We start from the raw sequence: 57671 nt of genomic DNA on the forward strand, positions 1-57671 counted from the left end.
AAATCATTAACATCAGTAATCCCGCAGTGCCAACTCTCAATGACAGCCTTAACGGTGGTATTAGTACAGATACCCTCATTATCACTGGGGGAACAGCTACTAATAGCCTGACTATTAATGCTAATAGTACCACAAATCAAATTGCCAATATCACAGGTACAACGGTATTGGGGTTTGAATACTTTGATTTGAGTCAGTTTGCAGGTGCAGTCAACTTTACTGGTACTGCTGGTAATGATTTGATTAAAGGTGGTGCTGGTGCAGATACCCTCAAAGGTGGTTTAGGTAATGATTATTACTATGTCAATAGCACAGCAGATAGCATTACTGAAAACCTGAATGAAGGAACTGATCTTGTTTATAGTACGGTTACTTATACCTTAACTGCCAATGTGGAAAACCTGACTTTACAAGGTACAACAGCAATTAACGGCACTGGTAATGAACTGAATAATAGTATCATAGGTAATGCCGGAGTTAATACTCTTACAGGTGGTACTGGTGCTGATACTCTCACAGGTGGTTTAAGTAATGATAGCCTCTATGTTGGTGCTGATACTCTAGTTGATGTTGTTAACTATGTGTTGGGTGATGGTGTAGATACGGTTTATCAATTTGTGCGGGGTGCATCTGGTGATCAAATCAAATTTACGGGTATAACTAATATTGACGTTTTCACATCAGGAACAAGTACACAACTGCGCGTTGCTGATGATATTGCTGGTAATGCTGGTTTTGGTACTGGTCAGTTATTGGCTACTTTATCTGGTACAACAGGATTTATTGCTGCTGATGTGAATGTTAACCTGTTTGGTGCTAATTTCTTGTTTAGTTAATCAGCTTACGAACTTATAGAGATATAATTCAGCCCAAATGATTTATTTTCTCTGATAGCGCAGCGTGGCGCAAGCCATATCAGGATAACCAGGATTAAAGGATTTACAGGATGTGATTTTTAAATTTCTGGTTTTCCTTTGCGTCTACTCTGCGGGATCTCCTGACGGAGATTGCGTGCGATTTTCTCTTATCTTTAAATCCTGATAACAACAGAAAATTAAACAATAACAATCCTGTAAATCCTGAAATCCTGGACATCCTGATTCAGACAAAAAAATCCCCAACTAAAAAAAGTCAGGGACTCACAAATACTTGTTTTTAAAAACAAACCTACTTCTTCTTCGCTGCGGATTTTGCTGATTTTGCTGCTTTCTTCGCTGCTTTTTCCGCTTCTATTGCAGCTAACTTTGCTTGTTCCTTTTCTTCCTCAATCTTCCGCAAATAATAATGGTAATCTCCCAAATAAACCCGAAATTCTCCGTCCCGAATTTCCACAATTTTATTTGCAACTTGGGAGATAAAATAACGGTCGTGAGATACTACAATGGCAGTACCATCATAATTTTGTAATGCTTCCTCCAACATTTCCTTAGCGGGAATATCCAAATGGTTGGTAGGTTCATCTAAAATGATTAAATTAGCAGGTGTTAACAGCATTTTCGCTAATGCTAACCTAGCTTTTTCTCCTCCACTTAAAGCACCCACTTGTTTAAATACTGTATCACCAGCAAATAGAAATCTTCCTAACAAAGTGCGGACTTCTTCATTTTTCCAGTCGGGAACTTCATCATGTATGGTTTCCATGACAGTTTTATTTAAATCTAATGCTTCCGCTTGGTTTTGTTCAAAATAACCAGGGATAACATTATGATCTCCTAGTTTCACAGTTCCTTCTGTGTATGGTTCTACACCCATAATCATTTTCAAAAGTGTAGATTTTCCAGCACCATTGGGACCTAAAAAGGCGATTCTATCACCTCTTTCAATCAACAAATTAGCACCTAAAAACAAAATTTTATCACCATAAGTATGGGTTAAATCCTTAATTTCTACTACTTCTCTACCGCTACGAGGTGCGGGGGGAAAGCGAAAATGTAAGGTTCTAACTCCTGCGGTTGGTGCTTCAATTCTTTCAATTTTTTCTAGTTGCTTTTCTCGGCTTTTTGCTTGGGTACTACGAGTTGCACTAGCGCGGAATCTATCTACAAATGCTTGTTGTTTTTCTAATTCCTTTTGTTGGCGTTCAAAGGCGCTCAATTGTGCAGATTCATTTTCTGCTTTTTGTTGCAGATATGATGAATAATTACCCAGGTAAGTGCTAGAAACTCCTCTTTCAGTTTCGACAATTTGTGTACAAAGACGATCCAAAAATTCCCGATCATGGGAAACTATGACCATTGGAGTGAGTAACTTTTTCAGGTAATTTTCTAACCATTCAATAGTTTCTAAATCTAAATGGTTTGTCGGTTCGTCTAGTAGTAATAAATCTGGTTCTTGTAGGAGAATTTTACCCAAACTCATCCGCATTTGCCAACCACCAGAAAAAGCACTCACTAGGCGATCGCCATCTTCTACTTGAAAGCCCATTTCCGGTAAAATCTTACCAATGCGAGCATCTAAACCATAACCATCCAAGGCTTCAAACTGACGCTGTAATTTATCTAACTTATGAATCAGTTTATCTAATTCCTCTAGGGTGGCGGTTTCCATTTCCCGTTGTACTTCGTGCAAAGCTAACTGAACTGCGTTAGCTTCCTTGAAAACTGTCCAAAATTCTTCATTAACTGTCCGCGTCGGATCAACTTCAAATTCTTGGTTCAGGTATGCTATGTGTAAACTAGCAGGGCGGATAATTTCCCCCGCAGTGGGTTCTATTTCCCCAGAGATAATTTTCAGTTGGGTAGACTTTCCCGCACCGTTAACACCAACCAAACCAATGCGATCACCTGGTTTAACTTCCCAGTTGATATCCTTTAAAACTTCGCCTGTAGGGTAAATTTTACTAATGTGTTCCAGTCGCAACATGAAATATCTCTCAGATAGGGGATATAAGGGTAAAGCTAACGCCACACTCAATCTTAACAAAATTTAACGACATATTTACAAGAATTTAGGAGTCAGGAGTTCAGGAGTATGGCTTCGCCACGCTTCGCTATCAGGAGTCAGGAGTCAGGAGTCAGGAGAAAGAATTGATTTTTTGTCAGCATTTAGCCGTCGGTTTCCGTCGGTTTCCGTCGGTTTACGTCAGTACCTGAAATATTTAAATACAAAGAATGAAAAGAAACAGATGCAGATAAAATGCACGCAATTAAAACTTTAGGAAATTAAAACTTCACGAAATTAAAACTTTTCAATTCTTGCTATTAGCTGATTACTAATTATTAATTATTAATTATTAATTACTGATAGCTCATTACTGACTTCTGACTCCTTGTTCGCGAAGCGTGGCGAAGCCAATCTCCTGACTCCTGACAGCTTTTTGTTACTTAACAATAATTTACATCAAAATTAATAGAATACACCTGTATTGTGTCTAACAAGGTTGACATTTTGCCATCCTTTAAAGAATCATCTTAGGGAACCCGAAGAATCAAGAGGAAACTATGCACACAGTTATTCTCGTTCTGGTTGAGGTGTTAATTGTAATTGGAATGTCAAGGTTACTAGGATTGGCATTTAAATCAATTAAACAACCATTAGTCATCGGTGAAATTGTCGCTGGTATCATGTTGGGACCATCATTATTTGGTTTCATTGCTCCCCATGCAGCAGCTACACTGTTTCCTCCAGAAACCTTACCTTTCCTGAATGTTTTATCTCAGGTAGGACTAATATTTTTCATGTTTTTGATAGGTTTAGAGCTAAATCCTAAATATCTCAGCGGTAATTTAAAATCAGCGATTATTATTTCCAATATCAGCATAATTGTGCCGTTTTCCCTAGCTGCGGTTTTATCTTTGCTGTTGTATCCACTCATTTCTAATGCTAGTGTATCTTTTAACGCCTTCGCTTTATTTTTAGGTGCAGCAATGTCAATCACAGCTTTTCCTGTATTGGCCAGAATTATCACCGAAAATAATTTACAAGGGACAAAATTAGGAACATTAGCTTTAACTTGCGCCGCCGTTGATGATGTAACAGCGTGGTGTATTTTAGCAATAGCGATCGCAGTCGCTCGTAATGGTAGCATCAATCAAAACGCTATCCTCACCATTTTTGAAAGCCTCATCTACATTGGTTTTATGTTCACCATAGGGCGGTGGTTTCTCAAACATCTTCTTACCCATTATCGCCGCACAGGAAAGTTAAGCCAACTTCTTCTAGCGTTAATTTATATGGGAGTAGTTGCATCTGCTCTCATGACTGAATTTATTGGTATTCACCTGATTTTCGGCGCATTTTTATTAGGTGCAGTCATGCCCAAAAATGCCGAATTAGTCAGAGAATTAGCTGTAAAAACTGAAGATTTCGTCTTAATTTTTCTTCTCCCTGTGTTTTTTGCCTATAGTGGTTTAAGAACACAAATCGGTTTACTCAACAGTCCACAATTATGGTTACTATGTGCATTAGTTTTAGGAGTAGCCATAGCAGGAAAGTATTTTGGTACTTATTTTGCAGCCCGTCTCAGTGGCATTAATAACCGCGAAGCATCAGCCCTGGGTTGGTTAATGAATACTCGCGGTTTAACAGAATTAATTGTTTTAAATATTGGTTTGGAATTAGGAGTAATATCACCTTTGCTATTTACCATGTTGGTAGTGATGGCTTTGGTAACAACATTTATGACATCACCATTATTAGAATGGACTTATCCCAAACAGTTAATTAAATTAGATGTTGTTGAACCAGAACCAAAACAAGAGACAAATACAAACACAGAAATAATAGAAACAATAGAAACAATAGAATCTTTTGTTACTCCATATCGGATTTTAGTACCTGTAGCCAACCCCAGCACCCAGAAAGGTTTAGTGCAATTAGCAGTAGCGATCGCCCTCAACTATCGACAACCTGCTGTGATCAATCCTCTCAGTTTAATCGAATTAGAGGAAGACTACGGTTTTGAAAATACACCCACAGAAGCTAACCGCTTAATTACCGAGCGTCGTCACCAACTAGAAGAATTAATTGATACTCTAGAACCGTCAATCATTCGCTCTTATATCCATCCTATCGTTCGCATATCTAGCAATGTCGCTAGAGAAACAGCCCAAATAGCCCAAATAGAACAGCCTGACTTAATACTGGTAGGATGGCATCGTCCAGCCTTTAGTAATAATCGCTTAGGTGGTAGAGTTGGACAAATTCTCAGCACCGCACCAGTAGATGTAGCAGTATTCATAGATAGAGGCGGCGATCGCCTGGAAAATTTGCTAGTTCCCTACTCTGCAAATATCCATGATGACTTAGCCCTGATCCTTGCCCTGCGACTACTCATCAACCGTGATACCTGTATGTTGCAGATTTTACAAGTCTTAACAGCAAATCAAACCCAAGATGAATTAAGTTATGAATTAAACGGAATGATTTCCCAACTACCAGCCAATGTACGCGATCGCATAGAAATCAAAACCATCAGCGATCCAGAACCCATGTCAGCCGTACTTGCAGCCTCAGAAAATATTGACTTAACCATTGCTGGTACTAGTCGCGCTTGGGGTATTGAAAGACAAACTTTAGGAAGATACACAGATGAACTTGCTATTCAATGTCGTTCTTCCCTACTTATAACCCGTCGTTATAGTCAAGTTACCTCTCATCTGAGTTCCCTACTACTAGAAACTAGCTACCAAGAAACAATACATAATTCGTAATTCGTAATAGTGCCTCCGGCACGCTGCGCGAACGTAATTCGTAATCACCAATCATCAACAACATCTAAAATATGAAAAGTCTACTCAAAACCAGGCAAGTTTTACCATCCAATCTTTTGAAGATCAGCTTATTGTTATTATCTACAACAATAACCCTAAATACTTGCATTAATCTGGCAATTGCCAATTTACCAAAATCAAAAGTAACACTCAACAAATGGCAACTTAACCCCAAATCCCAACAGCTAGAAATTACCCTTTCCGCAAATACAAAACCAGAGTATTTCTACCTGGATCAACCCCCCCGTCTAGTTGTAGATTTGCCTAACACCCAATTAGGCAATGTCAACACCCAAAAAAGCTATTCTGGAACAATCCAGAAAATTCGCGTTTCCCAATTTAGCCCACACATCACCCGCCTAGTCATTGACTTAAAACCAGGAACTTTTGTCGATGTCAGCAAAGTAAAACTGCAACCCGCTTTCCCAAAAAACCCCACGCGCTGGGTATTACGACCTATATTCTCCCATCATAACACCACTAACAGCAATCAACCATCTCCATCATCTTTAATGACTCTCCCACCACCAACCACCAACTTACCCACCAACCAACAACCTTTAGTTACAGCACCACCCCTAAATTCTCAAAACCCCTCTCGATTATCCAACTTAACCATCATCCCCGCCAATTCTGCCAACTCTTCAGAAAACACCAATATGATTACAATTCCTAATTCTTCTGCAAATATTCCTAATTCACAGAATTATTCAAATCAAAATTTTAGCGTTCCTATTATCGAATTTGGCCAACCCATACCAACCACTAACTGGTGACTGGTGACTGGTGACTGGGGATACAATGAAAAGATTTTGGATTTTGGATTTTGGATTGTTTTTGTCAACTTCAATCTAAAATCTAAAATCTAAAATTATTCTGCCTCCTGACTCCTTGAACTCCTTCTCCTAAAATCTTTCTGTTTCCTGCGTTGGTGCAACAGCACCCGGTTGAGATAAGAAGAAATTCTGAGCAGATTCGTTTTGATATATACACCTAATATCTGGCTTCTCACTATCCAAGTCACCAGTAAAGCCAAAAGTATTCAGGCGATTTTTACACTCTCTCACCTGATCAGAAGTCACAAGTCTTTTATTTTCTAAAATAGCCCAGTTATTTTGACGGATTACACATCCAGGACGAATACTAGGCTGGGCAACATAGACATTAAAGGGGTTCAGAGTGACAAATAATCTCGCATCCATCACCATCGCACTAGCCCCATATTGCACACAAATTTCCGGGTTTGGTGCTTTAGTATCAATAAATTCACGGGAAGCCACATTGGATGGAGTTAAAGTAGTTGTAGAACTAAAAGCAATACCAATCCCAATACCTAAAATCAACACCCCTCCCAAAACGGCAATAGTGGTGAAATTAAAGATAGGAGATTGGAAAATAGAGGGTTTAGTAGTAGTAGCTGACCTAACAGTTGATTTACGTCTCATTTTTGCTTGATCACCTTCACGCCAATTTTGAGGAGGGAGTGGTTTCTTATCTCCGATACAAAAAGCTAACTAATGCTAACAAAAGTTGGCTTTTTCTTCCTGTTTCACCAGTTCGACTACGCTCACTGAACTCCTAGAAGTGTATTTAGAGTCAGCAGTCAGCCAAAAAACAACTGACCACTGACCATTAACTAACTAGCTAACAGAGTTTTTTCCAGTGAAGTCCAACGGAAATAGCGATCGCCACCCCGTTCAATTACCACTTTCACCCGTGGTTCTAATTTCGGCAAGTTCGCTAAATATTCCACTTCCTGATCAGAAAGAATATTGCCCTCAATAATCCACAGCAATAAACCCTTAGACTTAGGAGGTAGTTGTTCCAAATGAGAACCAATCAAAGGTGGTAGATAATACACATCACCCACTGCTGCACCGCTACCAGTGCTTTTTTTACCTAGATGGGGAGGTCTCACACCATGAACTCCCATCAAATAGGCCGCCACATCTCCCAAACCTCTAGCTGTAATATGGAGGTTAACATAGCCCGCAGCGCGTAAACGACGGCGATAGCGACCTTCGTGGCCTCCCTCCAACGGAACAAATACACCTAAAGAGCCAAATTTCTCCAAATCCCGGATGAAACCCCTGCCAGTGGTAATTAGTGCCATAGATTTTCGTCTTATTTCACTTAGATATTTCTATTATTTACCTTTGGATGGTAGATTAAGTTAAGTTAAGTTATAGAATTTTATCAACATCCAGCATCAACCCCTCTCAAAAAAAATCTTCCCCATAAACCACTGGACAAACACAACTTAATATATTATATTGTTAGATTGTGACCAAACTGTAAAATCAGGTAACTTTCTAAATTAGCAACCTCAAGCAAAAACAGCATCAGTGATTGATGACTGAAAAACAATCTTCCAGCAATATCTGGTAGAAAAGAGCAAGAGACTGGTAAACTAGAAAAGCATTTAGGTCAAAACAAGAAGCTAGAGGCTCATAACCCACAGCCAAAACCAAGCTTCAGTCCGAGTTCACTCCCGCAGCCCCTAAAACAAGGCAAATCCTCAAACAATAGTTTAAGGTATTAAAAGCAGTAGAGCCTGAACAGCAGTTTTCAGGAAATGGATACTGAATGGAAACATCCATTTAAGTCCTACTACCAACGGAGAGTGCCAGAGCAATGGCTTAGACGAAAGCATTGCTGCACAAAAACGCAAAGCAATAGCGTCTTGCATTGATACCAGAAATAATACCTTCCCATAAAAAAGGTAATTATCACTGTTCTGGTGGACAAGAAAGTGAAACAATAGACGGATTCACCTAACAGTAGACAAACAGTTTGTTGCGTCATCAAGAATTTGTACTGTCAAATGCCAGTCCAAATTTGCGGAGATAGAATCTTCACAATGACGTTAAGAAACTTGTCTCTTAGAAATCCGATTTCCAGGTCAGCAACTAGATAAGGAGAACCAGTTACTGTGTCTGTAGGTATTCTCGGCACCAAGCTGGGCATGACCCAAATCTTTGATGAAGCAGGAGTAGCCATTCCTGTCACCGTAATCAAAGCAGGTCCATGCACTGTCACACAAGTTAAAACACAACAGACCGACGGTTACTCCGCCATTCAAGTTGGCTATGGCGAAGTTAAACCCAAGGCATTGAATCAACCGAAACTAGGACACTTGGCAAAATCATCTGCCCCAGCATTGCGGCATTTGAACGAGTATCGTACTGATACAGCCAGTGAATATGCTTTAGGACAAGAAATTAAAGCAGATATTTTTAGTGAAGGTCAAATTGTAGACGTAATCGGTACAAGTATCGGTCGTGGTTTTGCCGGCAACCAGAAGCGTAACAACTTCGGACGCGGACCCATGTCACACGGTTCCAAAAACCATAGAGCGCCCGGTTCTATCGGTGCAGGTACAACCCCTGGTCGTGTTTATCCTGGAAAACGGATGGCAGGCAGACTAGGCGGAACTCGCGTTACAATTCGCAAACTGACCGTAGTCAAAGTAGATGCAGAACGCAACCTGATCCTGGTTAAAGGCGCGATTCCTGGCAAACCAGGCGGCTTAGTGAACGTAGTACCCACAAACAAAGTTGGTAATAAATAGTTTTAGTTGATTAGCTGTCAGCATTAACTGACAACTGACCACTAACAAAGGACACAAACATGGTTGAGAGTGTAGTTAAAAATTGGCAAGGCGAAGAAGTTGGTCAGACCAGCTTCGAGTTGCGAGTTGCCAAAGAAGAAACAGCGGCGCACATAGTACACCGCGCCCTCGTCAGACAAATGACTAATTCTCGCCAAGGTACAGTCAGCACCAAAACCCGTTCAGAAGTACGAGGTGGAGGACGCAAACCTTGGAGACAAAAAGGCACCGGTCGCGCCCGTGCAGGTTCTATTCGTTCACCATTATGGCGTGGTGGTGGTGTGATCTTTGGACCTAAACCCAGAGATTTCAACATCAAACTCAACCGTAAAGAAAGACGTTTAGCACTGAGGACAGCCTTTGTTAGTCGTGCAGAAGATTTAATAGTTGTAGAAGAATTTAGCAACGAACTACAACGCCCCAAAACCAAAGAATTGGTAGCAGCATTAGCCCGTTGGGGAGCAGTCCCAGAGCAAAAAACCTTGTTAATTTTGTCTGAGATCGCAGAAAACGTGAATTTATCAGCCCGCAATGTAGAAAATTTAAAAGTAATTGCAGCTGATCAGTTAAATGTATTTGATTTACTGCACGCCGACAAAATTGTAGTTACATCCTCAGCTTTAACAAAAATTCAGGAGGTCTACAGTGCCTAACTTTGACCCCCGCAACCTACCCGACTTGGTGCGTCGTCCTATTCTCACCGAGAAAGCGACCATCCTCATGGAGCAAAACAAATACACATTTGAAGTAACTCCTAAATCAACCAAGACACAGATTAAAGCGGCAATTGAAGACTTATTTGCAGTCAAAGTTGTTAAGGTTAACACCACCTTACCACCACGTAAAAAACGCCGTGTAGGTAAATTTATCGGCTTCAAGCCTCAGTACAAAAAAGCGATTGTTACCGTCGCCGCTGGGGACGAAGACAAAATCAGACAAGTTCTCTTCCCAGATGTTTAAAAATTGGCGAATGGCGGATCAGGAATTGAGAAAGGTATTGATTACCAATCACCAATCACCAATCACCAATCACCAATCACCAATTACCAATTAGCAAAGCAAATCGTTTATGGGTACTCGTTCTTATCGCCCTTATACCCCCAGTACTCGCCAAGTTACAATCTCCGACTTTGCGGAAATCACCAAAACTGAGCCAGAAAAATCACTAACTGAATCAGTACATCGTGCCAAAGGTCGGAATAATCAAGGGCGGATAACCAGCCGTCGTCGGGGAGGCGGACACAAGAAACTATACCGGATTATCGACTTTAAGAGAGATAAACGGAATATAGCAGCTACAGTTACAGCAATTGAATATGATCCTAACCGGAATGCGCGAATCGCCTTAGTTCAGTACGAAGATGGCGAAAAGCGATATATATTACATCCCAATGGCTTGAAAGTAGGCGCAAAAATTATTGCTGGACCTGAAGCACCTTTTGAAGATGGTAATGCCCTGCCTCTGTCTAACATTCCCTTGGGTACTAACGTTCACAACGTAGAACTGACAGCAGGTAAAGGCGGTCAAATTGTCCGTGCTGCTGGTGCAACAGCCCAAGTTGTGGCTAAAGAAGGTAACTATGTGACATTGAAATTACCTTCTGGTGAAGTTCGCATGATACGTAAAGAATGTTACGCCACCATCGGACAAGTAGGCAACACCGACGCGAGAAACCTGAGTGCTGGTAAAGCCGGACGGAATCGCTGGAAAGGTCGCCGTCCTAAGGTTAGAGGTAGCGTCATGAACCCAGTAGACCACCCACATGGTGGTGGTGAAGGTAGAGCGCCCATTGGTAGATCAGGTCCTGTGACACCTTGGGGTAAACCAGCTTTAGGTGCTAAGACCCGCAAGCGCAAAAAAGCCAGCACTAAATTAATTGTCCGTCGTCGCCGTAAGTCCTCTAAACGGGGTCGTGGCGGTCGTCAGTCTTAGAATTTTAGATTTTAAATTTTGGATTTTAGATTCAGTTAACTTATGGGCATCTGCAAAATTATGAAAATAACAGAAGTCTTGACAAGTAGCTTGAATCATCCAAAATCCGAAATTATCAATCCAAAATCTGTCTTGAAAAGTTCTGATCGGCGGAAACCGCCGCTCCGACTTTCCGCAAAATCAAAAATCCAAAATTGAACTATGGGTCGTTCTTTAAAAAAAGGTCCTTTCGTTGCTGATCACTTACTCAGCAAAATCGAAAAGCTGAACGAGAAAAACGAAAAGCAAGTCATCAAAACTTGGTCGAGAGCTTCAACAATCATACCCGTTATGGTGGGTCATACCATCGCTGTACACAATGGTAAACAGCACGTTCCCGTATTTGTGAACGAACAAATGGTAGGACATAAGTTGGGAGAATTTGCTCCAACCCGCACCTACAGAGGTCATGGTAAGAGTGATAAAAAATCGGGGAGATAGTCATTGGTAAAAGGTGACAGGTGACAGAAAAAATGCGGAAGTTAAAGAATAATTGATGCGTGGAATTCTGAACTCCTGATAGCGAAGCGTGGCGTAAGCCATACTCCTGAACTCCTATTCCCACTGACCAAAACAGAGAAAATTATGGCAACTGATACTACAGAAGTTAAAGCGATCGCTCGTTATATCCGCATTTCTCCCTACAAAGTGCGTCGTGTACTGGATCAAATCCGGGGGCGTTCATATCGGGAAGCACTAATCATCCTGGAATTTATGCCCTACCGCGCCTGTGAACCAGTATTAAAGGTGTTAAGAAGTGCGGCCGCTAATGCTGAACACAATGCAGGTTTAGATCGGGCAGAATTGGTAATTACTCAAGCTTATGCTGACCAAGGTCCAGTTTTAAAACGGTTCCAACCCAGAGCGCAAGGAAGAGCTTATCAAATCCGCAAACCGACCTGTCATATTACTGTTGCTGTCGGTGCAGGTGCTACTGCTGCTAAATAAGCAGCCAAATAAGCACTCATACAGCCACAACTAATTGCGTACAGTAAGAAATTTTAGAGGAAGCATTTGTGGGACAGAAAATTCATCCAGTCGGTTTTCGTCTGGGTATTACACAAGAACATCAATCCCGTTGGTTCGCAGTTCCTGACCGTTATCCAGCACTGCTGCAAGAAGACCACAAACTCCGTCAATACATAGAAAAAAAACTGGGAAGAACCGCTCAAAATAACGCTGGTATTTCCGAAATACGTATTGAGCGCAAAGCTGACCAAATCGACTTAGAGTTACGGACAGCTAGACCAGGTGTGGTAGTAGGTCGGGGTGGACAAGGTATAGAATCACTGCGTACCGGACTGCAAGACTTGTTAGGTGGTCAACGGCAAATTCGCATTAACGTTGTGGAAGTGCAAAAAGTTGATGCTGATGCTTATTTAATTGCCGAATACATCGCTCAACAATTAGAACGCCGTGTTTCCTTCCGTCGGGTAGTGCGCCAAGCGATTCAACGCGCCCAAAGAGCCGGAGTACAAGGAATTAAAGTTCAAGTGGGTGGTCGCCTCAATGGTGCGGAAATTGCCCGGACAGAGTGGACTCGTGAAGGTAGAGTACCTTTACATACACTGCGTGCTGACATTGATTATTCCTACTGCACAGCCCAAACAATTTACGGAATTTTGGGTATCAAGGTTTGGGTATTCAAGGGCGAGATTATCCCTGGACAAGAAGAAGCACCACAACCATCAGGAAGGGAGCGCGAACCCCGTCGTCGTGACCAAAAACGCCGTCGCCAACAATTTGAAGACCGTTCAAATGAAGCGTAATAGGTGACAGGTGAGAGGTGACAGGTGACAGTAAAAAGCCAATTACCGATTACCAATTACCGATTACCAATCACCGACTACCGATTACCAATTACCAATTAGCAAACCATGTTAAGTCCTAAAAGAACGAAATTCCGCAAACAACAACGCGGACGCATGGAGGGTCTAGCACACCGTGGCAGTACCCTGAACTTTGGGGATTTTGCTCTGCAAGCCCAAGAGCCATGTTGGATTACTTCCCGGCAAATCGAAGCTTCTCGTCGGGCAATGACTCGTTACATTCGCCGGGGTGGTAAAATCTGGATTCGCATTTTCCCAGATAAACCCGTTACCATGCGTCCTGCAGAAACCCGGATGGGTTCCGGTAAAGGTAATCCCGAATTTTGGGTAGCTGTAGTTAAACCAGGTCGGATTTTGTTTGAAATCGCTGGTGTATCCGAAGAAATAGCTCGTGAAGCTATGAGATTGGCGGCTTATAAGTTGCCCATCAAAACTAAGTTTATTGTGCGCTCTCAACCACAGGAGCAAGAATAGGTTATGGCTCTTCCCAAGATTTCAGAAGCTAGAGAATTAAGTGATGAAAAACTAGCTGAGGAAATAGTCGCTGTTAAGAAACAACTATTTCAATTACGCTTGCAAAAAGCCACCAGACAGCTAGAAAAACCTCACCAGTTTAGACACGCCCGCCATCGCCTAGCTCAACTGTTGACAGTAGAGGGAGAACGGAAACGGGCAGCAAGTCAATCGACTCAAGAAGCAAAGTAGGAGATTATGGCAGTCAAAGAACGAGTTGGCTTGGTAGTGAGCGATAAAATGCAAAAAACCGTGGTTGTCGCTGTAGAAAACCGAGCTCCTCACCCCAAGTACGGCAAAATCGTAGTTCAAACCCGGCGCTATAAGGCTCACGATGAAGATAATAACTGCAAAGTGGGCGATCGCGTGCGGATTCAGGAAACTCGACCCCTGAGCAAAACTAAGCGTTGGCAAGTTACAGAAATCCTTAACGCTAAAGCTACAACATAAATGGTTGTTATAAAATTAACAACTCTAACCGGGAGACTAAGTTGTGATTCAACCCCAAACTTATCTGAATGTCGCAGATAATAGCGGTGCCAAAAAACTCATGTGCATCCGCGTATTAGGCGCAGGTAATCGTCGCTATGGTGGCGTAGGCGATAAAATTATCGCTGTTGTGAAAGAGTCTAACCCCAACATGGCTGTTAAAAAGTCTGATGTTGTGGAAGCAGTAATTGTTCGCACCAAGAAAAGTATTAATCGTGACAGTGGTATGAGCATTCGTTTTGATGATAATGCCGCAGTCATCATCAACAAAGATGGCAATCCCAGAGGTACACGGGTGTTTGGACCAGTGGCACGGGAATTACGCGATAAAAACTTTACCAAAATAGTTTCTCTCGCGCCGGAGGTGCTGTAATGGCAAAGCCAAAACCTAAAGTGTTTCATAAAATGCACGTCAAAACCGGCGACACTGTACAAGTGATAGCCGGTAAAGATAAAGGCAAAGTGGGAGAAGTGATTAAAGCACTACCCCAAGACAGCAAAGTTATTGTTAAAGGTGTCAACATTAAGACCAAGCACGTTAAACCTCAGCAAGAAGGTGAGTCTGGTCAGATTGTTAACCAAGAGTATCCTGTTCATAGTTCCAATGTGATGCTCTACTCCACCAAGCAAAACGTCGCTAGTCGTGTCTGCTACACTTTCACCGCTGAAGGGAAGAAAGTGAGAATGTTGAAAAAAACAGGTGAGATTTTAGATAAATAAGCCTGTAACCAGGTTGAGATTTTAGATTTGAGTAGATTTAAAGATATTCAATCCAAAATCTAAAATCCAAAATCTAAAATTCCCTGACCAAGCCCAGGGATAATCAGGACAAATAACTATGGCGACAACTAGACTCAAAACTGTATATCAAGAGACAATTGTCCCCAAACTAACCCAACAGTTTCAGTACACTAACGTACATCAAGTACCTAAAGTGGTGAAAATCACTGTTAACCGGGGTTTGGGTGAAGCTGCTCAAAATGCTAAAGCATTAGAAGCATCTTTAAACGAAATTGCCCTGATTACTGGTCAAAAACCAGTAGTGACAAGAGCAAAAAAGGCGATTGCTGGCTTCAAAATTCGTCAAGGTATGCCTGTTGGCATCATGGTGACTCTCAGAGGCGAACGGATGTATGCCTTTCTCGACCGTCTGATCAGCCTCGCATTACCTAGAATCCGCGACTTTCGTGGTGTTAGCCCCAAAAGCTTTGATGGGCGAGGTAACTATACTCTAGGTGTACGAGAACAGCTAATTTTTCCAGAAGTCGAGTACGACAGCATCGATCAAATCCGTGGTTTAGATATCTCTATCATTACCACAGCGAAAAACGACGAAGAGGGTCGTGCCTTACTTAAAGAAATGGGAATGCCCTTTCGCGATCAATAAGTTCATCTAAAGAGGGAACGATGGCGGCTAACGACACAATTGCAGATATGCTGACGCGCATCCGCAATGCTAACCTGGCAAGGCATCAAACAACACAAGTGCCAGCGACAAAAATGACTCGTAGTATTGCCAAGGTACTACAACAAGAAGGCTTTATTTCTGAAGTTTCAGAAGCCGGAGAAGGGGTCAAGCGTAACTTAGTAATTTCCCTGAAATACAAAGGTAAAAATCGCCAACCCTTAATTACAGCACTGAAGCGTGTAAGTAAACCTGGTTTGCGGGTTTACTCTAACAGAAAAGAATTACCAAGAGTGCTAGGTGGCATCGGTATTGCCATTATTTCTACATCCAGTGGGATTATGACCGACCGTGAAGCGCGTCGTCAGAACTTGGGTGGTGAAGTGCTTTGCTACGTTTGGTAATCAAGAAGATCAGGAGTATGGCTAACGCCACGCTTCGCTATCAGGAGTTCAGGAGTTCAGAATTTTTTCAGGGTTATTAACCACGACTCATTCTCGTACTCACAACTCATAACTGACAAAGGACAAAATTAAGTCATGTCTCGTATTGGTAAACGTCCAATTACTGTTCCCGCCAAAGTACAAGTGGCGATAGATGGCACAAAGGTAGTGGTAAAAGGTCCAAAGGGAGAACTTTCCCGTGATCTACCCGCCAATGTCATAGTTTCTCAGGAAGGCGAAACTTTGTTGGTAACTCGTCGGGATGAAACCCGTACTTCCAGACAAATGCACGGTCTAAGCCGTACCCTGGTTGCCAACATGGTTGAAGGAGTATCCCAAGGTTTTCAACGGCGCTTGGAAATTCAAGGGGTTGGTTATCGCGCTCAAGTTCAAGGCCGTAACCTTGTATTGAATATCGGTTATAGCCATCAGGTACAAATTGAACCACCAGACGGAATTCAGTTTGCTGTAGAAAATAACACCAATGTCATCGTCAGTGGCTATGACAAAGAAGTGGTAGGTAACACAGCAGCTAAAATTCGTGCTGTCCGTCCACCTGAACCCTACAAAGGTAAAGGTATTCGCTACGCCGGTGAAGTGGTCAGACGCAAAGCTGGTAAGACTGGTGGTAAAGGTAAGAAGTAAATATGAAACTCACTCGCAGAGAATCAAAACAGCGTCGTCATCGGCGCGTGCGTGGTAAAGTTAGCGGTTCCCAAGAACGACCACGGTTAGCTGTATTCCGGTCTAATGAGCATATTTATGCTCAAGTCATTGATGATACACAACATCAAACCATTGTCGCAGCATCAACTGTAGAACCAGAGTTGAAATCTAACTTAGCTTCTGGTGCTAACTGTGATGCCTCAGCGCAAGTTGGTAAGTTGATAGCAGTGCGTTCCTTAGAAAAAGGTATTACCAAAGTCGTTTTTGATCGCGGTGGTAACCTCTATCATGGTCGCATCAAAGCACTAGCTGAAGCAGCACGCGAAGCAGGTTTAGATTTCTAAAGTCATCTGTCAGGGAACAGGGAACAGGTAACAGTAATAACTGAAAACTGAAAACTGGCAACTGGCAATTGACTAATGACCAATGACAGCTAACGTTGAGAGAGCATGAATTATGGCAACGGGTCGTCGTAAAGCAAGTAAAGCAAAAAAAGAAGAAACCAACTGGCAAGAACGGGTAATTCAAATCCGTCGTGTTAGTAAAGTGGTTAAAGGTGGTAAAAAACTTAGCTTCCGGGCAATTGTCATCGTTGGTAACGAACGCGGGCAAGTTGGTGTAGGAGTGGGTAAAGCTTCTGATGTGATCGGGGCAGTTAAAAAAGGTGTGGCAGATGGCAAAAAACATCTGATTGAAATTCCTATCACCAAATCTAACTCTATTCCTCATCCTATTGATGGTATCGGCGGTGGTGCTAAAGTTATCATGCGTCCAGCCGCACCCGGTACAGGTGTAATCGCCGGGGGTGCAGTACGGACTGTATTAGAGTTGGCAGGAGTACGTAATGTTCTCGCTAAACAATTAGGCTCTAGTAATCCTCTGAATAATGCTAGAGCCGCTGTTAATGCTCTATCTACACTGCGGACATTCGCGGAAGTCGCTGAAGATAGGGGTATTGCTGTAGAGAATCTCTATATTTAGTAACGCTTTGAGATTGGATTTTTCATATAAAATCCATAAGCACAACGAGATTATCAATCCCAAATCTAAAATCCCAAATCAAAATGAGACTCAACGATGTTAAGCCCCAAAAAGGCTCAAAAAAACGCCGTAAGCGTGTAGGTAGAGGTATTTCTGCCGGTCAAGGTGCTAGTGCAGGTCTAGGTATGCGGGGTCAAAAATCTCGCTCTGGTAGTAGCACTAGACCAGGTTTTGAAGGTGGTCAACAGCCGTTGTACCGTCGGATACCTAAACTCAAGGGGTTTCCCGTCGTTAATCGTAAAGTTTACACTACGATAAATGTAGAGAAGTTGGCCTCCCTACCTGCTAATTCAGAAGTAACTTTGGCTTCTTTGAAGGAAGCTGGGATTCTTACATCTGTTAAAGGACCCTTGAAAATCTTGGGTAATGGGGAATTGGGCATTCCGCTCAAGGTGCAAGCGGCAGCTTTCACAGGCCAAGCTCGTAGCAAAATTGAGGCAGCTGGCGGAAGTTGTGAAGTCTTAGACTGAGCCAGGAAACAGCACTCCCAGCTAGTCAACTCGCTTCCAGCGCCTGGTTAACTATAAAGGTAGCACTCTATGATCAGTCGAGACAAAGCCCCAACGGCTCAAGAAACTTTTATGCAGATGGCGCAAGCAGCTGGACTGAGAGGAAGGCTGCTGGTCACAGTCGGTATTTTAATTTTGGTTCGCCTGGGCATCTTTTTACCAGTTCCAGGAATTAATCGGGAGAGATTTGCAGAAGCTATATCCGGCAATAATTCCATTTTCGGTTTATTGGATATATTTTCGGGACGGGGACTCTCTACACTGGGGGTATTTGCTCTGGGGATTTTGCCCTTTATCAATGCGTCTATTATCATCCAATTGCTGACTGCCGCCATACCTTCTTTAGAAAACTTACAGAAAAATGAAGGGGAGGCAGGACGGCGGAAAATATCGCAAATTACCCGCTATGTGACTGTTGGTTGGGCAGTTGTTCAAAGTACGGCTTTTTCAGCATTGTTCTTACAACAATTTGCCGTTAATCCTGGACCAGTTTTTGTGGCAGAAACGGCGATCGCTCTCACTGCTGGTTCAATGTTTGTCATGTGGGCATCGGAACTGATCACAGAAAGAGGTATTGGCAATGGTGCATCTTTGTTGATTTTTGTCAACATTGTTGCTTCTTTACCTAAATCTTTAGGCGATACCATTGACTTGGTACAAGTTGGCGGCCGGGAAATAGTCGGTCGTGTGATTGTCCTCGTACTGGTTTTTATAGCTACCATTATCGGTATTGTGTTCGTGCAGGAAGGAATGCGGCGCATTCCCATTATTTCTGCACGTCGTCAGGTAGGTCGGCGAGTTTTGGCAGAACAGAGGAGTTTTCTACCTCTGCGCCTCAACCAAGGTGGTGTGATGCCAATTATTTTTGCCGCTGCTATTCTCAGTTTGCCACTGCTAATAGCCAATTTCACTAAAAATGCTGAATTGGCAAATATCGTTAATACTTATCTAAGTCCCAGTGGTTCTGGTTCTTGGGTTTACGCTTTGGTGTACATGGTTTCCATTATCTTCTTTAGCTACTTCTATTCTTCGTTGATTCTCAACCCTGTAGATGTGGCGCAAAACTTGAAGAAAATGGGTTCTAGTATTCCCGGTATTCGTCCCGGTAAGGCTACCAGTGAGTATATTGAGCGTGTCAGTAACAGATTGACTTTTTTAGGCGCACTCTTTTTGGGCTTAGTGGCTATTATTCCCACGGCTGTAGAAAGCACTTTAAACGTGCCAACTTTTAGAGGGTTGGGTGCTACCTCTTTATTAATTTTAGTGGGCGTGGCAATTGATACGGCAAGGCAAATTCAGACCTACGTTATCTCTCAACGCTATGAAGGAATGGTGAAACAATAGTGACGCGATTAATCTTCTTGGGACCACCGGGTGCGGGTAAAGGAACTCAGGCTAAAGCCTTGGCTGATTTTTTAAATATTCCTCATATTTCCACTGGGGACATTTTACGCCAAGCCATTACAGACCAAACAGATTTGGGGAAAAAAGCCCAAGAATACATGGATAAGGGTGATTTAGTTCCTGACAAACTTGTAGAAGATATGGTTGAGGAACGACTCCAAAAACCAGATGCAGAACATGGTTGGATTCTTGATGGCTTTCCTCGCACAGTTGCCCAAGCAATTTTCTTGGGAGAACTGTTGGCAAAAATGGAGAAGGACGAGGAAAAGGTGGTTAACCTGGATGCACCCGATGACATTGTTATAGATCGGTTGTTGGGACGAGGACGTAAAGATGATGCTGAAGATGTAATTCGTCATCGTCTGGATGTTTATCGCCGAGATACTGCACCACTCATTAAATATTATGGCGATCGCCATAAACTTTTAACTGTTAACGGTAATCAGTCCCAAGAAGAAGTTACCGCCGAATTAAAAAAGGTCATAGCTGTTTAGGGGATGAACAGGGGAAATAGAGGAGCAAATATCCCAATCCTCAATCCCCAGTCCCCAATTCCTTTTAGCTAAGATATATTAATAAACTGTTGATATATTTCGCAATTTGTGTATTCTTACCGATTGCATTTGTGGCAACGGAACAGAAAATTGTCGAGTTGAGGAAAAAATTTGTCTAAACAAGATTTGATTGAAATGGAAGGGACTGTCACCGAATCATTGCCCAATGCAATGTTTCGTGTGGACTTGGACAATGGTTTTAATGTTCTAGCACACATTTCCGGTAAAATTCGCCGTAATTACATCAAAATTTTACCTGGTGATCGGGTCAAGGTGGAGTTAACTCCCTACGACCTGACAAAAGGCCGAATCACCTATCGACTACGGAAGAAATAAAACTATGTAGAGAATCTTACCATAAATCAGCCAATTTGGGATTTACCCATTTGCTTAACTGAAATAATTTCCCTAGAAATGCTATAATTTACTATTTGGAGTCAATTAGAACAGGCATGAAAGTCAGAGCCTCAGTCAAAAAAATCTGTGAAAAATGCAACGTGATCAAGCGCCGTGGTCGCGTTATGGTGATTTGTGAAAACCCCAAACACAAGCAACGTCAAGGATAAAACTCTGATTACCAGAGCTTTGGTGCAGCAAAAAATCACCATCAAAAACCAAGAATGTGATTAATTATCACGATCTGCTAAATGCGAGCAAGAACAAAAGAGGGAGACATTCATTGTGGCAAGGATTTCGGGAGTAGACCTACCCCGCGATAAGCGCGTAGAGATTGGTCTAACTTACATTTATGGAATTGGGTTAACAAGGTCGCAAGAAATCCTAGCGGCTACTGGTGTGAACCCAGACACCCGCGTTAAAGACCTGAGTGATGCTGATGTAGCGGCTTTGAGAGCCGAAATAGAAAGTAATTATCAGGTAGAAGGTGACTTACGCCGTTTGGAGGCGATGAGCATCAAGCGTCTAGTGGATATTGGCTGTTATCGTGGCCGTCGTCATCGCATGGGCTTACCCGTCAGAGGACAAAGAACCCGCACCAACGCCAGAACCCGACGCGGCAGAAGACAAACAGTGGCTGGTAAGAAGAAAGCCCCTGGTAAATAAATAAACTTTCTAGGCTTGCTCATGGCAGCAAGTTTTACCTTAAATTCACCAAACAAATATGGCAAGACAACCAACTAAAAAAACCGGGAGCAAAAAGCAGAAACGGAACGTACCTAACGGCATTGCCTACATTCAGTCTACTTTCAACAATAGCATTGTCACCATTACCGATCAAAATGGAGATGTCATCTCCTGGGCAAGTGCTGGTTCAAGTGGATTTAAAGGGGCAAAAAAAGGAACTCCCTTCGCAGCACAAACCGCCGCTGAAAGTGCAGGCCGTCGCGCTATGGACCAAGGAATGCGTCAAATTGAGGTGATGGTAAGTGGACCTGGAGCCGGTCGAGAAACTGCGATCCGGGCGTTGCAAGGAGCAGGATTAGAAATTACCCTAATCCGTGATATTACCCCTATTCCTCACAATGGCTGCCGTCCACCTAAGCGCCGTCGAGTTTAAACACTGTCAGAATTCAGGAGTCAGTAGAGACGTTCCACCGGAACGTCTGTACAGGAGTCAGAAAGTTTGAGAAATCCGTAGATGATCAAATAGTAATTTTTGGCGTAACTGTTAAGAAGCTGACCGCTGATAGCTGAATGCTTACTAAGCATTAACTGTTAAACACGCTCAGGCAGAAAGTTCATGCTCAGGGAAATCACCGCCAAGGCAATCTGGGAAATATAAAGTAAACTTCAGAAGCAATTGGTGATTAAAAAGCATATCAGCCCTCCCAATGGGAAGGCTGCTCAACTTTCAAAAAAACAGAAAAACAGAATATTAACATGCCTGCGGATTGAATTGGCAAACCAAACTATCACTAATTTTATATGTTGGCAGTTTGATCCACCACAGTCATAGATCAGAGCATAAAGTGAATTTGATAGGCAAATTAATTGCCTGATAGCAGCACCTTGAAAGGGAGGCTACTCCGTGGCGCAGTTCCAAATTGAATGTGTAGAGTCTAATACAGAGGAAAGTCGCAGCCATTACAGTAAATTTGTCCTCGAACCCTTAGAACGTGGTCAAGGGACAACTGTAGGTAACGCATTGCGGCGGGTTTTGTTGTCCAATTTAGAAGGGACGGCAGTTACAGCAGTAAGGATAGCTGGGGTTAGTCATGAGTTTGCCACAGTTCCTGGTGTCAGGGAAGATGTGCTGGAAATTCTCATGCGCATGAAGGAAGTGATCCTCAAAAGCTATTCTTCTCAACCCCAGATCGGTCGGTTATTGGTTAATGGTCCTGCAACAGTCACTGCGGCACATTTTGATTTGCCTAGTGAAGTAGATGTGATTGATCCTACCCAGTATGTAGCTACTTTGGCTGAAGGTGGCAAACTGGAAATGGAATTTCGCATTGAAAGAGGTAAAGGTTATCGTACTGTAGAACGGGGTAGAGAAGAAGCCACTTCCCTGGACTTTTTGCAAATTGACTCGGTATTTATGCCGGTGCGAAAAGTAAATTATAGCGTTGAAGAAGCCCGTGGTGATGGTACTCTTAAAGATCGACTGTTATTAGAAGTTTGGACTAATGGCAGCGTTTCACCTCAAGAAGCACTATCTTCAGCGGCGGGAATTTTGGTAGATTTATTTAACCCGTTAAAAGATATCTCCTTAGAACCTACAGATATGGGTTCAGATATCCCAGACGATCCAACTGCTCAAATTCCCATTGAAGAATTGCAGTTGTCTGTCCGTGCTTATAACTGTCTCAAACGAGCGCAAGTTAATTCCGTGGCAGATTTGCTGGATTATACCCAAGAAGACCTCTTGGAAATCAAAAACTTTGGTCAAAAGTCGGCGGAAGAAGTAGTGGAAGCTTTACAGCGTCGTTTAGGCATTACTTTACCGCAGGAAAGAGGTTCTAAACCAAACTAATTTTATTTTGTAATAATTTCAAGTGCATTATTATGCGTCACCGTTGTAAAGTCAAAAAACTTGGTAAACCCACAGACCAGCGTCGTGCTTTATTGCGATCGCTCACCACTGAGCTTATCCGTCATGGTCGTATTACCACAACTTTAATCCGTGCTAAAGTATTGCGGAGTGAAGCGGAAAAGATGATCACCCTAGCTAAAGATGGTTCTTTGGCAGCACGTCGGGAAGCTTTGGGTTATATCTACGATAAATCCCTAGTTCATGCTTTGTTTGAGCAAGCACCTACTCGGTATGCTAACCGTCAAGGTGGTTATACTCGCATTCTGCACACCGTACCCCGTCGCGGTGATAATGCAGAAATGGCGATTATTGAATTAGTTTAAAGTCAAAGGGAACAGGAAATAGGGAATAGGGAACAGGGAATAGGGAAGATATAAACATTATAGAGCTATTGCCTTTTGCCTTTTGCCTCTTGCCTTTTGCCTCTTGCCTTTTACCAAACCCAGTATGTTAGAAAGCCGCCAGCCAACACCAACTTATCGAGTAGCCTTGGTCATTCAGTATCTAGGTACTAATTTTCACGGCTGGCAACGGCAAAAGGCGCAGCGAACAGTCCAAGAAGAGATAGAAACAGCTATAGCTACTGTTCTGGGGTATCACGTGACACTTCACGGCGCAGGGCGAACTGATGCCGGAGTTCATGCAGCTGCTCAAGTCGCCCATTTTGATGCTACAGGTTATATACCCGCACACAAGTGGGCAACAGTTTTGAACAGTTACCTACCTCCAGATATATTAATCAGGGCTTCGGCGGGTGTAGATGACCGTTGGCACGCTCGCTTTAATGCAGTGTATCGTCGGTACAGATACACAATCTATACTGAAGCTCTACCAAACTTGTTTGTGAACTCCTTCAGTTGGCATTATTATTATGCTCCCTTGGACGAAAATTTAATTCAAGCTGCCCTGAAACCTCTGCTGGGAAAACATCATTTAGCGGCTTTTCATCGTGCGGGATCAGCGCGATCGCATTCCTGGGTTGAAGTACAAGCAGCAGAATGTTATCGAAAAGGTTCATTACTCCATATTGAAATTCAGGCCAATGGATTTTTATATGGCATGGTGCGGTTATTAGTAGGGATGCTGGTAGAAGTTGGTTCTGGAGTGCGATCGCTCGAAGATTTCACCAACATCTGGCAAACAGAAAACCGGGAAAAAGTGAAATACGCCGCACCACCTCAAGGCTTATGCTTGTTAAGGGTAGGATATCCTGATTTTCCCTTTCCCCAGGAAATTTGGTACGACACCCAACCATATTTAGTGTTTGGTCAGGATAAATAGGTGACAGGTGACAGTGAAGGATCAAAACTAACCACTAATTACTGAAAGCTGATTACTGAAAGCTGATTACTGACCACTCAAAACCGACAAAGGAAAAATAACAATGAGTAGTAAAACTTACCTTCCTCCTCAAGAAAAACTTGAGCGCGAGTGGTATGTAGTAGATGCCACCGATAAACGCCTGGGTAGACTAGCAAGCGAAATTGCTATGGTTCTCAGAGGCAAAAGAAAAGCTGAATATACACCCCACTTAGACACTGGTGATTTCGTAGTTGTGATCAACGCCGAAAAAGTAGCAGTTACCGGTAAAAAACGCACTCAAAAAGTTTACCGTCGTCATTCTGGCCGTCCTGGTGGAATGAAAACAGAAACCTTTGCTAAATTACAACAACGTTTACCAGAACGGATTGTAGAACACGCTGTGAAAGGGATGTTACCTAAAAACAGCTTGGGTAAACAATTATTCACAAAGTTGAAAGTTTACGCTGGTCCTACCCATCCCCACGCAGCACAAAAACCCAAAGAACTAATTGTTAACACAATTCCTGGAGAAAATTAATAATGGCAACAGTAGCAGAAGCTAATAGCGGTCGCGCTGTGTACTGGGGTACTGGCCGCCGTAAGTCCGCAGTCGCACAAGTACGTTTAGTTCCCGGTGAAGGTAAATTTACCGTTAACGGCAAAGATGGAGAATTATACTTCCAATTCAATGCCAACTACTTAGGAGCGATCAAAGCACCCTTAGAAACCTTGGGACTAGAAAGCGAATATGACATTTTAGTAAAAGCTGAAGGCGGTGGTTTAACCGGTCAAGCTGACTCTATTCGCTTGGGTGTCGCTCGTGCGTTGTGTCAATTAGATCCTGATAACCGTTCACCTTTGAAAATCGAAGGTTATTTAACTCGTGATCCACGAGCTAAAGAACGGAAAAAATACGGTTTACACAAAGCTCGCAAAGCTCCTCAATACTCCAAACGATAAAGCTGGAGGCAGGAGGCAGAAGGCAGGAGGCAGGAGGTATACCAAATTTTACCCAGTCCCCAGTCCTCAGTCCCCAGTCACCAATCCTAGTTATAATTTTGATAGAGAAACACCACAAAAGGAAAAATGGCTAAACCTGATATTCATCCCCAGTGGTATCCAGAGGCTAAGGTCTACTGTAACGGTCAAGTTGTGATGACTGTTGGTTCTACAAAACCGGAATTGCACGTAGATGTTTGGTCTGGAAACCATCCCTATTACACTGGTACTCAGAAAATTATTGACGCTGAGGGTCGTGTGGAACGCTTCCTCCGCAAATATGGTATGTCTGGCGAACAAGGCAGTAAAAAGAAAAAGTAGCTGGTTGGCTATAGCTTGTGCTGGCATGATGCCCGCACCACAAGGACCCTGCATGGTTGTGGGGTCACTTGTCATTTTATGCTTGAGCCAACTTGTTATTTTTTAGGAGCTTGTATAGTCGTTATGGCAGAATCATATTTACTGGAGAAACTAAAATCTGTTGAACAAACTTTTCATGAATTAACTCGCCGTTTGGCAGACCCAGATACGGCGAAAAATCCTGATGAGTATCAAAAAATTGCTAAGTCTCGTTCTTCTTTAGAAGAGGTTGTTAATACTTACGAAACTTGGAAAACTGCCCAGGAAGAATTAATTGGGGCGCGTCAAATTCTTAAAGAGTCTAATGGGGATCCAGAGTTGCAAGAAATGGCAGCTTTGGAGGTGAAGGAATTAGAAGATAAGATAGAACATCTGGAAGACAGGTTGAAGATATTGCTGCTACCTCGTGATCCGAATGATGATAAAAACATCATGTTGGAAATTCGCGCTGGGACTGGTGGTGATGAAGCGAGTATTTGGGCGGGTGATCTGCTGAGAATGTATTCTCGCTATGCTGATACTCAAGGTTGGAGAGTGAAGCTAGTCAGCGAGTCTCTGGGTGAGATGGGCGGTTTTAAGGAAGTAATTCTGGAAATTCAAGGTGATAGTGTTTACAGTAAGCTGAAGTTTGAAGCTGGTGTTCATCGTGTGCAGCGTGTTCCAGCAACAGAGGCGGGGGGTAGGGTGCATACTTCTACCGCTACTGTGGCTATTATGCCAGAAGTGGATGATGTAGAGGTGCATATTGATCCGAAAGATATTGAAATGACTACTGCGCGTTCTGGTGGTGCGGGTGGACAAAACGTGAACAAGGTGGAAACGGCGGTTGACTTGATGCACAAACCGACTGGTATCCGCATTTTCTGTACTGAAGAACGGAGTCAGTTACAGAACAAGGAACGGGCGATGCAAATTTTGCGGGCGAAACTCTATGAAATGAAGTTGCGGGAACAACAGGAAGCTGTAACTTCGATGAGGCGATCGCAAGTTGGTACTGGTTCTCGTTCAGAAAAAATCCGCACTTACAATTATAAAGATAGTCGGGTGACTGATCATCGTTTGGGACAGAATTTCACTTTGAATCCTGTTTTAGAAGGTGATATTGAAACCTTGATTCAATCTTGTATTTCTCAAGATCAACAGGAACGTTTAGCAGAATTAGCTGCTGCTAATAATTAATTTTTAGCTTTAAATATTTGCTAAAACCGCTTATTTTGTTGTTGTTTTTTACAGGAATAGGCGGTTTTTTTATGATTTTGTTTCGCGCAATCTCCGTCAAGAGATCCCGCAGGGTAGGCACAAAGGAGCAAAGGCGCGAAGTAATGAACCAAGTTCTGCGAAGCAGTTCCCGAAGGGTAGAGAAGAGGGTTTGAGAGAGATTTTTTGTGAAGTGTTAATTATGTTATACAATTATATGCTAAATCAATAATTTTTATTATACTAATTTCCAATTTTATGAATTTTGAGCAAAGACAGGTGGGATTATTTGGAATACTTCATTCTAATCGAGATTTTTCTCAACCAGAAAGCTGGGGTAAAAATCAATTTAATAATTCTTTTCCCGCATCATTAGCTTGTTATATGTACGATCAAGGGATGAAGCTGAATTATTTAATATTGGATAAAAACTTAAAAATTCAGCATCAAGAAATAGATGTAACTCATATAGTTGGTATTCCTCCTCTTTCTCCTAATCTATTTTTCTCCTTTGAAAGTGATTATGTACCCTATAGAAAAATAGTTACAGGTAAACTTCCAAGAGTTGATTTGGTAACTCACGATATTAACAAAAATAATGCTTGTTTACGAAGTATAGAAATTAAGTTAACAGCATTACCTGATAACTCAACTTATCGTTTACCAGATGATCAATATGGTTGTGAAATTGTTACTAGACCAGATACTATTATTTATCTTGCTCTCAGTATTGCTCATGAGTTTGAAAATTCGAGAGATAAGCTACTAAATTATCTTCAACCTGTTTGTAGTCAAATCAAAGATTGGTCAAGTATACGTCAGGTATTACCTTTTATACCTCAAATTGTAAATTGTTTAGATACTTTATTAAGTGAAAATCTTGAAATTCAATCTCCATTAGTCATGCAACCAGTATGGAAAACTATGGGTAAAACTTCTAAACTTTATGAAAATTGCTTAGATATTTTCGTTTGGAGTAACTTTGGATTTACAAGACTTTTTGTTGATATTACTAAACGATTGACTAAATCTGAAGAAACTATACAAAGACCTATGCGTTCTGTGGTATGGTTGGCAAAGATGTTATACGAATTTGCTCTTATTGGTAAAATCAATCATAAATTAGTGGTTGATACATTAACCTATAACACTAAGAATGATAAAGCTTTTGCTTTAAGTGGTGCAAATACTCGTCCATATATGACTTGTGACAATTTGATTCAACCAAGAATTACGAAACAAGAAATTAAGAATATAATTTTGGGAGGAGGGCAAAACTTTTTAAGTCCTGAGCGTAGATTTGACGCTATTATCTTGAGTAATCCTGATATTTTTGATGATATATTATAGAAATATAATGAATGAATACATCAAGTAGATTATGTTAAAAGTTATAGATTTATTCTCTGGATGTGGTGGTTTATCATTAGGTTTCCAAAACAGTGGATTTGAAATTGTTGCTGCATTTGATAACTGGAAACCAGCAATAAATGTTTATCAACAAAATTTTAAACATCCAATTATTGACTATGATTTGAGCCAGGTAAATAATAATTATTCTCCTTTCAAAAAATTCTCACCAGATATCATTATGGGGGGTCCACCATGTCAAGATTTTTCTAGTGCTGGTAAGCGTAATGAAGATTTAGGTAGAGGAGATTTAAGTATTACATTTGCTGAAATAGTAGCTAATGTTGGGAGTCAATGGTTTGTGATAGAAAATGTAGATTTATTTAGGAAATCAAAAAAATATCAAGAATTTAGGCAAATTCTCAAATCTGCTGGTTATGGTTTAACAGAAAAAGTTTTAGATGCTAGTCTATGTGGTGTTCCCCAAAAGAGAAAAAGATTTTTCTGTATAGGAGAACTTGGTGGTAATGATGATAATATCCAACCTTATTTAGAGGCAAAATTATCTAAAAAACCGACAACTATTAAAGATTATTTAGGAAATAGTTTAGGGATTCAATATTATTATAGACATCCTAGAAGTTATCAAAGAAGGGCTATTTTTAGTATTGATGAACCTAGTCCTACTATTAGGGGTGTAAATAGACCAATACCTAAAAATTATCAACAACATTCGGGAGATGTAGCACCAGTAACACCAGATTTACGTCCTTTAACTACTATTGAAAGAAGTTATATTCAAACTTTCCCGGAAGATTTTATTTTCTCAGGTTCAAAAACAGACTTAGAACAGATGATTGGTAATGCTGTACCTGTTAAGTTAGCAGAATATGTCGCTAATTGTCTCTTAATGTATATTCGAGAACAGGATAAACATAAAAATTATCATGTTTCTTGGTTAAGCTGTCGGTAGGATTTACCATCAAGAAACTTCAAGTGTGTCAATTTGTTCAACCCAACCTTACTTTTCATACTTATATGTAAATTTTTTTTATGCCTTATCAAAAGGATAAAAAACCAGGTATCACAGATGATGATTCATGAATGAGTAAGTAAATGTCACTATCACAATTCCGCGAAAATATTACTCAGTTAATTACAACCGCAGAAACTATGTTAGGTTCACCACGTAGTGGTAAACCAGAAGAAAATACTAAAAATAGTCTCATTGTCCCTGTTTTAGATGCTCTCGGTTATACTTCAGAATACCGGACTTTAGAAGGTGTAATTCGTAGTTTAATTGGTACTACTACATGGGTGGATTATTTGCTGCGTAATGAAGTCGGAAAACATCCTAAATTGCTGTTTGAAGCTAAAAGTTTATGGGATAAAAATATCTGGGAAGCTAATGAAAAACAAGTATTAGATTATATCAGAAATTATAGTTTAGATATTGGTACACAAGAGCCTGTTCTTTGGATTATTTTATCTAATTTTCGAGAATGGCATATTTTAAGATTACAGGATCGCAAACCTTTTTGGTCTTTTACAATGGAGGATCTGAAAAATGATCCTGAATTGCTTAGTACATTATACAATTGTTTAGTCCGGGAAAATTTATCTAGTAATCGGTTAGAAGCTTTTTATAGTGAAAAATCCAGAGAAGAATTAGGGGCAAAATTTCTAGCAGATTTAAAAATTTGGCGAATTATTATTGCTAATGGTATTAAAAAATCTCACCCTGATTTAAGTTTAGATCAAATTCGTGAAGCTGCCCAAATTATTCTGAATCGGTTTCTCTTAATTAGACTTTTAGAAACATTTAGCCGAGAAATGCCATTTAATTATCTGGGTAGAGTTTATTATAACTGGCAGCAAACTTTTCCTGATTTACCTTTTATTGAAGAATTAAGGCGTGCTTTTCGTCATACATGGGTGGGATATAATACTGAATTATTTCAACCTTCCTGGATTGATGAATTAAGCATTGATGTTGAATATTTAGAATCAATTATTGTGATTAATGCTGTTCCCCAACAGGGAATACTTTATCCCATTACAGGAACATTGGCTAATTATCGTTCAATTTATAACTATGATTTTACAACTTTAACTCAGGATATTTTAGGTACTGCTTATGAACAATTTTTGGCTCATCAATTAATTTTAGAAAATGATATTATTCAAATATTAGAAAACCAAAAAACTCGCAAAAAAGAAGGTATTTTCTATACTCCTAATTATATAGTCCGTCGCATTGTTCAGCAAACTTTACAACCTTTAGTAAAACCGAAAATTGATCAAGCTATTGAATTACTAGCAGCAGGTGAATTACAACAAGCTTATTTAGTAGCAACTTCGGTTTTAGAAATTACAGTGCTTGATCCTGCTTGTGGTTCAGGTTCATTTTTATTAGGTGCATTTGATTATTTATTAACAGAAATTAAACGTTATAATCTAGCTTGTCAAAATGCCAAAATACCCGCAAATTTTGATTTATTTAGTCATGTAGCACCCCAACCAATTATTAATCCTGAAGAACAAATTTTAGTAAAAATGCTGCATGGAGTAGATCGAGATCCCCAAGCGGTTTTATTAGCAAAATTATCATTATGGACTAGGTTATTACGTGCGCGACCAGGTGAATATGGTAGACGCAATGGTTCTATTTATTCCCATCTCCCTGCACTAACTTTAAATATTCGTGTTGGTGATAGTTTAGTTCATAGTCCTGCTAATTTACAACCTTTTGAAACACAATTAGCAATAGTCGCAGATTTGGCTAAAATTGCTAGAGATAATACTCAAACGGAAATAGAAAGAAATCAAGCGGTTAGTAATTTAGAAACTAGAATTACAGCAATTAATCAAGAAATTAATCCGGTTTTAACTGCTTTTTTTGCTAGTGATGAAAGTATCAATTCGGTAGTTAATTTAATTAAAAATCGAGATGCTGAAGATAACGAGATAGCAGAAATTAGAAAGTTAATCATACAAGAAAATCATTCAGAACAAAGTTTAGAAAATGGTTTAAAAAATTGGGGTTTAAAAAATTGGACTTCAGGAGAATTAGCAAGAGTCAAATCTGAATTAATAACTTTATCAACTGCGGTTGAGGAAGTTGTACTAAAAAAACCATTTAATTGGGAATTGGAATTTCCCCATATTTTTGATCCTAGATTACCAAAATCAGCAAGAGGATTTTCTGCAATAATTGGTAATCCTCCTTATTTTAATGTTGATGCTACCTTTGGTAGAGGTGCATTGGAATTAAAATGGTTAAAATTTGCTTATTCTGATATTTATACTGATAAAACAGATATTTTATTTTATTTCTTCCGTCGGGGTTTTGATATTTTACAGGAAGATGGTCATTTAAGTTTTATCATTTCTCGTTCTTTTATTCAAGGTGATAAATCTAGAAGTTTACGAGAATTTATTTGTAAAAATACGAAGATAATTAACATTATTGATTTTTTAGGACATCAAGTTTTTCAAGCGGGAATTGCTACTTGTATTATGCAATTGCAAAGGAAAAATCCTCAACCAGAAGATAGTTTTACTACTTTTTATGTTCTGGATTTGGATATTGTAAAAAATACTTTTAACAGTGATGATGATTGTTTAAGTTTAACTCATGGTGTAACTCAGGTAGATATTAAACAATCTGATTTAGATGATGATCGTTGGCAAATTTCACCCTATAGTCATATTTTTCAAAAAATTGATAAATCGGGTATTAAATTCAGAAATATAGACTGGGTACGTTATACAGAAAGTATTACTACAGGTCGTGATTCTATTTTTGAAGGTGAATTTAAACAAAGATTTCCTGATGAATATTATTTACAAAGAGTTGCGATTTCTGATATTAATTCCTATGGTTGTGAACCACCAGATACACAAATCTTGTACTATACTCATCAAACAGAATGGGAAGAATTACCTCAGTCTGTCAAAATCTATTTACAGGAAAATCGTTCAGAATTAGAAAGCAGAGATGTTTATAGAAATAAAACCAGTAGTTATGAGTGGTTTCATTTGCATCGGCCACGTTACGGAATGAGAGATGCAAAAATTCTCTTTCCCCGTCGTGCAAATTCTAATAAGTTTTTTGTTGATGAACAGGGAATTTTGGGTTTTAAAAGTGATGTAGCTGCTTATATCAAATGTGAAAATACTGATGTTAATATCCTTTACTATATTTGTGCTTTACTTAATTCCCAAGTTTTAGAGTTTCGCTATCGTGCATTAGGTGGAATTGGTAAACTTACAGGTAAGGGAATGTTTGAATATTTTGAAAATCAAGTTGGTGATTTACCAGTTCCCTCATTTAATGATGAAACAAATAATGATGACACAAAATCTGATTATCAAGAGTTAGTAAAATTAAGTCGTGAAGCGCATGAAATTTGGCAAAATCGCTATCAAATTATCACGACTTATGAAGATAAAGCTGCGAAAATTCCCAGCAAAGAAGTATCATTAAATGAATATCATAAATTAACTGGTGATTATGCTATTGACATTGAATGGGAAAGTGCTAATGCAAACGCAGAAGGACATTTATTAGCATTAAAAATTGAGCCAACTGCAAATGGATATATAATATGGGGAGAAGTAACTGATGATGAAGATTGGAAAGAAGGGGATAGAGAATGGATAGAAATAGCTAACGTCAATATTCGTAATTCTTATTTACGGAGATATCTGTTAGCAAGATTAATTTATTTAACTGAATTTGATGCTTCTTTCCGTCGCAAACAAAAATTATCACGGGAAATAGGAAACTTAGTGAATATTGCTTTTGACGTTATTAAAGTTAAGAGATATGATCAAGATAGATTTAGTAATCTTCGTACTTTAGAAGTGATTGCAAATAGAGTTTCACAAGAAGTAGGTAGAGCAGATTTAGAAACAGTTTTACTGAGACAAATAGAAATTAGAAATCAAATTGATCAAATTGCCTATCGAATGTATAAAGTAGAAGAATATGTAAATATTATCGAGAAAGCTTTAAAAGTTGTGTTGTAAGATGAATCACTAGAAAATTTATTTCCCATCATAATCTAGAAGATAAAATTTGAGATAACCCACATAAACATTTAACCATTAAACTTTGCGTACTCCTCTGCGCCTCTGCGCCTCTGCGTGAAAAAAAACTCTATCTTTTATAACCACTGTCCACCACGAAAACGCCAACGGGGAAAAATAATTCTCATTAAACTTTGCGAACTCATAAAAACCGCCAACCAAACTACAGAATAATGTAATAAAAACGCCCCTATTGATAATTCCTCTTTTGGTATAGGTATAGGTAAAAAACCAAAAATCTTTACTCCACAAAACACAAATATCATCTCCCAAATACCTGCAAAAAATTGATAAGCTGCTGGCCAGTCTCTATCCCAGCGTGATTTTTGTAGATAATTATAAACAACATCCCAACCTAAACCAAAGATAGCAACATAAGCAAGAATGAAAAAATAAACAATATTTGCACCAGAACCTATTAACCCCAGTGTAAAAGGTAAAGATACTAATACACCAACAGTTGCTAATAATAATAATCGAGTTTGCCAACGACCAAATAAAGTAGGAGTCATAATATTTCAAGGAGTCAGGAGTCAGGAGTCAGGAGTCAGAATATATAAAATCATAAATTTGTTGATTGAAAATAGATACCCGACTTGTTTAAGAAGTCAGGAATCTAAATATTAAGTGTGTTCTAATTTCAAGTGATAATCTACTTGACAATGATATTGAGATAGTTCTGACCAGTTGAGGACAGCTTCTAATAAGTCTTGATAACCAAGAGTGTTCGGATGAAGTCCATCTGCTGTCATGCGTTGACTTCTCCAGGTTTCATCATGTGACATCCATTGATCAAATATGTCTAGATAGGGAATCTTTCGTTGTTCACAAGCTTGACGGGTAGCTTCTTTGTAGCGATATTGGTCAGCATGATTGTAATATAAACAATCGAGAAAAGGCATTTTGCTTTCATCAACCGGGACCATACCGACAAAGAGGACTGGACAAAGTTGTTGTGCTTGATCTAATAATGTGGCGATCGCTGTTTCAAATTCCGCAAAATCTGTATAATTTTTGCCAGCGGGACGACCTAAACGGGGTGAGTCGTTAACGCCAACAGAGAGGATAATTAAATCAGGAACTCGGTTTCTAATTTCTCCCCGGTGACGAAATTCCACTTCTAACCGTTGTGAGACTTGCTGAGTGCGATCGCCCCTGACCCCTAAATTATAAAGCACATGACCCACACTATCCGGTAACATCCACCATCGGCGCAGTTGTTCTACCCAACCACCTTTTTCATAGTCTCCATATCCATATACTAAACTATCCCCCAAGGCGACTATTTTTAAAGGTTGACATAGTTTTGGCGTAATAGACAGCATTGAGGAGGAAGGTTTTACAGTTTGCATCTTAAACAAGAATGTAATTGATATCTCTACAATATTCTAGACATTATTACACTATTGTATGGTATATTTTTTATCTTTTATGCACAAAGTTAGAACCCAAAATCCAAAATTTCAAATTAGGACTATTAAACCAGGCACTAATTTGAAGTAGTTACGTCAAAAACGTAAGCATTCAACCGTCGGTTTCCGTCAGTACCTGAAATATGAAATACAAAGAATGAAAAGACACAGATGCAGATAAATAACATTCCTGAAATTAACCTGAAATTAAAACCTCTGAATCCTGGCTATTAGCTGTTTCCTGATTGCTGATAGCTGAATACTTACATTTTACACACCCTCAGAAAATATGAATCATAAATTACTTCGCAATTTTAGACAGCTGCATAAATGGTTAATTCAAACCTCTTACCCAAGAGTGAAATTCAATTTTTTTTCTTCATATTGGCAACATATAAAAACAATGAGTGGGCATCACAAATTTTTTAAAAGGTTGTTTCCCTTTTTGGTTTTAATTTCTTTTGTCACTGTTTTATTAACAAATACCTTTACACCCGTTAACGCCCAAATACCAAGACAAGAAATTAGAGGTGTATGGATTACCAACAATGATCTTAACGTCTTTAAAGATCGCACCAAAGTTAACGATGCTGTTACTAAATTGCGTCGGCTCAATTTCAATACTATTTATCCCGTAGTTTGGAATTCTGGTTATGTCATGTATCCCAGTAAGATAGCCAAAGATTTAGAAATTCAACCTTTTGTATTTCGTGGTTCAGATGGCCATGATATTCTTGCCGATGTAATTAATCAAGCCCATCGTCAAAATTTACTGGTAGTTCCTTGGTTTGAATTTGGTTTTATGACTCCGCAAACTTCAGAACTAGCATTAAATAAACCAGAATGGTTAACAAAAAAGCGGGATGGTAGCGAAACTTCTGTTAGTGCAGCCGGTGAAGTGACATGGTTAAATCCCTTTCATCCAGAAGTACAACAATTTATTACCGATCTCTTGGTAGAGCTAACATCAAATTATGATATTGATGGTATCCAGTTTGATGATCATACAAGTTTACCCCATGAATTTGGTTACGATCAATATACAGTTGATTTATATCGCCAAGAAATGGAAAAAGATCCCCCAGCAGATTCTCAAGACCCAGAATGGGTAAAATGGAGGGCAGATAAAATTACAGATTTCATGGTGAGACTTAATCAAAGAATTAAGCAAATCAAACCAAAAGTAATTTTTTCAGTTTCACCTAATTACTACGATTTTGCATATAAATTACAATTGCAAGACTGGTTAAATTGGGTAAGATTAAACATCGTAGATGAACTAATTGTACAAGTTTATCGTTCTGATTTAAACAGTTTTTCTGCTAAAATTTCCCGTCCAGAAATGCAAGAAGCACAACAACTAATCCCAACTGGAGTGGGAATAATGGCAGGTTTAAGAACTAGCCCCGTATCAATGCAACAAATTACAAATCAAGTGAGAACTGCCCAAAGACAAGGATTAGGTGTGGTTTTCTTTTATTATGAAACTCTTTGGAATAATGCTTCGGAGTCATTCAAAGACCGTCTTGCAGGATTTAAACAACTTTTTCCCTATCCTGCTTTACGATTAGCAGCAGAATAATTGTTGATTGGATATTGGTGATTAGTGATAGGTGATTAGTGATAGGTGATTAGTGATAGTTGATAGTTTATTGGGAAACATAAAATTGATTACCCAGTCACCAGTCACCAGTCACCAGTCACCTATGATGGTGCTTGATTAAAAACCCATTTTATCCACTGATTTAAAGAACTAAAAGTATTTAACCTTTTCACACCAGGCGCACGGGCAATATACATCCCATCCACAGCAACTAAAGCCGCATATTGTAACCCTAAAAAACTATCAACTGCTGCATAGTGTCCACCTAAAGTTATTGCCCCAGATACATACATTTGACCTTGAGTATTTCGCATTTCTACTAATTCAAAATTGTTGGCTACTACTAATCTTTCTAAATGATTTAAAGGTAGTTTGTAATGTTCAACTAAATCTTTTAATAAGGGATTAGTTTTAACTTTGGCATCAAGTCCGGTAGCATCAATAATAAAATCAGCAGTTAATTTCATTTCCCCAAAACCCTGTTCTTGAATATGGGTAATAGTGTGGTTTTGGGCATCTCTTTCTACACTAACAACTTGACCAAAAGTAATTTGATACCAACCTTCTTTAATACCTGCTTCTGTGATTCTTTGCCAATCTCCACGATCTGCGGTAGTAGTTCCTCCCCAGTCAGATAATAACCTTTGACGTTCTTCTGGGGTGGCTTTTTCTAACATCACTCGTAGTTCACCACCCCAACAAGCTTTTGGCCAGTTAAAAGGTTGCAACTCGTAGTGATTTTTAACCGGACGTTGGGCTTTTTGAAATTTGTTACCGTGGGGTTTAGGCGATCGCATTAAATGTAAAACTGTAATATTTCTATTTTGTTTTCTCACCTCATAAATACGTTGTAAAATTCGTGAAGCTACAATACCCCTTCCTCTAATTAAAACAGTACCACCTTGTTTTTCTAACTGTTCATAGACATGATTATGGTCTTCATAGGCATTAACTACAGATTTAAAATCTTGATATTTTTCCCGATATGCTTGTAAATCTGGTAAAAATTGAATAGCGGGATATCCCGTAGCTAAATGTAAATAACGACAAACTAAAAAAGCATAATTTCCCGGACTACGAGAATAAGCAACACAATATCTACCATCTTCCGTTTTTCTAATTGCTCTCACTCTACCATAACGATAAATTTTATCCCAACTAATACGTTTAGCTTCCCGATCTATAGAATCAAAAACATTACCCGCACGGGGCGTATAAGTTTCTGTAAAAGTTGGTTCATTAAAAACTTGCCATAAATATTGAAAAGCTGAATTGATCTGACCTTTTGTTAAATCATGCCAAGATTCTCGCAAAGCATAACTAGGCCATCCCCAAATATTATCAGGACAAGAATCAGAATTAGAACGCAATCTTTCATGTAAAGGAATTTGAGAATTTAAACATAAACGCTGATAACGTGCATAAGGTTTTGATTCTAATCCTACAGCAATAATTTTTTCAGATTTAACACCACTAATTCTTAATAAATCAACCCAAATAAAACTACCCAAACCAGCACCAACGGCTAAATAATCACATTCATCAATAGGTAAACCAGTAGCATGAATAGCTTGTAAATCAACTTTGTGATTATGAAATTCCGAAGGTGGAAAATTACTTCCTAAAGGTGTAACTGGACGAACTGGAGATCTATTAGGATCTGGAAGATTAGTATTAGGATTAAATTGAATAGTCGAAGGATTATTAGGTGTAGGAATAACAGTATTTAATCCAAACTGGACAGTAATCATATAAGGTCCAATTTGCAAAGTATCACCATTAGCTAACTGACAGCGTGTTTGTTTTTGTCCATTAACATAAACACCATTAGCACTATTTTGATCAATAACTACAAAATTATTTTGTTCCCAATCTTGTTCCCAATCAATTAAAGCATGATAACGAGAAACTTCATTACTATTTAATAACATCCGCGAAACACGCTGACCCCTAATTTCTGTTGGTAACTTGGCAAATTCTCGACCAAAAGCAATAGGGACATTTAATTTAGGTTCTCGTCTTTCTCCCGTTGTTGGATCTTCCCAACTTAATTGAATTTGTAAATTAGTCATTAGTTATTAGTTATTAGTTGTTAGTTATTAGTTGTTAGTTATTAGTTGTTAGTTATTAGTGGTTTTTCCCAGTCACCAATCACCAGTCACCAGTCACCAGTCACCAATCACCAATCACCAATCACCCAATAAGTACACTAACAGCAGCAGCTAAAGATGTACCACACCAAGGACAACCTATTTGTAAATTTTCTGGTGGGGAAACTTTATGACATTTAGGACAGTCTAAACCATACACCGGATTTGGTTGTGTTGGAATTGACGGTTTATGATGATGATGTACGGGTTGTTTTGGTGGTTGGACTATGATGGTAGAGGGAATACTACTAACAGAAATTGCCGTAACTTGTAGTTGTTGTTGTCCTAAATAAATAATGCTTTTTTCATTTAAAGCTATTTCCCCTTTAACTAAAGATTTACCATCTATTTGTGGGGGGTTTATTTCCCGTAAATTTCTAATATAAAAACGTTGCTTTTGAGAATCAAAAAATATTTCAATATGTAAACCGGATACTGTTGGATGAGTTAAAACAATATCACACTTTGCTGGATCACGTCCAATGCGACAAGTACCAGCGTTTTTGCTGTTATGTTTTTCATAAATTTGTTGAATTTTATTTTGACCTGCTTCTTGCCACTGTAAAGTTAGTACATTCATGATTTTTAGATAACGTTAATATTTAATGAATTCAACTTTATGCTGTGGGATTCCTAACATGATTGGTAGCCATTTAGCAAGTCTTGAGAATTAAAATTAAAGAATGATTATCTTCACCATGTATACTTTTTATACTTTATCTGTTAGATGCTAGTTTATCAGCAATGCGGGTAGTTTCTGGCAACCGATATTTAGGTGTACACCGTAATACATAGTCAATTGCTGTAGGTAAGCTAATACGATGGCCTGTGGAGATATATAAAGGTTTAACTCCAGTACGAGTCCGTAAAACTGCGCCTACTGTTTCATTTGTATGTATTAATGGTTGCCAACTTCCTCTAACTGCTGGTAATTCTTCATATTTGCCAATAAGTAAAGATTTTGCTACACCTATGGTTGGTATATCCACTAAAACACCTAAATGGCAAGCTATTCCAAATCTGCGTGGATGGGCAATTCCTTGACCATCACATAATATTATATTAGGTATATTTTTAATTTTTTCCAAGGCATCAAGAATAGCGGGTATTTCCCGAAAAGATAAAAATCCAGGTATATAAGGAAACGATGTAGGACGGTATGCTAGGCTTGTTTCCACAACTTTCAAGTCAGGAAAACTTAACACTGCTACCGCTGCACGGCACATTGTACCATCTTCCAGAAAACCCATATCCACACCTGCAACGTATTGAATAGGTGTGTTGAGTTGATCTGTGGTAATAACTTGATTTCGTAAAGTTTCTTGAATTTCGATCGCTTCTTCAACGGTAGATGGCCAAGGATGAATTTGTGGAATTTGCATATTGTTTGTCTATTTAAATTGTGATCAAAATCTTGATTTTCCGAAATGCCTAATTTTAATTTTGTATCTTATCTATATATAGACTAAACATTCAACCCCATGTAACTTTTTGCTAAGTTTTCTGTATAAATCTTGATTTTTTTATCTGATAGCTACTCTCACATACAGTTGATTTAAGGAACATACAGCCATGAGAAATAATAACATCAATGTCCTTCACAATTCACAAATTGTATTTTATTTAGGTGGAGGATTATTATTCTTGTTTTTAGCGATGATGCTGCGTCCTTTTGCCATTGTCAATGCTGGTGAAAGGGGTGTTGTCATGCAATTTGGAAAGGTGCAAGATACAGTTTTAGATGAAGGATTACACCCAATTATTCCCATTGTCACAACAGTTAAAAAGCTCAATGTGCGCGTGCAACAAAATAGTTTTAATGCTGGTGCTGCTTCTAAAGATTTGCAAAAAATTACCACAGAATTAGCGGTAAACTGGCACATTGATCCGTTGAAAGTGAACCGAGTTTTTCAACAAGTTGGAGATGAAGAATTAATTGTTAATGGGATTATGACACCCGCAGTTTCCGAAGTTTTGAAAGCAGCTACAGCTAAAAAAACTGCTGAAGAAATCATCACAAAACGCACAGAATTAAAAGAAGAAATCGACGCAAATTTAAAAGGTCGTTTAGAACCTTACGGTGTAATTGTAGATGATGTATCTTTAGTCAATTTTTCCTTTTCTCCAGAGTTTAGTAGAGCGATCGAAGCGAAACAAATAGCGGAACAAGAAGCAAAACAAGCAAGTTTTATTGCCCAAAAAGCGACCCAAGAAGCACAAGCAGAAGTTAACCGTGCTAAAGGTCAAGCTGAAGCACAAAGATTACAAAGATTGACTTTAACACCGGAATTATTGCAAAAGCAAGCAATAGAAAAATGGGATGGTCGTTTCCCGATGGTGATGGGTGGTAATGGTGCTGTTCCTTTGATTAATATTAATCCTAATGATTTAGCTACTGGACAGAAGAGAAATTAGTTTTTATTAAGATCCCCGATTTCTTCAAGAAGTCGGGGATCTGGGTATTTGATTACTCACTCATTTTTAACCAACCAAATACTTCTTCTACTGTTAAATTTAATTCAACTCCCGTCAAGATAATTAAATCATCTTTTGCATATTTTAATTCTGGTTCTTTTTGAGGTTGAAACATCAAAATTGATCTATCATCTGGATCAATTAACCATCCAAGTTGACAACCATATTTAATACAATGTAAAATATTGCCAGTCACTCTATTAGAACTTTGTTCTGGAGACAAAATTTCTATAGTCCAATCTGGTGCGATCACAACATCATCTACTGGTTCACCATTATCATCAAAGGCGATATTTTCCCAGCGAATAATGGCTATATCTGGAATAATTGATCTACCTGCAAATGTACAACGTAACTCTGGAAAAGCATAAGCAATTTTATTTGCTTCTGTGATTTGATTTACAGTATTAATAATTTTACTTTGCAGTCGAGAATGGCGAGTTTTTGGCATTGGTTTTTGGATAATTTCGCCGTTGATATATTCACTTGGTGGTTTAGTTTCTGGTAGTTTGAGAAACTGTTCTAGTGTTAGTGATAAAGATTTGGTGACAGTCATAATTATGTAAAATTCCTATAATTTTGCAAATCATTTTCTGTAATTTGATCTGCTGGGACAAGTTTATAATGCTTCTCCTGGACTATTTTTACTTCACCTTCATATATTGAAAGTTCAAACATAGTAATAAGTCCATTGTTCATAAATTGTGCTGATATCGAACGACAAACTAAGCTAGAGAATTTATCAAAACAATAACTAATATCTTGTTTGGTTTGTACCACAGAAAGTTGATCACTTCCTGCTTTTGCTTGAACAGGTATGATAAACTGCATACCATTGTTATTCACACCAACATAAACCTCATCTATTTCTATTTGTCCAATACCCTTAACATTAGTTCTGAGGTGATTTTGTAAAGAGTATGCTGTAATGCTCAGAAATATATCTATTAAACGATTATATCGGATTTTAGTTAAAAGAGCTTGTTCATCACCTGACATATATTGATTAATAATTTCAGGTGTTGCATCCGGTATTTTAATTGGTATTAAATTTTGATTGGGAATAATCCGATTAATCTTTACCAGTCGAAAGCAATAGTTACCAGTACCATTTAATTCAATAATCCATTCTAACCCTTCGGGAGCAGTATCTGTAATTACTTTAGGTAGTGGTTTTCTAAATCTAAAAGAATAGAGAATATCTCCTAAATTTTTAGCTGATTGAATACCTAACTCTTGAGCAATTTCAGGTAGTTCATTCCGATTAAATTCAAAATATTCCAATCCACTTGTGTAATAACGTTGGAAAATTCCGATAATAACCGAGTTATATAAACCTTCTTTCATGGTACTTATTCCTTGGTAAAAAAACATCGTTGAGTGATAATCATTTTTTTCTTGTTCTAGGTTCTATAACATGAGGGTTCACTCCAAAATATTTAGCTGCATCTGACATATCAAGTGTTAATAAACTAAGTTCATCTAAAATTTTAACACTTGTAGGTTGTTCAACTTCCACATTCAAAACCTTAATAATTTCCGCTGCTACCGCTTGCGCTAAAAGTGGAGGAACAGAATTACCAATTTGTCTAAAACCATGCCATTTTGTCGGATGAAATCTAAACCAGTCAGGAAAGGAGTGTAAACGCGCAGCTTCCCTAACAGTGATACATCTTGGTGTAAATGGATGTATAGGACGAGGAGAGGTAAAAGCACCTTTATTACTAGCTGTTCCTGCTCTTAATGTATTACATAAACCATCAGGATCGAGTTTATAAAAACGGCTAATTGGTTCATTTTTACCATGAGGAGTTGACGCAAATCTTTCTTCAGATGCAGGACTATGTTTTGTTCTTAAACTCGATGTTAAAATGTGATGATCAAATTTACGGGAGTAGGAATAATTATTATTAGCAATGCACAGATTACGCATTTTTTTTCCGTATTTACTGGGTTTACCAAATTCAGCTAAAACCCAATCTTGTTGTAATAATTCTGGGTAATTTTCAATTGTTGGTAAATCTTGTAATGCTTCCCACACCGTAGGGGTTGCAGGTAGTTTAACAGCTTTTTTTGAGTTAGTATTTAATTTAGCTGGATGGGTGATTTTATCAGGATAATTTGGTAATTCTAAATCTCGACGACAACCTAGTAAAAACAATCTTTCTCGATTTTGCGGTACTCCATAATTAGCAGCATTTAAAACTTGATAATTATGATTTACTTTATAACCGTTATTTTCAAAAGTATCAATAATTTCGGCAATAAATTTTTTGTGTTTACCTACTGTCATTCCTTTAACATTTTCCATGACAAAATATTTAGGTTGTAATTCTAAAACCAACCTAATAAAATGAAACACTAAAGAATTTCTGGGGTCATCAAAAGACCGTTTACCAATTAATGAAAACCCTTGACACGGTGGACCACCAAAAACAACATCAATTTCTTGATTTTCAATTTCGCTACTATTTCTAATTTCTAATCCTGTGGTATCTTCTACACTTTTACATAACACCTTCCAAAAAGGAAAATTAAATTGATGAATTGCACAATGAATAGGATCTAATTCTACAGCAGCAAGGACATCAAAACCAGCTTGTTCAAAACCAAGGGTCATCCCTCCTGCACCTGCAAATAAATCAACTGCTATGGGTCTGTTTTTCATTATTTATTAGTTATAGTGTTCCGATGTGATTTATATTATAAATTTTCTGTGGATGCAGGGAATAGGAAATAGGGGATAGGTAACAATAAAATATATATTATCACCAATTACCAATTACCAATTATCAATTACCAATCACCGCATTTCTAAAATTTCCTTAGCAGCGCGATCGCACACTCCCAATTTTCCTAAACATTGCCGCATTTCTTGATAATCTAATAAGGTTTTTTCCCGCTTTTCACTATTTAATAATAATTCCATTCCTGCTTGAGTAATATTCTCTGCGGTTGCTTGTTCCTGTAAAAATTCTGGAACAATTTCCCGCATCACAACTAAATTTACAGGTGAAGCAAAGGGAATTGAACCTTTAAGAATTTTCCGCGCAACCCAAGCAGTAAAAGGACTAAGACTGTAAACTACTACCTGGGGAACATTAGCTAAAGCTAACTCTAAATTTGCTGTTCCAGATTTAGTAATTGCCAAATCTACAGCAGCAAAAATTTCCTGTTGTTTACCAGATAATATTGTTGCTTTTAAACCATAATTTTGAATAGATTTTTCAATTTTATCTCTAAATTTTTCCAAAGATAAAGGAATAAAAAACCGCGCTGTTGGTAACTTAGATTGAATATTTTGAGCAGCTTGAAAAATGACAGGTAATAAATATTTTAATTCTTGGCTACGAGAAGCAGGTAAAAGAGCGATCGCTATTTCTCCCTCTTTAATTCCTAACATCTCCCGTGCAGTTTCCCGACTCGGTGCATTAGCCATTTTATCAACTAAAGGATGACCCACCCAATTAACTTTAGCCCCTTTTTCTTGATAATAACGAGCTTCTTCTGGGAAAATTGCTAATAGTTTATCTGTAAAACTAACAATTTTTTTAGTTCTCTCCAAACTCATCGACCACACCCATTCTTGAGGCGCAATGTAATACACCACAGGAACATCGGGAAAATGTTCATTCATATAACTACCAATCCCGATATTAGGAGTCATATAATCAATCAAAACTATGATATCAGGGGGATTTTTTTGTAAATAGGCGATCGCCCTTTTTTGTACCTGAATAGTAGGAATAAAATACGGCAAAGCTTCAATTATACCCATCGAACCAATACCGCTAGTATCCCCTAAAATTGTCGCCCCTGCTGCGGCCATCTTCTCACCACCCAAGGCCACAATGTCTAAATTTAACCCCAAAGCTTGAGCTTGATTTTGTAGCGCCGTAATTAATAACGCCCCTTGTAAATCGCCAGAAACTTCCCCAGTGCTGATAAATATCCGCATTTGAATTTTAGATTTTAGAGTTTAGATTTTAGAGTTTAGATTTTAGATTTTAGATTTATAAGCAATTAGCTTTTCCAGGTTAAGCCAAAAATCATCCCAATTATAATCTACTGTTTTACCAAATATTCTGACTCCTGACTCCTGACTGGGAATTTTAGATTTTAGATTTTAGATTTTAGATTAAAAAATTTGATACAGGTCTGAGTCCTTCAAAACGGAGAAATACTCGCTGCGCTGTGTACGCTTCGCTAACGTCAATCCAAAATCCAAAATCTTCAATCCAAAATCGAGTGACTTCTGTTCTAGATATGATTCATCATTCATCACTCGCGGGACTCTTTCCCTTTCCAGGAATTAAACCGCGTCTTCCTGGCATTTGCGACAATAGCAGAAAACGGCGGAGATGTTGCAACTGTGCGGTATCTCCCAACAATTCCAACTCTGCCAAAGCCTCTTTAAACAGCAAATCAGAACGGTAGAGAATGCGAAAAGCTTTTTTCAGCAATTGGAAATCTTTAGCGGGCATTCCTGAGCGTTTTAACCCCACCAAATTGAGCGATCGCACCCGTGATGGATTGCCCTCAACCAACATATAAGGAGGAACATCTCGATCAATGCGAGTCATCCCACCAATCATAGACATACCACCGATATGTACAAACTGATGAACACCTAAAACCCCGCTTAATCTGGCTCTTGACTCGATGTGAACATGACCCGCTAAAGCCACAGAATTAGCAATAACCACCGAGTCCTCAATCACGCAATTATGTCCAACATGAACATAAGCCATCAGTAAATTCCCGTTACCGATGATCGTCGCCTCACCCCGGCCAGTAGCGCGGTTAATAGTTACATACTCACGAATAGCATTATTATCACCAATTTTTACCCAAGTAGGTTCTCCCACATACTTGAGATCCTGGGGTTCCATACCAATAACAGCACCGGGAAAAATATGATTTCCCGCCCCGATTTCACAAAGACCATCTAAAACTGCATGAGCGCCAATTACAGTTTCCGGTCCGACTTTGACATTCGCTCCAATCACAGCATAAGCACCGACTTGCACCGTTGAGTGGAGTTCCGCATCAGGATGTATTACAGCAGTTGGATGAATAAGTGTCTTCAAGGGTGACTCTCCAGAACTGAGTTCATTGAAAAAAAAGTGTCGGGCAAAATAAGTTATGTGTGTTATGTGTGAGGATAACGAATTTTGGATTTTAGATTTTAGATTTTGGATTGAAGATAGCTATCTAAAAATAACAAAAGGGTACAAGTACCTAAATTTATTATTGAAACAAATCTTAAACCTTAAATCCAAAATTGTCTGATCAAAGTCCAGCCAACAGTAAATACGCTTGTGATTTTTCGTGTTTACAGTTATTCTTACTTATAATTGACTTAGGGCAGTTTACGGCTATGCCCCAAATCTAAAAAGCCAAATTCAGCCTAGTTGTAGCTAAACTTAGCTAAACTTAGCTAACCAAAGAAAACATTAGCTCCCCTTCAGCAGCCAGTTGTCCATCAACTTCGGCTCGTCCTTGCATTTTACCAAAACGACGCTGCTTAATAGACAACAGTTCCACTGTCATAATTAACTGATCACCAGGTACGACTTGGCGACGGAAACGGACTTTATCAATACCCACAAACACAAACAGTCCTTTTGGTATATCAGGCATTTGGGTCATAATAACCCCTCCAACCTGCGCCATCGCTTCTACAATGAGTACACCAGGCATCAATGAGCGTCCGGGGAAATGACCTTGGAACTGAGGTTCATTAAAGGTAACGTTTTTTACACCCACAGCCAATTTTCCAGGAACATAGTCAATAATTTTATCGACAAGCAAAAAAGGATAACGGTGCGGTAGCAGTTGCTGAATCTCTTCCACCGTGAAGGTTGTTTTAATTGCCGGTGTATTGGTTTCCTGATGTTCTCCTTCAGATGTAGTCACTTGAGTAGAATTAGCTTGGGTGAGAGTTGACATTGGTACTATATTTTATAAGAATCTGGAAATTAAGTAGGCTAGAAAATAGCGTACAATCTTAAATTTTAGTTAATTTTTAGCCAAATTCCTCAGCAAAATTCTAAAATCTTCTTTGCCAACTGAATATGGAGATTGTGACTAGCTTTGTAAGCCAAGAAGTGAGCAACAGGAAATTTACCTAATAAGCTAATATCTCCCACTAAATCCAAGATTTTATGACGTACTGGCTCATTTGCAAATCTTAACGGTGGATTTAGCCAACCATCAGCACCACAAACAAGAGCATTATCCAAGCTGCCACCTTTGATCAATCCTGATTTTTGCAGATATTCAATTTGATGTAATAACCCAAAAGTACGAGCCGGTGCAATTTCTGTCACAAAGGAATTTTCCGTATTTTCTAGATTACTAGATAATGAGAAACTGTACCATTGATTACCAATTGCAGGTACATCAAAATCAATCCCATAGCTAAAACGGGTTTCTGGTGCGGGAAAAGCGCAGACAAAAGTATCACCTTGATGAACCGAAATAGGTTCTTTGATAACTATAGGCGCTGATTCATCACCAACAGACTGTGATACCAAACCCACAGCAGCAATACTATCAGTCCAAATTTGAGCAGAACCATCTAACAGCGGTACTTCTGGTCCATCAATTTCAATCCGCGCATTATCCACACCCATAGCGGACAAAGACGCTAACAAATGCTCTACCGTGCGAACATAAATCTCATCTGTCCCCAACTGAGTCGAGAGAACAGTTTGATTAACTGTTGCAATTTTAGCAGGAATTATCGGCGAATTGGGCAAATCCACCCGCACAAAATAGCGATCGCTTCCCGGTTCTCCTGGTAGTATCCGCACCCTGGTATTTACACCGCTATGCAGTCCCACACCTTTGTGGATAATTTCCCCAGCTAATGTGTGTTGGTGCATAGCCTAAAAACCAATATATGATTTTGCTTTTTGTTACTCATTTGTTCTGTATGTAGTAAACACCCTGAAAGTAGAAGTCAGGAGTCAGGAGTCAGGAGGTAAATATTTATCCCCAGTCACCAGTCACCAGTCACCTCTTAAAACCTTTCCCCAATCCCAAAGTTGATGCGGCTATCACCATCATCACTTAAACCATAATCTATGCGAATAGGTCCAAGTGGAGACTGTACACGCACACCTAAACCATAACCGTAGCCGCTACCATTTTTGTTAAGAATTTCTGCTGCTCTGGTACTACTTCCCAAATCACTACCATAATCAAAAAATAGTGCGCCACTGACTACAGAGAAGACAGGAAAACGATATTCAACAGATGCTTGTACATAACTACGTCCAGTGGCTAATCTACCTTCATCGTAACCACGCACAGAATTACTACCGCCAAGGGTAAAAGCTTCGTAGGGGGGTAAGTCTCCGAGAATTGTACCACCTTGAAGGTTAAACGCCAGAGTTTGTGGACCTTTGCCAAAACTCAAAAAGTTCACAGGCAAATATTGGCTGTAGTTACCCCTAACTCTGGTCAGGAAAATATTACCTGAGCCTATGGGTACAGATTGATCAACTCCGACACGGAGATAAGAACCGTTGGTAGGTTGTAAGGGATTATTACGGCGATCGCGTTGTGCGCCCAGTTGTAATAGTAGTAAATCGTCTTCACCTGTTCCCGATTGGGTTAGGGGAATCCTATCGCTAATTGGTTGACCATTATCATTAAATCTTGCCCCTTCTCTTTTCACATTACCATCAGCATCACGGCTAGAAACTCGTTGATACTGCAACCCAGCTGAAGCCACCCACTCTGACTTTTCATAAGGATTAGGAGAAAGAGGACGAGTAAAAGAAACGCCACCACCTAAACGGGTAATCCGGGGACGATCTTGATCATTTGTATTAGTGGGATTATTGGGGTTATAGGTTTCAATGTTGTCATCCTTACCTTCAAAAATCAGAGAAATTGAACGACGACGGAAAATATTAGCTGTATAAGAAGTGCGGTAAGGATCACCCGCAATCCACGGATCTGTCAACCGCAGATCAAACAGCAGTTCTCTTTCACCTAGCTGCACTTCTGCCCCTAGTTTCTGGTTTCTACCTCCCAGGTTTTGCTGTTGATAGCTAATTGTACCAAATAATCCACTGGCAGAACTAATACCAGCACCAGCAGCTATTGAACCACTGCTGCGTTCAGCTACATTCACCACTACATCAACTTTACTGGGGTCTGTGCCAGGGTCAAGGGACACATTCACATCTTCAAACAATCCCAGCCCAAATACTCTTTGTAAGTCTTTTTGGACTGTATTACGGTTAAATACTTGACCAGACTTTAATTCTAATTCCCGTTTAATTACATATTCTTTTGTGCGTCCCCGAATGGGTTCTCCTTTTTCGTCTACTTCCTGTCCTTCTTTATTACGGAAGCGAACTTTGACATCTTCTACTACCCCTTCTGCTACTTGTAGGGTGACAACTCCGGTTTCTGAGACTTTTGGCGCTCCAATGAGGTTGGCCAGTACATAACCTCTGTCTTGATACTCTTTGGTTAACTGTTTAATTCCTTCTTGCAAGTCACGCAAGTTGAGGATTCTACCATACTGTTCACTGAAGATTTTATCTACTGTGTTAGTTGGGAGTACAGAAGGAACATCAGTTCCAGGGTTAGCTTCGACTTCTACTTTACTCAGGACAGGATTAGGATCAACCACGAAACTCACCCTTACACCCACAGGTGTATCTTCTGGTACGGCTCGCACGTTAGAGAAGAAACCTGTGGCAAATATAGCATTAATATCTTCTTGTAATTGGGAACGGGTGGTTGTTTGTCCTGGTTGGGTACGAATCACTCGGTAAACTTGGTTTTCTAGTTCTGGTGAGATTGCTCCATCTGGTGATGTTACTGCTACTTCTGACACTAGTACACGGGGTTCCGTTGTTTCTGAATTACTAGGGAAAGTCGGTTGTGCTGTGGGTGGCTCGGCATTTTCCTGGGTAGAATTGGTATCAGGATTTACTTCTGGCTCTAGAACTTGTGCTGTTTTTGCTGGTGTTGTTGCCGTTGATATAATTACTTCTGATTTTGCTTTCTGTTCTGAGTTGCGAGATGATGCAGCTTTGAGAATTTGAGCCGTTTTTGAGGGTGTTGTTGCCGTTGTTATGATTACTTCTGGTGTTGCTATTGATGCTGAGTTAGCTGTTGGTGAGACTTTGACAGCAGGTGTCGATGAGTCAGATTCGGGTTTTATAACTACTGCCTTTGCCAAGACGGGAGTTTCTTGATTTGCGCTAACATCATTTTGACCAGTTTCCTGTGGTAGTGGCTGGTTGGTTTCTACCGTGGCAACCTCTGTTACTTGCTGGGTTTTATCAGGAGTTTGTGCAGTCGCACTGAGTGAGTTGTCAACAGGGACAGCGATGGCTACAACTGCCAGAAATACAGGAGATAAATGCTTTTTACTCATATTCCTCTTCACTACCACACACAATTAAGTCATTCGTCATTCGTCATGAGTCACTGGTCATTAGTCATTAGTCATATCAGAAAAATGACTATGTACACACAGTTAATTTTTGCTCTCTACTACTTGTAATACCCTTTGTAAAACCTCCTGGTAGGCATTTTCTACATTTCCTAAATCCCTACGAAACCGATCTTTATCCATTACTCGACGGTTAGGATCATTTTCTGTCATATCCCATAAACGACAGGTATCAGGACTTATTTCATCGGCCAACAACAACTGCTGTTGTGAGTCCAAACCAAATTCGAGTTTAAAATCTACTAGGGTTATGCCGCACTTTTGCCAAAAGCTTTTGAGAAAGTCATTGATTTGTAATGCCAGATGGGCAATACTGTCAACTTGTTCCTCAGTTGCTAATTGCAGGAGCAGTAAGCGATCGCGTGTGAGGAGAGGATCTCCCAATTGGTCATCTTTGTAATAAAAATCTACCAAAGGCTGTTCCAGAATTGTACCTAGTGGCAATCCTGTTTGTTGACAAAGACTACCAGCAGCTATATTTCTGACCACAACTTCCAATGGCACAATCTTAACTGCTTTCACCAGCATTTGATTGGGCGCTGGACAATCAATATAATGTGTCTTGATGCCATGCGCTGCCAACTGTTCAAACAACTTGCTGGAAATGGTGCAGTTTATGCTACCTTTTCCCTGGATGCTACCCCGCTTTTGAGCATTAAACGCAGTTGCATCATCTTTAAAATCAGCCAACAAGACTTCAGGCTCGTCTGTGGTGTAGAGAATTTTGGCTTTGCCTTCGTATAGTTTGGTATTAACAGACATGGTGGTAGATACATTTGCAGGGCAATGGTTTCCAGCTTAACCATTTTATCAGCCGAACGCTACACAAGGGCTGGCTTTCCTGTCCATACCGCAAGATTTATAACATGAATATGTGTACTTCATTCACTCGCAACGTGATGTAACTGGTAACCCATAACCTATAACTTATAAGAAAATGGGCTGAAAACCCTTGAGGTTGAGTTTTGGAGGGTAGCGGAAAAACTTAACCGTCCTTGAGGCAAGGGATGAAAGCATAAGGAGGCGTTTACGCCTCAGTCACCTGTGCTATAATCATTCTCACAGGAACGGTAATCAACCTGTATAAAAACCTAACTGCCTAACGGCAATCTGTACCTTGACAACTAAATCTATCGGGTTCTACTTCGTAGTTCTAGTGCCTCCTGGAAGTAGGTAAAAAATTTACAGGTGCTAGACTTGTGTTGAGCGCAGTCGAAACACGACACAGAATTTAAACTCAAACAAAATTTGGAGTAATCCAACTAGGGAAGGGCATTCCCTAAGTTAACGCTTGGGGAGAGAACCACCTCGCTTGTTAGACACCGCAAGGGATCTAATCTAAGTGGACTCGTTGAACCAAGAATCTCCTCGCCTTTAGGCAGGAGAGTGTCAAAAAATGACCCTACCCCCCTATTCCCCTAATTTAGATGTTAAACTGGTCAACTCTGCATAAAAGTTTTATGTTTTTTTTAAAATTTTTGTAATTTTTTGTGAACAAATTCTTTAAAAATTATAGAAAAATATATATTAATTCTTTATCAGCTAATTTAGTTTGTTGAATTTAATTAAAACCCATTTTTTGCAAATTAGGAATAAGATGAAATAATTGAGAAAAATAGGAGAAGTAGTAAAACATTCATCCAAGAGATTGCAATTAATCTTTACAAAAGATATATAAAGATATAGAACGGGTGTTCGCTCGTGAATGGCTTTGGTCACTTTGACATAAACTTTTTTTGACAGCCTGATGCTTAATAACTTACAACTTGATTATTTTGTCAAAGTTGAAATTGACCAATCGCTGCAACACTTTTCCATAATCACGGTTTAATCTTAAGCGTTCTCCTGACTTAATAAATTAGAAATAAGATTGCCTATTACCGCTTTGCGGAAATCACGCATTCAAAAGTCCAAAAGCTGATGGGGTAGGTTTTTGCCTATTTTAAATAGTAGCTTTATTTACGCCGTGTTGTACTAGTGGTTTTACTATAAACAAGAAAATCAGGAGGAGAATTCAATACATGGAGAAAAATATAGTGAGCAAAGATGATTTTCTCTATCCTCGTGGTCGCTACTACGGTCATGTCCAGCCTGAAAACTTAGTTTTCAACGCAAATTTACAGGAATTTGCCCAGCGAGTTAGTTATATTTGTAACTTAGAAACAGGTGGTAAACTTCCACCAGAGGAAGCTTACGAACAAATCAAGGCTTTGTGGAAACAATTAAAACGATCAAAAAAACAACTTAGGATAGGTGAAGAACCCTTTCAAAATAACGATGCTGATGATAGTTGATAGGGAAAGAAGGGAACAGTGAACAGTGAATAGGGAACAGAGAACAGGTAAAGAATTTTCTCCCCATCTTCCCAGTCACCAGTCACCATTCCCTACTTTGTAACCATTGTCCAAACACCATCCCAAGAATTTGGAGGTGGTGTTTTTTGGTAATTGTAGGCACGTTCCAGGTGGATAGATAGGGTTTGCTGAAAAAGTTATCTGTGAAGGCTAGGTGACAGGTGACAGGTGACAGTTTCAAGAGTTGGATAGGGGAACTACGATTGTTTCCGTCCTGAAGGACGAGGCTTGTACCAAATTTTTTCATCTAAAATCTAAAATCCAAAATCCAAAATTGCATCACCTATCACCTTTTTGTAATAATCTTGTAATTGTCGTGTAGCAGCAGACCATCCCCATTTTTCTGCTTCCTGACGAGCATTTTCACGGATAATATTTATTTCATGTTGTTGTTGTAACAACTTTATAGTAACATCAATTGCCTCTTGAATGTCCGCTTTAGGGTCAAAAAGATAACCATTTACACCATCTGTCACAATATCAGGAATACCACCAGAACGGGCTGCTACTACTGGACATCCGGCGGCCATTGCTTCTAATAATACTAATCCTAGTGTCTCTGTCCGAGAAGGAAAAATAAACACATCTGCACTAGCAAAGGCAGAACCTAATTCTTTACCCATCAGATAACCAACAAAATGGGTATTTGTACCAGCAAAATGTTTCTCTAAATTTTGTCGGTTTGGTCCATCTCCAACCAAGGCTAAACGAGCATCAGGAATGGCTTCTAAAATCGGTTTAATGCGTTCAATTTCCTTTTCTGCCGAAAGACGACCTACATACAACAATAAGGGGCTTTTTGGATGACCTTGGGATAAGTGCGATCGCATTTCCACACTTGCTAAATCAGGATGAAATAATTCTGTATCTACTCCTCGTTGCCACAAATCTAATCTTTCTATGCCATGTGCTGCCAATTCCTCGACCATTGCTGTGGAGGTACACAAATTTAATGCAGCTTGATTATGAGCGCCTTTGAGTAATTCCCAAAGTAAACCTTCTAACATTCCCAAACCGTAATGTTGCAGATATTGAGGTAAGTGGGTATGGTAAGAAGCCACCAGGGGAATTTTCAGAACCTTACTATAAAAAATACCTGATAATCCCAGAACGGCGGGATTAACAACATGAATAATATCCGGCTGAAACTGTTCTAAAGCGTGACCGATAGCAGGACGAGGCAGTGCTAATTTTAACTCTGGATACAAAGGCAGTGGAAACCCCGTCACACCGTAAACTTTCGCTCCTTTGTGTTCTGTGATGCCACCTTCTGGGCAAAATACCATAACTTGATTTCCGTCCCGTTGCAGATGATCAACGGTGTGACGAAGACGGGTGACAATACCATCAACCTTGGGTAAAAAAGTTTCAGTGAATAGGGCAATTTTCATAAGAAAGGAGATCAAGGAGTCAGGAGGCAGGGGGCAGGAGGCAGGGGGCAGGAGGCAGGGGGCAGGAGGCAGGGGGCAGGAGGCAGGGGGCAGGAGGCAGGGGGCAGGAGGCAGGGGGCAGGAGGCAGGGGGCAGGAGAAATGAAAATTGTAACTTTTGTCTTTTAATTTTCTCCCCCAGCTTCCCTTACTTCCCCAGCTTCCCCTGCTCTCTGTCACCTGTCACCTGTAACCTGTCACCTAATTATCTGTGCCAAGTGACTTTAGGCAGAATTTGATTATTATCAACTCGTTTCTGATACTTGACCGCAAAGTTTAACAGTGAATCAAGTAGAGAATCAGAGAGATAATGAGGTTGCAAGCCTAAATCCAGCAATTTGGTGTTTTTAGCGTTGAAGTAATGTTCTTCTTTTTCAATTCTGGGGTTGTCAATGTTATTGATTTCCACATTTAGCCCCATTGCGTTACCGGCTTTTTTCACCATTAACGCTAAGTCACCAACGCTGAATAATTCAGTGAATTGGTTAAATACGCGAAATTCTCCGGGTTGGGCTGGGTTGGCGATCGCCAGTTCAATACAACGCACTGTATCCCGAATATCCAAGAAACCGCGAGTTTGTCCACCTTTACCGTAAACAGTCAAAGGATGACCTATTGCAGCTTGAATACAGAAACGGTTAAGTGCAGTACCAAACACACCATCATAATCAAGGCGGTTGATCAAAAGTTCGTCCATACCAGTTTCTTCGGTCAGAACGCCATAAACAATACCTTGATTCAGATCAGTGGCTCGTAAACCCCAAATCCGACAAGCAAAGTGGATATTATGGCTATCGTGAACTTTGCTCAGGTGATACATTGAACCGGGCTGTTTAGGATAGGGCAATGTATCCTTACGTCCGTTGTGTTCAATGGTGATATAGCCTTCTTCGATATCAATATTGGGTGTTCCATATTCACCCATAGTTCCCAATTTCACCAAATGACAATCTGGGAAATCTTCCCGCATGATGTACAGCAGGTTCAGCGTACCCACGACGTTATTTACCTGAGTGAGTACCGCGTGTTCACGGTCAATCATAGAAAATGGCGCTGAACGCTGTTCACCAAAATGCACTATGGCATCTGGCTGAAATTGATGCAAAGCTTTGTGCAGAAAACTGTAATTGGTAATATCGCCGATAAATAGGTCGATAGATTTACCAGTCAAATCTTTCCATCGTTGGAGACGTTGTTGAATTGGTGCAATTGGGGTTAGAGTCTCAACACCGAGTTCATTGTCCCAGTGCCGACGCACCAAACTGTCTAGAATTCCAACTTCATAACCTCGATTAGAAAGGTAAAGTGCGGTTGCCCAACCGCAATACCCATCGCCACCAATAACCAGGACTTTCATCTTTACCAGTTTTTACTCGCTGATAGCTAAATCTACCAGGTTTCTGTCCCCTCTAGTTCATTAATTCTTGATTAAGGGGACTGGGGGCTGGGGACTGGGGACTGGGTAATCAATTTTATTTTTCCCAATCACCAATCACCAATCACCAATCACTTAATTTTGTACTGTTTGGCAATGTAGTAAAACAAGCGGTAGTAATCTTTAAACTCTTTACTACTCGTTTGTCCTTGCCAGTGATAGTTGACTTGTTCTTGATTGATAGTTAGTTTCATTGAACTGACTTGTTGACCAACTTCTACCACTAGCACCCCAGATATACCCTGATCCGTTTTAAAGTTTTGGTCTATCTGTTTTGATGTTTCTGGGTTTTGTAACTTTGGTAAATCATTACTCGCCCAAGCGCGAATTTTTGTATCTTGGCTTTGTGATGAAACAAATATTACTCCATCGTTGTTGTCTGATGTAATGGCAGTCCAGTTACTCGGATAGGGAAACTCAAACCCATAACGGGGATTTTGGTATGTTTCCCACTTCTGTTCAGATGTCCAAAAGCCATTAGCACTGCAACCCCCACAAAGTATAGCCGTGCCAACACTGGAGACTAGTAAACCGATGACTCGCCTCAAATTACAAGTTTCGACGGCAGCAGTAGACATAATCACACCCTTTACCCCTATTGACTTTAGCTCAAGTCTGATTAGACTTTATTCTCATACATTCGGCTAAATAGACTCTCTTTTTACACCGTTTTATTTCTTAGGTTTATTGTTATATAAATTACTATTTTCAGGGAACAGGGAACAGGCAAGAAATTTATTCTTATTATCCTGCCTCCTGCCTCCTGCCCCCTATTATTAAGAAATATTACAAAAATGCCATCAAAACGTCTGAATGGGTTGACAAGAAATAAAAGAACCGATAACGTAAGATACATACCCGGGTAAGACCACTAGAAAGTCGTATGCAAACTAAGCAGAAGGTTACGTTATATTTATCGCCGGAATTGCACAGAAGATTAAAAATTCGTTCTGCTGTTGACTCAGAACCGATGTCAGACCTAGCGGAACGAGCGCTCAGTTTCTACCTGACTAACTCAGAATTGGTTGAAGAATTGGAAGAGTCTTCTTACGGCAGAACTCACAGGGTTTATTCCTGTCCCGCTTGTGAAAGTTCACTTGTTTTACGTAACGGGGAATTAGTAGCTTTGGGTAATCAGCCAGGACTAATTGGTCAAGAACATCTATCCATTGAGGAGATGGAAGAAGATGAAACCCATCCCAAGGGTGAGGAAGAATTAGTCCCTTGCTAGTTAGGAATTATGAATGGATGAATTAATAATAGATTTGGTTGTTCTGACCAACGGCGATGATTGTACTGTCTCTATAAGGTCTCAAGTAGGTCGATAGATATGAAAGAAGAGCTAAACATACTCATTCAAGCTCAATACCCTTTAATCTACCTTGTGACCTCCGAGGAAGAACGGGCAGAGCAAGCAATCTACACAATTTCTCAATTGTTAAAGCCTCAACGTCGAGTTTATGTTTGGACAGTAACTCACGGCATTGTGGAATACGGTCAACCCCGGAGTACAACTCAACACAATACCGTTTCTCCAGAGGCGGCGATTGAGTGGATCATTAGACAGAAAGAACCCGGTATATTTATTCTTAAAGATTTACATCCTTTTATTGATGCTCCGGCAACAACTAGATCGCTTCGGGATGCGATCGCTAGTTTTAAGGGAATGCAAAAGAACATCATTTTGATGTCTCCAGTGCAACAAGTACCAATAGAACTAGAAAAAGAAGTTGTTGTTATTGACTTCCAACTGCCGGATATGTCTGAGTTGAATAAAGTTTTAACTCAACATCAAGAGCAGCATCGTGGACGACGGTTGACTACCGAGGCTAGAGAAAAACTGCTGAGAGCAGCTTTAGGTCTAACTAAAGATGAAACTGAGAAAG

General features: G+C 39.6%; 62 protein-coding genes (2 of these 62 cut by a window edge). 42 read left to right on the forward strand and 20 right to left on the reverse strand.

The window, feature by feature from the left end:
- Positions 1–836, forward strand: the 3' portion of a protein-coding gene (locus H6F45_RS04055) for a hypothetical protein (RefSeq protein WP_190346529.1). Its footprint begins 352 nt before the window's first position; the window shows 836 of its 1188 coding nt (coding positions 353–1188); its start codon lies off the left edge, out of view; the stop codon is at positions 834–836.
- 331 nt (positions 837–1167) lie between these two features.
- On the opposite strand, the gene H6F45_RS04060 is transcribed toward H6F45_RS04055, so the two are convergent.
- Positions 1168–2862, reverse strand: a complete 1695-nt coding sequence (locus H6F45_RS04060; protein WP_096570340.1) for an ABC-F family ATP-binding cassette domain-containing protein — start codon at positions 2860–2862, stop codon at positions 1168–1170.
- 578 nt (positions 2863–3440) lie between these two features.
- Between H6F45_RS04060 and H6F45_RS04065 the strand changes: the two genes are divergently transcribed.
- Positions 3441–5651: a cation:proton antiporter gene (locus H6F45_RS04065; RefSeq protein ID WP_190346530.1), complete on the forward strand. Its 2211-nt coding sequence runs from the start codon at positions 3441–3443 to the stop codon at positions 5649–5651.
- Between the two features lie 71 nt (positions 5652–5722).
- Positions 5723–6487 carry an AMIN domain-containing protein gene (locus H6F45_RS04070; protein ID WP_190346531.1) on the forward strand — a complete coding sequence of 255 codons (765 nt, stop codon included), beginning with the start codon at positions 5723–5725 and terminating at the stop codon, positions 6485–6487.
- A gap of 129 nt (positions 6488–6616) precedes the next feature.
- Here the strand turns inward: H6F45_RS04070 and H6F45_RS04075 are convergent, their stop codons facing one another.
- Positions 6617–7156, reverse strand: a complete 540-nt coding sequence (locus H6F45_RS04075) for a DUF3172 domain-containing protein (protein WP_096570346.1) — start codon at positions 7154–7156, stop codon at positions 6617–6619.
- A 191-nt stretch (positions 7157–7347) separates the two neighbouring features.
- On the reverse strand, positions 7348–7824 hold the full coding sequence (locus H6F45_RS04080; RefSeq protein WP_096570348.1) for an NAD(P)H-quinone oxidoreductase subunit N: 477 nt from the start codon (positions 7822–7824) through the stop codon (positions 7348–7350).
- A gap of 819 nt (positions 7825–8643) precedes the next feature.
- Here H6F45_RS04080 and rplC point away from each other — a divergent pair.
- From rplC to H6F45_RS04250, 34 genes are all read left to right on the forward strand, one after another.
- Entirely contained in the window at positions 8644–9282 is a 639-nt protein-coding gene (gene rplC / locus H6F45_RS04085) for a 50S ribosomal protein L3 (protein ID WP_137665976.1), read from the forward strand.
- A 59-nt stretch (positions 9283–9341) separates the two neighbouring features.
- Positions 9342–9974, forward strand: coding sequence for a 50S ribosomal protein L4 (gene rplD, locus H6F45_RS04090; RefSeq protein ID WP_137665975.1), 633 nt, complete (start codon positions 9342–9344; stop codon positions 9972–9974).
- On the forward strand, positions 9967–10281 hold the full coding sequence (locus H6F45_RS04095; RefSeq protein WP_096570355.1) for a 50S ribosomal protein L23: 315 nt from the start codon (positions 9967–9969) through the stop codon (positions 10279–10281). Before rplD ends, H6F45_RS04095 begins: the two co-directional genes overlap by 8 nt.
- Before the next feature lie 109 nt (positions 10282–10390).
- Entirely contained in the window at positions 10391–11254 is an 864-nt protein-coding gene (gene rplB / locus H6F45_RS04100; RefSeq protein ID WP_137665974.1) for a 50S ribosomal protein L2, read from the forward strand.
- Between the two features lie 201 nt (positions 11255–11455).
- Positions 11456–11734: a 30S ribosomal protein S19 gene (rpsS, locus tag H6F45_RS04105; protein ID WP_096570360.1), complete on the forward strand. Its 279-nt coding sequence runs from the start codon at positions 11456–11458 to the stop codon at positions 11732–11734.
- Positions 11735–11878: 144 nt separating this feature from the next.
- Positions 11879–12241: a 50S ribosomal protein L22 gene (rplV, locus tag H6F45_RS04110; RefSeq protein ID WP_096570361.1), complete on the forward strand. Its 363-nt coding sequence runs from the start codon at positions 11879–11881 to the stop codon at positions 12239–12241.
- Between the two features lie 68 nt (positions 12242–12309).
- Positions 12310–13062: a 30S ribosomal protein S3 gene (gene rpsC / locus H6F45_RS04115; RefSeq protein ID WP_096570363.1), complete on the forward strand. Its 753-nt coding sequence runs from the start codon at positions 12310–12312 to the stop codon at positions 13060–13062.
- A gap of 108 nt (positions 13063–13170) precedes the next feature.
- Positions 13171–13596: a 50S ribosomal protein L16 gene (rplP, locus tag H6F45_RS04120; RefSeq protein ID WP_096570365.1), complete on the forward strand. Its 426-nt coding sequence runs from the start codon at positions 13171–13173 to the stop codon at positions 13594–13596.
- Between the two features lie 3 nt (positions 13597–13599).
- Positions 13600–13827, forward strand: a complete 228-nt coding sequence (gene rpmC, locus H6F45_RS04125) for a 50S ribosomal protein L29 (protein ID WP_096570367.1) — start codon at positions 13600–13602, stop codon at positions 13825–13827.
- Between the two features lie 6 nt (positions 13828–13833).
- Positions 13834–14085, forward strand: coding sequence for a 30S ribosomal protein S17 (gene rpsQ, locus H6F45_RS04130; RefSeq protein WP_096570369.1), 252 nt, complete (start codon positions 13834–13836; stop codon positions 14083–14085).
- A 43-nt stretch (positions 14086–14128) separates the two neighbouring features.
- Complete coding sequence (gene rplN / locus H6F45_RS04135; protein ID WP_096570371.1) at positions 14129–14497, forward strand: 50S ribosomal protein L14; 369 nt, start codon at positions 14129–14131, stop codon at positions 14495–14497.
- Positions 14497–14844, forward strand: coding sequence for a 50S ribosomal protein L24 (gene rplX / locus H6F45_RS04140; protein WP_096570373.1), 348 nt, complete (start codon positions 14497–14499; stop codon positions 14842–14844). Before rplN ends, rplX begins: the two co-directional genes overlap by 1 nt.
- Before the next feature lie 118 nt (positions 14845–14962).
- A complete protein-coding gene (rplE, locus tag H6F45_RS04145) occupies positions 14963–15511 on the forward strand; it encodes a 50S ribosomal protein L5 (RefSeq protein WP_096570375.1) in 549 nt (182 codons plus the stop codon).
- A 20-nt stretch (positions 15512–15531) separates the two neighbouring features.
- Positions 15532–15933, forward strand: coding sequence for a 30S ribosomal protein S8 (rpsH, locus tag H6F45_RS04150; protein ID WP_096570376.1), 402 nt, complete (start codon positions 15532–15534; stop codon positions 15931–15933).
- 135 nt (positions 15934–16068) lie between these two features.
- Positions 16069–16617: a 50S ribosomal protein L6 gene (gene rplF, locus H6F45_RS04155; RefSeq protein ID WP_096570378.1), complete on the forward strand. Its 549-nt coding sequence runs from the start codon at positions 16069–16071 to the stop codon at positions 16615–16617.
- Positions 16618–16619: 2 nt separating this feature from the next.
- The gene (gene rplR / locus H6F45_RS04160) at positions 16620–16982 is read left to right on the forward strand and encodes a 50S ribosomal protein L18 (RefSeq protein WP_096570380.1); all 363 of its coding nucleotides are present in this window, start codon (positions 16620–16622) and stop codon (positions 16980–16982) included.
- Positions 16983–17094: 112 nt separating this feature from the next.
- Positions 17095–17619 (forward strand): 30S ribosomal protein S5, encoded by a 525-nt coding sequence (rpsE, locus tag H6F45_RS04165; protein WP_096570382.1) that lies wholly within the window; start codon positions 17095–17097, stop codon positions 17617–17619.
- A gap of 83 nt (positions 17620–17702) precedes the next feature.
- A complete protein-coding gene (rplO, locus tag H6F45_RS04170) occupies positions 17703–18149 on the forward strand; it encodes a 50S ribosomal protein L15 (RefSeq protein ID WP_096570384.1) in 447 nt (148 codons plus the stop codon).
- A 69-nt stretch (positions 18150–18218) separates the two neighbouring features.
- Positions 18219–19532, forward strand: a complete 1314-nt coding sequence (gene secY / locus H6F45_RS04175) for a preprotein translocase subunit SecY (protein ID WP_137665973.1) — start codon at positions 18219–18221, stop codon at positions 19530–19532.
- Positions 19532–20086: an adenylate kinase gene (locus H6F45_RS04180; RefSeq protein ID WP_096570388.1), complete on the forward strand. Its 555-nt coding sequence runs from the start codon at positions 19532–19534 to the stop codon at positions 20084–20086. The genes secY and H6F45_RS04180 overlap by 1 nt, the downstream gene beginning before the upstream one ends.
- 171 nt (positions 20087–20257) lie before the next feature.
- Entirely contained in the window at positions 20258–20482 is a 225-nt protein-coding gene (gene infA / locus H6F45_RS04185; RefSeq protein ID WP_006276978.1) for a translation initiation factor IF-1, read from the forward strand.
- A 116-nt stretch (positions 20483–20598) separates the two neighbouring features.
- Complete coding sequence (rpmJ, locus tag H6F45_RS04190) at positions 20599–20712, forward strand: 50S ribosomal protein L36 (RefSeq protein WP_013191489.1); 114 nt, start codon at positions 20599–20601, stop codon at positions 20710–20712.
- Between the two features lie 115 nt (positions 20713–20827).
- The gene (gene rpsM / locus H6F45_RS04195; protein ID WP_096570390.1) at positions 20828–21208 is read left to right on the forward strand and encodes a 30S ribosomal protein S13; all 381 of its coding nucleotides are present in this window, start codon (positions 20828–20830) and stop codon (positions 21206–21208) included.
- Positions 21209–21266: 58 nt separating this feature from the next.
- Positions 21267–21662 (forward strand): 30S ribosomal protein S11, encoded by a 396-nt coding sequence (rpsK, locus tag H6F45_RS04200; RefSeq protein ID WP_096570392.1) that lies wholly within the window; start codon positions 21267–21269, stop codon positions 21660–21662.
- Between the two features lie 471 nt (positions 21663–22133).
- On the forward strand, positions 22134–23078 hold the full coding sequence (locus H6F45_RS04205; RefSeq protein ID WP_096570394.1) for a DNA-directed RNA polymerase subunit alpha: 945 nt from the start codon (positions 22134–22136) through the stop codon (positions 23076–23078).
- Between the two features lie 32 nt (positions 23079–23110).
- Positions 23111–23461 carry a 50S ribosomal protein L17 gene (gene rplQ, locus H6F45_RS04210; RefSeq protein WP_096570396.1) on the forward strand — a complete coding sequence of 117 codons (351 nt, stop codon included), beginning with the start codon at positions 23111–23113 and terminating at the stop codon, positions 23459–23461.
- Between the two features lie 124 nt (positions 23462–23585).
- Complete coding sequence (gene truA, locus H6F45_RS04215; RefSeq protein ID WP_137665971.1) at positions 23586–24419, forward strand: tRNA pseudouridine(38-40) synthase TruA; 834 nt, start codon at positions 23586–23588, stop codon at positions 24417–24419.
- Positions 24420–24522: 103 nt separating this feature from the next.
- A complete protein-coding gene (gene rplM / locus H6F45_RS04220) occupies positions 24523–24978 on the forward strand; it encodes a 50S ribosomal protein L13 (protein ID WP_096570400.1) in 456 nt (151 codons plus the stop codon).
- Positions 24979–24980: 2 nt separating this feature from the next.
- Entirely contained in the window at positions 24981–25400 is a 420-nt protein-coding gene (gene rpsI, locus H6F45_RS04225; protein ID WP_096570402.1) for a 30S ribosomal protein S9, read from the forward strand.
- A 126-nt stretch (positions 25401–25526) separates the two neighbouring features.
- On the forward strand, positions 25527–25760 hold the full coding sequence (rpmE, locus tag H6F45_RS04230) for a 50S ribosomal protein L31 (RefSeq protein WP_096570404.1): 234 nt from the start codon (positions 25527–25529) through the stop codon (positions 25758–25760).
- 123 nt (positions 25761–25883) lie between these two features.
- Positions 25884–26978 (forward strand): peptide chain release factor 1, encoded by a 1095-nt coding sequence (prfA, locus tag H6F45_RS04235; protein WP_096572769.1) that lies wholly within the window; start codon positions 25884–25886, stop codon positions 26976–26978.
- 276 nt (positions 26979–27254) lie between these two features.
- A complete protein-coding gene (locus tag H6F45_RS04240) occupies positions 27255–28346 on the forward strand; it encodes a HindVP family restriction endonuclease (RefSeq protein WP_190346532.1) in 1092 nt (363 codons plus the stop codon).
- Positions 28347–28377: 31 nt separating this feature from the next.
- On the forward strand, positions 28378–29319 hold the full coding sequence (locus H6F45_RS04245; RefSeq protein WP_190346533.1) for a DNA cytosine methyltransferase: 942 nt from the start codon (positions 28378–28380) through the stop codon (positions 29317–29319).
- A gap of 143 nt (positions 29320–29462) precedes the next feature.
- Complete coding sequence (locus H6F45_RS04250; RefSeq protein ID WP_190346534.1) at positions 29463–33380, forward strand: N-6 DNA methylase; 3918 nt, start codon at positions 29463–29465, stop codon at positions 33378–33380.
- Between the two features lie 137 nt (positions 33381–33517).
- Here the strand turns inward: H6F45_RS04250 and H6F45_RS04255 are convergent, their stop codons facing one another.
- Together H6F45_RS04255 and H6F45_RS04260 are read right to left on the reverse strand one after the other, a co-directional pair.
- Positions 33518–33952: a hypothetical protein gene (locus H6F45_RS04255; RefSeq protein ID WP_096570415.1), complete on the reverse strand. Its 435-nt coding sequence runs from the start codon at positions 33950–33952 to the stop codon at positions 33518–33520.
- A gap of 111 nt (positions 33953–34063) precedes the next feature.
- Positions 34064–34792, reverse strand: coding sequence for a GDSL-type esterase/lipase family protein (locus tag H6F45_RS04260; RefSeq protein ID WP_190346535.1), 729 nt, complete (start codon positions 34790–34792; stop codon positions 34064–34066).
- A gap of 463 nt (positions 34793–35255) precedes the next feature.
- Between H6F45_RS04260 and H6F45_RS04265 the strand changes: the two genes are divergently transcribed.
- A complete protein-coding gene (locus H6F45_RS04265) occupies positions 35256–36434 on the forward strand; it encodes a glycoside hydrolase family 10 protein (RefSeq protein WP_236103946.1) in 1179 nt (392 codons plus the stop codon).
- Between the two features lie 122 nt (positions 36435–36556).
- Here the strand turns inward: H6F45_RS04265 and H6F45_RS04270 are convergent, their stop codons facing one another.
- From H6F45_RS04270 to nfi, 3 genes are all read right to left on the reverse strand, one after another.
- Positions 36557–38527: an FHA domain-containing protein gene (locus H6F45_RS04270; protein WP_190346536.1), complete on the reverse strand. Its 1971-nt coding sequence runs from the start codon at positions 38525–38527 to the stop codon at positions 36557–36559.
- 121 nt (positions 38528–38648) lie between these two features.
- Positions 38649–39185 (reverse strand): FHA domain-containing protein, encoded by a 537-nt coding sequence (locus H6F45_RS04275; RefSeq protein WP_137665964.1) that lies wholly within the window; start codon positions 39183–39185, stop codon positions 38649–38651.
- Between the two features lie 136 nt (positions 39186–39321).
- Positions 39322–39987 carry a deoxyribonuclease V gene (nfi, locus tag H6F45_RS04280; protein ID WP_137665963.1) on the reverse strand — a complete coding sequence of 222 codons (666 nt, stop codon included), beginning with the start codon at positions 39985–39987 and terminating at the stop codon, positions 39322–39324.
- 190 nt (positions 39988–40177) lie between these two features.
- Between nfi and H6F45_RS04285 the strand changes: the two genes are divergently transcribed.
- Entirely contained in the window at positions 40178–41020 is an 843-nt protein-coding gene (locus H6F45_RS04285) for a prohibitin family protein (protein WP_137665962.1), read from the forward strand.
- Positions 41021–41072: 52 nt separating this feature from the next.
- Here H6F45_RS04285 and H6F45_RS04290 read toward each other — a convergent pair whose 3' ends face one another.
- The 9 genes from H6F45_RS04290 to purC form a co-directional block, all read right to left on the reverse strand.
- On the reverse strand, positions 41073–41636 hold the full coding sequence (locus tag H6F45_RS04290; protein ID WP_190346537.1) for a Uma2 family endonuclease: 564 nt from the start codon (positions 41634–41636) through the stop codon (positions 41073–41075).
- A gap of 2 nt (positions 41637–41638) precedes the next feature.
- Positions 41639–42427 (reverse strand): endonuclease, encoded by a 789-nt coding sequence (locus H6F45_RS04295; protein ID WP_137665960.1) that lies wholly within the window; start codon positions 42425–42427, stop codon positions 41639–41641.
- Positions 42428–42467: 40 nt separating this feature from the next.
- Positions 42468–43751, reverse strand: a complete 1284-nt coding sequence (locus H6F45_RS04300) for a DNA (cytosine-5-)-methyltransferase (RefSeq protein WP_190346568.1) — start codon at positions 43749–43751, stop codon at positions 42468–42470.
- A 132-nt stretch (positions 43752–43883) separates the two neighbouring features.
- A complete protein-coding gene (gene lpxB / locus H6F45_RS04305) occupies positions 43884–45038 on the reverse strand; it encodes a lipid-A-disaccharide synthase (RefSeq protein WP_190346545.1) in 1155 nt (384 codons plus the stop codon).
- A gap of 316 nt (positions 45039–45354) precedes the next feature.
- Positions 45355–46170: an acyl-ACP--UDP-N-acetylglucosamine O-acyltransferase gene (lpxA, locus tag H6F45_RS04310; RefSeq protein WP_190346547.1), complete on the reverse strand. Its 816-nt coding sequence runs from the start codon at positions 46168–46170 to the stop codon at positions 45355–45357.
- Positions 46171–46516: 346 nt separating this feature from the next.
- Complete coding sequence (fabZ, locus tag H6F45_RS04315; protein WP_096570431.1) at positions 46517–47032, reverse strand: 3-hydroxyacyl-ACP dehydratase FabZ; 516 nt, start codon at positions 47030–47032, stop codon at positions 46517–46519.
- Positions 47033–47121: 89 nt separating this feature from the next.
- Positions 47122–47970: a UDP-3-O-acyl-N-acetylglucosamine deacetylase gene (lpxC, locus tag H6F45_RS04320; RefSeq protein WP_096570433.1), complete on the reverse strand. Its 849-nt coding sequence runs from the start codon at positions 47968–47970 to the stop codon at positions 47122–47124.
- 137 nt (positions 47971–48107) lie between these two features.
- Complete coding sequence (locus H6F45_RS04325) at positions 48108–50489, reverse strand: BamA/TamA family outer membrane protein (protein ID WP_190346549.1); 2382 nt, start codon at positions 50487–50489, stop codon at positions 48108–48110.
- 102 nt (positions 50490–50591) lie between these two features.
- Positions 50592–51329 carry a phosphoribosylaminoimidazolesuccinocarboxamide synthase gene (gene purC, locus H6F45_RS04330; RefSeq protein ID WP_137665956.1) on the reverse strand — a complete coding sequence of 246 codons (738 nt, stop codon included), beginning with the start codon at positions 51327–51329 and terminating at the stop codon, positions 50592–50594.
- A 1259-nt stretch (positions 51330–52588) separates the two neighbouring features.
- On the opposite strand from purC, the gene H6F45_RS04335 reads away from it, so the two are divergent.
- Positions 52589–52861, forward strand: coding sequence for a hypothetical protein (locus tag H6F45_RS04335; protein WP_187041193.1), 273 nt, complete (start codon positions 52589–52591; stop codon positions 52859–52861).
- Positions 52862–53175: 314 nt separating this feature from the next.
- Here H6F45_RS04335 and H6F45_RS04340 read toward each other — a convergent pair whose 3' ends face one another.
- The 3 genes from H6F45_RS04340 to H6F45_RS04350 form a co-directional block, all read right to left on the reverse strand.
- The gene (locus tag H6F45_RS04340) at positions 53176–54312 is read right to left on the reverse strand and encodes a glycosyltransferase family 1 protein (RefSeq protein ID WP_096570439.1); all 1137 of its coding nucleotides are present in this window, start codon (positions 54310–54312) and stop codon (positions 53176–53178) included.
- A gap of 243 nt (positions 54313–54555) precedes the next feature.
- Positions 54556–55707 carry an NAD-dependent epimerase/dehydratase family protein gene (locus tag H6F45_RS04345; protein ID WP_096570441.1) on the reverse strand — a complete coding sequence of 384 codons (1152 nt, stop codon included), beginning with the start codon at positions 55705–55707 and terminating at the stop codon, positions 54556–54558.
- A gap of 149 nt (positions 55708–55856) precedes the next feature.
- Positions 55857–56363 carry a hypothetical protein gene (locus H6F45_RS04350; RefSeq protein WP_096570443.1) on the reverse strand — a complete coding sequence of 169 codons (507 nt, stop codon included), beginning with the start codon at positions 56361–56363 and terminating at the stop codon, positions 55857–55859.
- Positions 56364–56668: 305 nt separating this feature from the next.
- Between H6F45_RS04350 and H6F45_RS04355 the strand changes: the two genes are divergently transcribed.
- Together H6F45_RS04355 and H6F45_RS04360 are read left to right on the forward strand one after the other, a co-directional pair.
- A complete protein-coding gene (locus tag H6F45_RS04355; protein WP_096570445.1) occupies positions 56669–57016 on the forward strand; it encodes a hypothetical protein in 348 nt (115 codons plus the stop codon).
- A 99-nt stretch (positions 57017–57115) separates the two neighbouring features.
- Positions 57116–57671: the 5' end (the start) of an AAA family ATPase gene (locus H6F45_RS04360; protein ID WP_096570447.1), read on the forward strand. The gene runs 956 nt beyond the window's last position; only the first 556 of its 1512 coding nucleotides appear in the window; the start codon lies at positions 57116–57118; the stop codon falls past the right edge of the window.

It is taken from the genome of Sphaerospermopsis sp. FACHB-1194, from assembly GCF_014696235.1.
GTDB classification, from domain to species: Bacteria; Cyanobacteriota; Cyanobacteriia; order Cyanobacteriales; family Nostocaceae; genus Sphaerospermopsis; species Sphaerospermopsis kisseleviana.

Excerpts from the sequence above, each read along its gene's own strand:
- H6F45_RS04060 (WP_096570340.1), bottom strand. The coding sequence starts at position 2,862 with ATGTTGCGACTGGAACACATTAGTAAAATTTACCCTACAGGCGAAGTT.
- H6F45_RS04065 (WP_190346530.1), top strand. The coding sequence starts at position 3,441 with ATGCACACAGTTATTCTCGTTCTGGTTGAGGTGTTAATTGTAATTGGA.
- H6F45_RS04070 (WP_190346531.1), top strand. The coding sequence starts at position 5,723 with ATGAAAAGTCTACTCAAAACCAGGCAAGTTTTACCATCCAATCTTTTG.
- H6F45_RS04075 (WP_096570346.1), bottom strand. The coding sequence starts at position 7,156 with ATGAGACGTAAATCAACTGTTAGGTCAGCTACTACTACTAAACCCTCT.
- H6F45_RS04080 (WP_096570348.1), bottom strand. The coding sequence starts at position 7,824 with ATGGCACTAATTACCACTGGCAGGGGTTTCATCCGGGATTTGGAGAAA.
- rplD (WP_137665975.1), top strand. The coding sequence starts at position 9,342 with ATGGTTGAGAGTGTAGTTAAAAATTGGCAAGGCGAAGAAGTTGGTCAG.
- rplB (WP_137665974.1), top strand. The coding sequence starts at position 10,391 with ATGGGTACTCGTTCTTATCGCCCTTATACCCCCAGTACTCGCCAAGTT.
- rpsS (WP_096570360.1), top strand. The coding sequence starts at position 11,456 with ATGGGTCGTTCTTTAAAAAAAGGTCCTTTCGTTGCTGATCACTTACTC.
- rplV (WP_096570361.1), top strand. The coding sequence starts at position 11,879 with ATGGCAACTGATACTACAGAAGTTAAAGCGATCGCTCGTTATATCCGC.
- rplP (WP_096570365.1), top strand. The coding sequence starts at position 13,171 with ATGTTAAGTCCTAAAAGAACGAAATTCCGCAAACAACAACGCGGACGC.
- rpmC (WP_096570367.1), top strand. The coding sequence starts at position 13,600 with ATGGCTCTTCCCAAGATTTCAGAAGCTAGAGAATTAAGTGATGAAAAA.
- rpsQ (WP_096570369.1), top strand. The coding sequence starts at position 13,834 with ATGGCAGTCAAAGAACGAGTTGGCTTGGTAGTGAGCGATAAAATGCAA.
- rplX (WP_096570373.1), top strand. The coding sequence starts at position 14,497 with ATGGCAAAGCCAAAACCTAAAGTGTTTCATAAAATGCACGTCAAAACC.
- rplE (WP_096570375.1), top strand. The coding sequence starts at position 14,963 with ATGGCGACAACTAGACTCAAAACTGTATATCAAGAGACAATTGTCCCC.
- rpsH (WP_096570376.1), top strand. The coding sequence starts at position 15,532 with ATGGCGGCTAACGACACAATTGCAGATATGCTGACGCGCATCCGCAAT.
- rplF (WP_096570378.1), top strand. The coding sequence starts at position 16,069 with ATGTCTCGTATTGGTAAACGTCCAATTACTGTTCCCGCCAAAGTACAA.
- rplR (WP_096570380.1), top strand. The coding sequence starts at position 16,620 with ATGAAACTCACTCGCAGAGAATCAAAACAGCGTCGTCATCGGCGCGTG.
- rpsE (WP_096570382.1), top strand. The coding sequence starts at position 17,095 with ATGGCAACGGGTCGTCGTAAAGCAAGTAAAGCAAAAAAAGAAGAAACC.
- rplO (WP_096570384.1), top strand. The coding sequence starts at position 17,703 with ATGAGACTCAACGATGTTAAGCCCCAAAAAGGCTCAAAAAAACGCCGT.
- secY (WP_137665973.1), top strand. The coding sequence starts at position 18,219 with ATGATCAGTCGAGACAAAGCCCCAACGGCTCAAGAAACTTTTATGCAG.
- rpmJ (WP_013191489.1), top strand. The coding sequence starts at position 20,599 with ATGAAAGTCAGAGCCTCAGTCAAAAAAATCTGTGAAAAATGCAACGTG.
- rpsK (WP_096570392.1), top strand. The coding sequence starts at position 21,267 with ATGGCAAGACAACCAACTAAAAAAACCGGGAGCAAAAAGCAGAAACGG.
- rplQ (WP_096570396.1), top strand. The coding sequence starts at position 23,111 with ATGCGTCACCGTTGTAAAGTCAAAAAACTTGGTAAACCCACAGACCAG.
- truA (WP_137665971.1), top strand. The coding sequence starts at position 23,586 with ATGTTAGAAAGCCGCCAGCCAACACCAACTTATCGAGTAGCCTTGGTC.
- rplM (WP_096570400.1), top strand. The coding sequence starts at position 24,523 with ATGAGTAGTAAAACTTACCTTCCTCCTCAAGAAAAACTTGAGCGCGAG.
- rpsI (WP_096570402.1), top strand. The coding sequence starts at position 24,981 with ATGGCAACAGTAGCAGAAGCTAATAGCGGTCGCGCTGTGTACTGGGGT.
- rpmE (WP_096570404.1), top strand. The coding sequence starts at position 25,527 with ATGGCTAAACCTGATATTCATCCCCAGTGGTATCCAGAGGCTAAGGTC.
- prfA (WP_096572769.1), top strand. The coding sequence starts at position 25,884 with ATGGCAGAATCATATTTACTGGAGAAACTAAAATCTGTTGAACAAACT.
- H6F45_RS04240 (WP_190346532.1), top strand. The coding sequence starts at position 27,255 with ATGAATTTTGAGCAAAGACAGGTGGGATTATTTGGAATACTTCATTCT.
- H6F45_RS04245 (WP_190346533.1), top strand. The coding sequence starts at position 28,378 with ATGTTAAAAGTTATAGATTTATTCTCTGGATGTGGTGGTTTATCATTA.
- H6F45_RS04250 (WP_190346534.1), top strand. The coding sequence starts at position 29,463 with ATGTCACTATCACAATTCCGCGAAAATATTACTCAGTTAATTACAACC.
- H6F45_RS04255 (WP_096570415.1), bottom strand. The coding sequence starts at position 33,952 with ATGACTCCTACTTTATTTGGTCGTTGGCAAACTCGATTATTATTATTA.
- H6F45_RS04260 (WP_190346535.1), bottom strand. The coding sequence starts at position 34,792 with ATGCAAACTGTAAAACCTTCCTCCTCAATGCTGTCTATTACGCCAAAA.
- H6F45_RS04265 (WP_236103946.1), top strand. The coding sequence starts at position 35,256 with ATGAGTGGGCATCACAAATTTTTTAAAAGGTTGTTTCCCTTTTTGGTT.
- H6F45_RS04270 (WP_190346536.1), bottom strand. The coding sequence starts at position 38,527 with ATGACTAATTTACAAATTCAATTAAGTTGGGAAGATCCAACAACGGGA.
- H6F45_RS04275 (WP_137665964.1), bottom strand. The coding sequence starts at position 39,185 with ATGAATGTACTAACTTTACAGTGGCAAGAAGCAGGTCAAAATAAAATT.
- nfi (WP_137665963.1), bottom strand. The coding sequence starts at position 39,987 with ATGCAAATTCCACAAATTCATCCTTGGCCATCTACCGTTGAAGAAGCG.
- H6F45_RS04285 (WP_137665962.1), top strand. The coding sequence starts at position 40,178 with ATGAGAAATAATAACATCAATGTCCTTCACAATTCACAAATTGTATTT.
- H6F45_RS04290 (WP_190346537.1), bottom strand. The coding sequence starts at position 41,636 with ATGACTGTCACCAAATCTTTATCACTAACACTAGAACAGTTTCTCAAA.
- H6F45_RS04295 (WP_137665960.1), bottom strand. The coding sequence starts at position 42,427 with ATGAAAGAAGGTTTATATAACTCGGTTATTATCGGAATTTTCCAACGT.
- lpxB (WP_190346545.1), bottom strand. The coding sequence starts at position 45,038 with ATGCGGATATTTATCAGCACTGGGGAAGTTTCTGGCGATTTACAAGGG.
- fabZ (WP_096570431.1), bottom strand. The coding sequence starts at position 47,032 with ATGTCAACTCTCACCCAAGCTAATTCTACTCAAGTGACTACATCTGAA.
- lpxC (WP_096570433.1), bottom strand. The coding sequence starts at position 47,970 with ATGCACCAACACACATTAGCTGGGGAAATTATCCACAAAGGTGTGGGA.
- H6F45_RS04325 (WP_190346549.1), bottom strand. The coding sequence starts at position 50,489 with ATGAGTAAAAAGCATTTATCTCCTGTATTTCTGGCAGTTGTAGCCATC.
- purC (WP_137665956.1), bottom strand. The coding sequence starts at position 51,329 with ATGTCTGTTAATACCAAACTATACGAAGGCAAAGCCAAAATTCTCTAC.
- H6F45_RS04335 (WP_187041193.1), top strand. The coding sequence starts at position 52,589 with ATGGAGAAAAATATAGTGAGCAAAGATGATTTTCTCTATCCTCGTGGT.
- H6F45_RS04340 (WP_096570439.1), bottom strand. The coding sequence starts at position 54,312 with ATGAAAATTGCCCTATTCACTGAAACTTTTTTACCCAAGGTTGATGGT.
- H6F45_RS04345 (WP_096570441.1), bottom strand. The coding sequence starts at position 55,707 with ATGAAAGTCCTGGTTATTGGTGGCGATGGGTATTGCGGTTGGGCAACC.
- H6F45_RS04350 (WP_096570443.1), bottom strand. The coding sequence starts at position 56,363 with ATGTCTACTGCTGCCGTCGAAACTTGTAATTTGAGGCGAGTCATCGGT.
- H6F45_RS04355 (WP_096570445.1), top strand. The coding sequence starts at position 56,669 with ATGCAAACTAAGCAGAAGGTTACGTTATATTTATCGCCGGAATTGCAC.